The organism is Staphylococcus sp. HMSC65H10, assembly GCF_001839185.1.
Lineage (GTDB): Bacteria > Bacillota > Bacilli > Staphylococcales > Staphylococcaceae > Staphylococcus > Staphylococcus simulans.
The window spans coordinates 1-57,671 of the sequence record NZ_KV840327.1 but is presented as its reverse complement, the minus strand read 5'-3'; the positions used below and the strand labels follow the sequence as shown (position 1 = coordinate 57,671).

General features: G+C 35.4%; 50 protein-coding genes, 1 riboswitch and 2 other annotated features (1 of these 53 running past the window's edge). Of the genes, 8 read left to right on the top strand and 42 right to left on the bottom strand.

Annotated elements, in window-relative coordinates:
- A protein-coding gene (locus HMPREF3270_RS04345) for a valine--tRNA ligase (RefSeq protein ID WP_070848470.1) crosses the window boundary here: on the bottom strand, window positions 1-423 show its 5' portion. The gene continues 2,208 nt to the left of window position 1, outside the view; only the first 423 of its 2,631 coding nucleotides appear in the window; it begins with the start codon at window positions 421-423; its stop codon lies off the left edge, out of view.
- A 40-nt stretch (window positions 424-463) separates the two neighbouring features.
- Window positions 464-677: a binding site (T-box leader), on the bottom strand.
- A gap of 62 nt (window positions 678-739) precedes the next feature.
- Between HMPREF3270_RS04345 and HMPREF3270_RS04340 the strand changes: the two genes are divergently transcribed.
- The 4 genes from HMPREF3270_RS04340 (at window position 740) to pcp (ending at window position 3,693) form a co-directional block, all read left to right on the top strand.
- On the top strand, window positions 740-1,300 hold the full coding sequence (locus tag HMPREF3270_RS04340; RefSeq protein WP_070848469.1) for a DNA-3-methyladenine glycosylase I: 561 nt from the start codon (window positions 740-742) through the stop codon (window positions 1,298-1,300).
- Window positions 1,301-1,405: 105 nt separating this feature from the next.
- Window positions 1,406-2,104 carry a DUF969 domain-containing protein gene (locus tag HMPREF3270_RS04335; RefSeq protein WP_070848468.1) on the top strand — a complete coding sequence of 233 codons (699 nt, stop codon included), beginning with the start codon at window positions 1,406-1,408 and terminating at the stop codon, window positions 2,102-2,104.
- The gene (locus HMPREF3270_RS04330) at window positions 2,101-3,027 is read left to right on the top strand and encodes a DUF979 domain-containing protein (RefSeq protein WP_070848467.1); all 927 of its coding nucleotides are present in this window, start codon (window positions 2,101-2,103) and stop codon (window positions 3,025-3,027) included. Before HMPREF3270_RS04335 ends, HMPREF3270_RS04330 begins: the two co-directional genes overlap by 4 nt.
- Before the next feature lie 24 nt (window positions 3,028-3,051).
- Complete coding sequence (pcp, locus tag HMPREF3270_RS04325; RefSeq protein ID WP_002481142.1) at window positions 3,052-3,693, top strand: pyroglutamyl-peptidase I; 642 nt, start codon at window positions 3,052-3,054, stop codon at window positions 3,691-3,693.
- A 53-nt stretch (window positions 3,694-3,746) separates the two neighbouring features.
- Here pcp and HMPREF3270_RS04320 read toward each other — a convergent pair whose 3' ends face one another.
- The 28 genes from HMPREF3270_RS04320 to HMPREF3270_RS04185 all read right to left on the bottom strand — a co-directional run bounded on the left by HMPREF3270_RS04320 (window position 3,747) and on the right by HMPREF3270_RS04185 (window position 35,948).
- Window positions 3,747-4,823, bottom strand: a complete 1,077-nt coding sequence (locus tag HMPREF3270_RS04320; protein WP_002481143.1) for an AbrB family transcriptional regulator — start codon at window positions 4,821-4,823, stop codon at window positions 3,747-3,749.
- A 180-nt stretch (window positions 4,824-5,003) separates the two neighbouring features.
- Window positions 5,004-6,293: a glutamate-1-semialdehyde 2,1-aminomutase gene (hemL, locus tag HMPREF3270_RS04315; protein ID WP_070848466.1), complete on the bottom strand. Its 1,290-nt coding sequence runs from the start codon at window positions 6,291-6,293 to the stop codon at window positions 5,004-5,006.
- The gene (gene hemB, locus HMPREF3270_RS04310; protein ID WP_002481145.1) at window positions 6,294-7,277 is read right to left on the bottom strand and encodes a porphobilinogen synthase; all 984 of its coding nucleotides are present in this window, start codon (window positions 7,275-7,277) and stop codon (window positions 6,294-6,296) included.
- Window positions 7,274-7,963 (bottom strand): uroporphyrinogen-III synthase, encoded by a 690-nt coding sequence (locus tag HMPREF3270_RS04305; RefSeq protein ID WP_070626883.1) that lies wholly within the window; start codon window positions 7,961-7,963, stop codon window positions 7,274-7,276. Before HMPREF3270_RS04305 ends, hemB begins: the two co-directional genes overlap by 4 nt.
- Window positions 7,964-7,987: 24 nt before the next feature.
- On the bottom strand, window positions 7,988-8,914 hold the full coding sequence (gene hemC / locus HMPREF3270_RS04300) for a hydroxymethylbilane synthase (protein ID WP_002481147.1): 927 nt from the start codon (window positions 8,912-8,914) through the stop codon (window positions 7,988-7,990).
- 31 nt (window positions 8,915-8,945) lie between these two features.
- Window positions 8,946-9,770 carry a cytochrome C assembly family protein gene (locus HMPREF3270_RS04295; RefSeq protein ID WP_002481148.1) on the bottom strand — a complete coding sequence of 275 codons (825 nt, stop codon included), beginning with the start codon at window positions 9,768-9,770 and terminating at the stop codon, window positions 8,946-8,948.
- Between the two features lie 22 nt (window positions 9,771-9,792).
- Entirely contained in the window at window positions 9,793-11,130 is a 1,338-nt protein-coding gene (hemA, locus tag HMPREF3270_RS04290) for a glutamyl-tRNA reductase (RefSeq protein ID WP_070848464.1), read from the bottom strand.
- Window positions 11,131-11,382: 252 nt separating this feature from the next.
- Entirely contained in the window at window positions 11,383-11,970 is a 588-nt protein-coding gene (gene yihA, locus HMPREF3270_RS04285) for a ribosome biogenesis GTP-binding protein YihA/YsxC (protein ID WP_023016081.1), read from the bottom strand.
- Window positions 11,971-12,118: 148 nt separating this feature from the next.
- On the bottom strand, window positions 12,119-13,381 hold the full coding sequence (gene clpX / locus HMPREF3270_RS04280) for an ATP-dependent Clp protease ATP-binding subunit ClpX (protein ID WP_023016082.1): 1,263 nt from the start codon (window positions 13,379-13,381) through the stop codon (window positions 12,119-12,121).
- 400 nt (window positions 13,382-13,781) lie between these two features.
- Window positions 13,782-15,107 (bottom strand): trigger factor, encoded by a 1,326-nt coding sequence (tig, locus tag HMPREF3270_RS04275; protein WP_023016083.1) that lies wholly within the window; start codon window positions 15,105-15,107, stop codon window positions 13,782-13,784.
- Window positions 15,108-15,268: 161 nt separating this feature from the next.
- Window positions 15,269-16,210, bottom strand: a complete 942-nt coding sequence (locus HMPREF3270_RS04270) for a hypothetical protein (RefSeq protein WP_070626876.1) — start codon at window positions 16,208-16,210, stop codon at window positions 15,269-15,271.
- Between the two features lie 15 nt (window positions 16,211-16,225).
- Window positions 16,226-16,837, bottom strand: a complete 612-nt coding sequence (locus HMPREF3270_RS04265; RefSeq protein ID WP_023016085.1) for an NUDIX domain-containing protein — start codon at window positions 16,835-16,837, stop codon at window positions 16,226-16,228.
- 132 nt (window positions 16,838-16,969) lie between these two features.
- Window positions 16,970-17,326, bottom strand: a complete 357-nt coding sequence (rplT, locus tag HMPREF3270_RS04260; protein ID WP_002481155.1) for a 50S ribosomal protein L20 — start codon at window positions 17,324-17,326, stop codon at window positions 16,970-16,972.
- Between the two features lie 110 nt (window positions 17,327-17,436).
- Window positions 17,437-17,637, bottom strand: coding sequence for a 50S ribosomal protein L35 (rpmI, locus tag HMPREF3270_RS04255; protein ID WP_002481156.1), 201 nt, complete (start codon window positions 17,635-17,637; stop codon window positions 17,437-17,439).
- A gap of 31 nt (window positions 17,638-17,668) precedes the next feature.
- Complete coding sequence (gene infC, locus HMPREF3270_RS04250; RefSeq protein ID WP_031262802.1) at window positions 17,669-18,196, bottom strand: translation initiation factor IF-3; 528 nt, start codon at window positions 18,194-18,196, stop codon at window positions 17,669-17,671.
- Between the two features lie 23 nt (window positions 18,197-18,219).
- Window positions 18,220-18,356 (bottom strand) — a sequence feature (ribosomal protein L20 leader region).
- Between the two features lie 64 nt (window positions 18,357-18,420).
- The gene (locus HMPREF3270_RS04245; protein WP_002481158.1) at window positions 18,421-19,908 is read right to left on the bottom strand and encodes an amino acid permease; all 1,488 of its coding nucleotides are present in this window, start codon (window positions 19,906-19,908) and stop codon (window positions 18,421-18,423) included.
- A gap of 88 nt (window positions 19,909-19,996) precedes the next feature.
- A riboswitch (Lysine riboswitch) is annotated at window positions 19,997-20,172 on the bottom strand.
- A 57-nt stretch (window positions 20,173-20,229) separates the two neighbouring features.
- Entirely contained in the window at window positions 20,230-22,173 is a 1,944-nt protein-coding gene (gene thrS / locus HMPREF3270_RS04240) for a threonine--tRNA ligase (RefSeq protein ID WP_002481159.1), read from the bottom strand.
- A gap of 319 nt (window positions 22,174-22,492) precedes the next feature.
- Window positions 22,493-23,413 (bottom strand): primosomal protein DnaI, encoded by a 921-nt coding sequence (gene dnaI, locus HMPREF3270_RS04235; RefSeq protein ID WP_002481160.1) that lies wholly within the window; start codon window positions 23,411-23,413, stop codon window positions 22,493-22,495.
- Between the two features lies 1 nt (window position 23,414).
- Entirely contained in the window at window positions 23,415-24,845 is a 1,431-nt protein-coding gene (locus HMPREF3270_RS04230; protein ID WP_070867175.1) for a replication initiation and membrane attachment family protein, read from the bottom strand.
- The gene (gene nrdR / locus HMPREF3270_RS04225; protein ID WP_002481162.1) at window positions 24,845-25,318 is read right to left on the bottom strand and encodes a transcriptional regulator NrdR; all 474 of its coding nucleotides are present in this window, start codon (window positions 25,316-25,318) and stop codon (window positions 24,845-24,847) included. Before nrdR ends, HMPREF3270_RS04230 begins: the two co-directional genes overlap by 1 nt.
- 144 nt (window positions 25,319-25,462) lie before the next feature.
- Window positions 25,463-26,485: a glyceraldehyde-3-phosphate dehydrogenase gene (locus HMPREF3270_RS04220; protein WP_002481163.1), complete on the bottom strand. Its 1,023-nt coding sequence runs from the start codon at window positions 26,483-26,485 to the stop codon at window positions 25,463-25,465.
- Window positions 26,486-26,644: 159 nt separating this feature from the next.
- Window positions 26,645-27,259: a dephospho-CoA kinase gene (coaE, locus tag HMPREF3270_RS04215; protein WP_023016089.1), complete on the bottom strand. Its 615-nt coding sequence runs from the start codon at window positions 27,257-27,259 to the stop codon at window positions 26,645-26,647.
- Between the two features lie 26 nt (window positions 27,260-27,285).
- A complete protein-coding gene (gene mutM / locus HMPREF3270_RS04210; protein WP_070626030.1) occupies window positions 27,286-28,158 on the bottom strand; it encodes a bifunctional DNA-formamidopyrimidine glycosylase/DNA-(apurinic or apyrimidinic site) lyase in 873 nt (290 codons plus the stop codon).
- A 15-nt stretch (window positions 28,159-28,173) separates the two neighbouring features.
- Complete coding sequence (gene polA, locus HMPREF3270_RS04205) at window positions 28,174-30,804, bottom strand: DNA polymerase I (RefSeq protein WP_070848462.1); 2,631 nt, start codon at window positions 30,802-30,804, stop codon at window positions 28,174-28,176.
- A 92-nt stretch (window positions 30,805-30,896) separates the two neighbouring features.
- Window positions 30,897-32,615, bottom strand: a complete 1,719-nt coding sequence (gene pnpS / locus HMPREF3270_RS04200) for a two-component system histidine kinase PnpS (protein ID WP_002481167.1) — start codon at window positions 32,613-32,615, stop codon at window positions 30,897-30,899.
- Window positions 32,612-33,328 carry a response regulator transcription factor gene (locus tag HMPREF3270_RS04195; RefSeq protein WP_002481168.1) on the bottom strand — a complete coding sequence of 239 codons (717 nt, stop codon included), beginning with the start codon at window positions 33,326-33,328 and terminating at the stop codon, window positions 32,612-32,614. Before HMPREF3270_RS04195 ends, pnpS begins: the two co-directional genes overlap by 4 nt.
- A gap of 173 nt (window positions 33,329-33,501) precedes the next feature.
- Window positions 33,502-34,767, bottom strand: a complete 1,266-nt coding sequence (gene icd, locus HMPREF3270_RS04190; RefSeq protein ID WP_002481169.1) for an NADP-dependent isocitrate dehydrogenase — start codon at window positions 34,765-34,767, stop codon at window positions 33,502-33,504.
- A 62-nt stretch (window positions 34,768-34,829) separates the two neighbouring features.
- Entirely contained in the window at window positions 34,830-35,948 is a 1,119-nt protein-coding gene (locus tag HMPREF3270_RS04185; RefSeq protein WP_023016092.1) for a citrate synthase, read from the bottom strand.
- A 361-nt stretch (window positions 35,949-36,309) separates the two neighbouring features.
- On the opposite strand from HMPREF3270_RS04185, the gene HMPREF3270_RS04180 reads away from it, so the two are divergent.
- Window positions 36,310-37,671: an amino acid permease gene (locus HMPREF3270_RS04180; protein WP_002481171.1), complete on the top strand. Its 1,362-nt coding sequence runs from the start codon at window positions 36,310-36,312 to the stop codon at window positions 37,669-37,671.
- 304 nt (window positions 37,672-37,975) lie between these two features.
- On the opposite strand, the gene pyk is transcribed toward HMPREF3270_RS04180, so the two are convergent.
- From pyk to HMPREF3270_RS04140, 8 genes are all read right to left on the bottom strand, one after another.
- Window positions 37,976-39,736: a pyruvate kinase gene (gene pyk, locus HMPREF3270_RS04175; protein ID WP_002481172.1), complete on the bottom strand. Its 1,761-nt coding sequence runs from the start codon at window positions 39,734-39,736 to the stop codon at window positions 37,976-37,978.
- Window positions 39,737-39,772: 36 nt separating this feature from the next.
- Window positions 39,773-40,741 (bottom strand): 6-phosphofructokinase, encoded by a 969-nt coding sequence (gene pfkA, locus HMPREF3270_RS04170; protein ID WP_002481173.1) that lies wholly within the window; start codon window positions 40,739-40,741, stop codon window positions 39,773-39,775.
- A gap of 283 nt (window positions 40,742-41,024) precedes the next feature.
- Window positions 41,025-41,972 carry an acetyl-CoA carboxylase carboxyltransferase subunit alpha gene (locus HMPREF3270_RS04165; RefSeq protein ID WP_070867174.1) on the bottom strand — a complete coding sequence of 316 codons (948 nt, stop codon included), beginning with the start codon at window positions 41,970-41,972 and terminating at the stop codon, window positions 41,025-41,027.
- On the bottom strand, window positions 41,965-42,837 hold the full coding sequence (gene accD / locus HMPREF3270_RS04160; RefSeq protein ID WP_070848461.1) for an acetyl-CoA carboxylase, carboxyltransferase subunit beta: 873 nt from the start codon (window positions 42,835-42,837) through the stop codon (window positions 41,965-41,967). The genes HMPREF3270_RS04165 and accD overlap by 8 nt, the downstream gene beginning before the upstream one ends.
- 63 nt (window positions 42,838-42,900) lie before the next feature.
- Window positions 42,901-44,130 (bottom strand): NADP-dependent malic enzyme, encoded by a 1,230-nt coding sequence (locus HMPREF3270_RS04155; RefSeq protein WP_070848460.1) that lies wholly within the window; start codon window positions 44,128-44,130, stop codon window positions 42,901-42,903.
- Between the two features lie 275 nt (window positions 44,131-44,405).
- On the bottom strand, window positions 44,406-47,606 hold the full coding sequence (locus tag HMPREF3270_RS04150; protein ID WP_070848459.1) for a DNA polymerase III subunit alpha: 3,201 nt from the start codon (window positions 47,604-47,606) through the stop codon (window positions 44,406-44,408).
- Between the two features lie 32 nt (window positions 47,607-47,638).
- The gene (locus tag HMPREF3270_RS04145; protein ID WP_070848458.1) at window positions 47,639-48,577 is read right to left on the bottom strand and encodes a DHH family phosphoesterase; all 939 of its coding nucleotides are present in this window, start codon (window positions 48,575-48,577) and stop codon (window positions 47,639-47,641) included.
- Between the two features lie 35 nt (window positions 48,578-48,612).
- Entirely contained in the window at window positions 48,613-49,908 is a 1,296-nt protein-coding gene (locus HMPREF3270_RS04140) for a DRTGG domain-containing protein (RefSeq protein ID WP_070867173.1), read from the bottom strand.
- A gap of 223 nt (window positions 49,909-50,131) precedes the next feature.
- Here HMPREF3270_RS04140 and HMPREF3270_RS04135 point away from each other — a divergent pair, with 223 nt between their 5' ends.
- Window positions 50,132-50,545, top strand: a complete 414-nt coding sequence (locus HMPREF3270_RS04135; RefSeq protein ID WP_002481180.1) for a universal stress protein — start codon at window positions 50,132-50,134, stop codon at window positions 50,543-50,545.
- 51 nt (window positions 50,546-50,596) lie between these two features.
- Here HMPREF3270_RS04135 and HMPREF3270_RS04130 read toward each other — a convergent pair whose 3' ends face one another.
- Window positions 50,597-51,286 carry a metal-dependent hydrolase gene (locus HMPREF3270_RS04130; RefSeq protein ID WP_070848457.1) on the bottom strand — a complete coding sequence of 230 codons (690 nt, stop codon included), beginning with the start codon at window positions 51,284-51,286 and terminating at the stop codon, window positions 50,597-50,599.
- Between the two features lie 142 nt (window positions 51,287-51,428).
- On the opposite strand from HMPREF3270_RS04130, the gene HMPREF3270_RS04125 reads away from it, so the two are divergent.
- On the top strand, window positions 51,429-52,484 hold the full coding sequence (locus tag HMPREF3270_RS04125; RefSeq protein WP_083326812.1) for a M24 family metallopeptidase: 1,056 nt from the start codon (window positions 51,429-51,431) through the stop codon (window positions 52,482-52,484).
- A 179-nt stretch (window positions 52,485-52,663) separates the two neighbouring features.
- On the opposite strand, the gene ald is transcribed toward HMPREF3270_RS04125, so the two are convergent.
- The gene (gene ald, locus HMPREF3270_RS04120) at window positions 52,664-53,779 is read right to left on the bottom strand and encodes an alanine dehydrogenase (protein ID WP_023015972.1); all 1,116 of its coding nucleotides are present in this window, start codon (window positions 53,777-53,779) and stop codon (window positions 52,664-52,666) included.
- Window positions 53,780-53,985: 206 nt separating this feature from the next.
- On the opposite strand from ald, the gene HMPREF3270_RS04115 reads away from it, so the two are divergent.
- The gene (locus tag HMPREF3270_RS04115; RefSeq protein WP_002481184.1) at window positions 53,986-54,489 is read left to right on the top strand and encodes a universal stress protein; all 504 of its coding nucleotides are present in this window, start codon (window positions 53,986-53,988) and stop codon (window positions 54,487-54,489) included.
- Window positions 54,490-54,637: 148 nt separating this feature from the next.
- On the opposite strand, the gene HMPREF3270_RS04110 is transcribed toward HMPREF3270_RS04115, so the two are convergent.
- The 3 genes from HMPREF3270_RS04110 to tpx form a co-directional block, all read right to left on the bottom strand.
- Window positions 54,638-55,834, bottom strand: a complete 1,197-nt coding sequence (locus tag HMPREF3270_RS04110) for an acetate kinase (protein WP_002481186.1) — start codon at window positions 55,832-55,834, stop codon at window positions 54,638-54,640.
- 83 nt (window positions 55,835-55,917) lie between these two features.
- Window positions 55,918-56,865, bottom strand: a complete 948-nt coding sequence (locus HMPREF3270_RS04105) for a class I SAM-dependent methyltransferase (RefSeq protein ID WP_002481187.1) — start codon at window positions 56,863-56,865, stop codon at window positions 55,918-55,920.
- Window positions 56,866-56,983: 118 nt separating this feature from the next.
- Window positions 56,984-57,484, bottom strand: coding sequence for a thiol peroxidase (gene tpx, locus HMPREF3270_RS04100; protein ID WP_002481188.1), 501 nt, complete (start codon window positions 57,482-57,484; stop codon window positions 56,984-56,986).
- Between the last annotated feature and the right edge of the window lie 187 nt (window positions 57,485-57,671).

Genomic DNA, 57,671 nt, shown 5'->3' with positions numbered 1-57,671 from the left:
TCTATCATAATCAAGTCCAAGACCTAATTTCGCCCATTGTTGACGAATAAATGAAGCATATTCTTCTTTCCAGCTCCAAACTTCTTCTAAGAATTTCTCACGACCTAAGTCATGTCTTGAAATACCTTGTTCTTGTAATTTTGCTTCAACTTTTGCTTGTGTCGCAATACCCGCATGGTCCATACCAGGCAAATACAACGTATCGTAACCTTGCATACGTTTCATACGTGTTAAAATGTCTTGTAACGTTGTATCCCAAGCATGACCTAAATGTAATTTACCAGTTACATTCGGAGGTGGGATAACAATCGTATACGTTTCTTTTGATGTGTCTCCGTTAGGTTTGAAATAGCCTTTCTCTACCCATTCTTGATAGCGTCCAGCTTCAACCTCATTCGGATTGTATTTTGGTTTCATTTCCATAGGACAATTCCTCCTTAAAATAAAAAACACCCGTTCCTATACATAGGACGGATGTTCCGTGGTACCACCTAAATTCAACATAGTTCATCTATATTGCACTTCATAATGATTAACGCTCAATACACGCTTTAACCTACTGTACTGTTCAGCTAAAGATCTAAGCGGGCTACCTTCAACAGCATCAATTATGTATTTTCACCAACCATACATTCTCTTTGAAATTAATCAACTGTCTACTCTTCCCGAAATCATATTCTCTACTAATTTATAGTATAATAGAACTCTAAAATAAGTCAATGCGAAGGAATGAAATTTTATGAATGAATGTGCATTCAACACAACTGATCCACTCTATATTGAATATCATAATAAAGAATGGGGTCAGCCGCTTTATGATAGTCAAAAATTATTTGAACTAATGGCTCTAGAATCACAACATGCAGGACTTTCTTGGTTAACGATTTTAAAGAAACGTTCTGCATATCGTGATGCTTTCTATCAATTTGACCCTCATAAAATTGCACAAATGACAGAAAAAGATATTGATGAACTCATGGAATTTCCTAATATCGTTCATTATAGAAAGAAGTTAGAAGCAATTGTCAGCCAAGCAAAAGGCTATATTCAAATTGAAAAAGAACATGGCAGTTTTAGTGATTTTCTGTGGTCATATGTTGATAATCAGCCGATTGATTTGCGATATCGTTCATCTAAAGACCGTATCACCGTCGATGAACGCGCTAAAAAAATGTCTAAAGACTTAAAGAAATATGGCTTTAAGTTTATGGGTCATGTAACGATGTTTTCATTTTTAGAAGCAGCAGGTCTCTATGACGCCCACTTGATTGGTTGTCCTTATAAGCCATCAAAACAGTAGGAACACGGTTGTGTTCCTATTTTATTTTAGAATTTAAAATTGTCGTAAAATTCTCTCTATTTTATGCTAGAATATCAAATATATTAAATTTTAAGGGGGCATTTTATGGAATGGTTAAAATTAATAGGCATCCTAGTTATTATTATCGGATTCCTATTTAAGTTTGATACGATTGCGGTTATTTTAGCTGCTGCGATTGTAACCGGACTTGTATCCGGTATGGATTTCTTTGAAATATTAGACGTCCTCGGCAAAGCCTTTGTCGATAATCGCCTGGTATCTCTTTTCTTATTAACCTTACCTATGGTTGGTTTAATTGAACGATTTGGATTAAAAAAACAAGCAACCGTATTAATCGGAAAGGTTAAATCCATGACCAGCGGACGTTTATTATCCTTATATTTATTAATTAGAGAAATTGCAGGACTCGCTTCCATTCGGATCGGAGGTCATCCTCAATTCGTACGTCCGTTAATTAATCCGATGGTTCAAGGGGCATTGAAAACAAAATATAATTTAAAACCTGAACAAATCGATGAAAAAGATGTGGAGAAAATTAAAGCAGAAGCTTCGGCTATGGAGAACTACGGTAACTTCTTTGGCCAGAATTTATTTGTAGGTGCTGCTGGCGTACTTTTAATGGTCGGTACATTCAATTCACTTGATATTAAAGTCAATGCGGTCAGTTTAGCACTTACTTCTGTACCAATCGCAATCATCACAATTCTGATTGTCGTAGTTAAAAATATTTTGTTAGACCGTTACTTAGAACGTAAATACAGAAACAAGGAGGATCAAGCATGAGTCAACATACATTAGATACTATCCTTGAGTTCTTTTATATTTTAATTGGTATCCAATTACTTTATACAGCCTACCGTGTATTGCGAGATCCAAACAAAGAAAAACGTATTGGCACTGCCCTCTTTTGGGTATTGCTTGCGATAACATTTATTTTTGGACCGTATATACCAAACGTAATCAATGGTGCACTTATCTTGTTAATGGGACTATTAACATTAACGCGTCAGGTTACTATCAAAAACATTGTGGACGTTACTGAGGAACAAGGTAATCAAGGCGCTGAACGTTTTGGCAATAAACTCTTTTGGCCAGCAGTTGTTTTAGCTGTTTTAGCTGTCATCATTTCAAACTGGACACCTCTTGGTGGCGCTATTGGCTTAGGAATTGCTTCAGTTGTCGGTTTGATTGCTGCGTATTTCATTATCAAGCCTAAAGCAAAATACATGTTATATGACAGTGATAGATTGACACAACAAGTTGGGACAGTTGGTATCTTACCGCAATTCTTAGCAGCATTAGGAGTACTATTTACAGTCAGCGGTGTTGGCAAAGTGATTTCTAACGGTATTTCAAGTTTCTTACCTGAAGGCAATCACTTAATTGGCGCCACTGCGTATATATTAGGTATGGTCATTTTCACAATGTTGATGGGTAATGCATTTGCAGCTTTTACTGTTATTACCGCAAGTATTGGTATTCCTTTCGTCATTGCACAAGGTGCTGACCCTGCAATTGCTGGTGCACTAGCGATGACTGGTGGTTTCTGTGGTACCTTATTAACGCCAATGGCCGCAAACTTCAATACATTACCTGTTGCTTTATTAGAAATGAAAAATGAATTTAGTGTCATCAAAGCACAAATCCCAGTGGCTTTCATATTAATCTTAGTACATATCGGATTAATGTATTTCTGGGCATTTTAATAAACAGATAAAGGAGAAGATAACATGAATATTTTAGTTACAGCTTTTGATCCGTTTGGTAAAGAAAAAACAAATCCAGCTTTAGAAGCAGTGAAGTTATTACCAGAAACAATCGGTGAACATACGATTACGAAATTAGAAATCCCTACTGTATTCAACGAATCGGTTGAAGCTATTAAACAACAACTTAAAATTGAAACATATGATGCGGTACTTGCTATTGGACAAGCTGGCGGCAGATTTGATTTAACACCCGAACGTGTCGGCATTAATGTAGATGATGCAAGAATTGCAGATAATAAAGGTAATCAACCCATTGATGAAGTTATTCAAGAAGATGGCGCACCTGCTTACTTTTCAAATATGCCAGTAAAACGCCTGACACAAGCGATTAAAGATGCAGGTGTTCCTGCTTCACTTTCAAATACTGCAGGAACTTTTGTATGTAATCATGTACTCTATCAATTAGGATATTTGCATGCGACTACTTTCCCTTATATTCAATTTGGTTTTATTCATGTACCGTTCATTCCTGAACAAGTCACGAATAAACCGAATACACCTTCTATGGCGCTAGATACTATTGTTAAAGGGTTGGAAGCGGCAATCTCAGAGTTATCAGCAGATAATCGTGATGAAACTATCGCATTAGGTGAAACACATTAATTTAATAAGATGTATACAAAATAACCGCCTCATCGGGCGGTTATTTTCATGTGCTACTTATTCAGTTTACGCTCAGTATAGCTTAAGAAATATTTTATGATTGGCGCGATTAAGAATAAAATGAAGAAAATTCTAAAGATATGGAAACTAGAAATGATGGCTACATCAGCATGTGTTTCCATCGCAACCAAGACAATTTGACTCATACCTCCGGGTGCTGCACCTAAGAATAAATCATTTAACGGCATATGATTAAAGAGTGATATTAAATAGACCATGACACCAGCTAATAAGATGAGCATTACATTTTGGAAAGCAATAGCAACTGCCACGCGTCCTTTTAAATCATTCATTAATTTAGAAATTTGAATACCGATTCTAATCATATAGGCAATCTGTGCTGCCGCAATTAAATAGTTATCCAGTGAAAATGTTTCATTCGTAAACATGTTCCAAGCAATTAATACCACAATTGGAGCCAGCAATTGCTTCGTTGGAAAATTAATTTTTGCCATTACAAAGTAAACGATCGCAATAGCAACAATCAACAATACGATTTGTCCAATATTCAACACGTGAGTGAGCGGTTCAAGTTCCACCAATTTACTGCTAGATGCTTCTCCGCTTCCACTCGACATAAAATAAGACATCATTGGAACCAAGATGACTACGAAGATAACACGTGAAGTCTGTGTTAAACTCACTACTAATATATTGGCACGCTTGTCTTCCTCAGCCATAATTAACATCTGGCTTAATGCTCCAGGAATAACACTTAACAATGCTGTTTCATTATTTACTTTTGCAATCTTTTTAAAGAAATATGCAATCAGTATTGCCATCCCCAACAGCAATACTGTTACTAAAACAATAGATAACCAGTTTTGCGTAATATCATTTAAAACCGTCCGTGTAAATGTGGATCCAATTTGTACCCCTAGTAAAATTAAACCCAACTGACTGAGCCAAAACGGCCATTCTACTTCCAACTTGAAGACTCGGATACAAATGATACTTGCGATTATAGGACCAAACATATAAGGCAGCATGATATTCATTGCAGATAGAATCAAACTGATAACGATTGCCAGTAATAATACGATAATATTATTACGCAATTTTTTATTCATTGATTACCACTACCCTTATCCCACTACTTTTCATTCATTATCATCATAACACGCTTTATACGAAAGTTATAAGAATTGATTTCTAACCGATATTATAATCGTTCACAAAAATAATTTATACAAAAAGAGAGTGAGACACCTAGAATTTGATGTCTCACTCTATAATTAAGTGAATTTATATTATTTATTTGTGACGCGTTCAAATGCTTTATCAAACGCTTCAATTGTTCTCTCAATATCTTCTTTTGTATGCGCAGTAGATAAGAATGTACCTTCGAATTGAGATGGTGGTAAGAAGACGCCTTCTTTAGCCATTTCACGATACATTTCTGAGAAGAGTTTCAAGTCACTTTGGTTTGCTTGAGCAAAGTTAGTCACTGGACCTTCATTTAAGAAGTAACCAATCATTGAACCTGCTCGGTTAACTGTTAATGGTACATTATGTTTTTTAGCAACTTTTTTCAAACCTTCTTCTAAAATATCTCCAAGTTCATTGAAGTATTCGTAGCTTTCTGGTGTAAGTTGACTCAATGTTTCATAACCACTTGTCATTGCTAATGGGTTACCTGATAATGTACCTGCTTGATAAATTGAACCCACTGGCGCAATTTTATCCATAATTTCCGCTTTACCGCCGAATGCACCGACTGGTAAACCGCCACCGATTACTTTACCTAAGCAAGTTAAGTCAGGCATAACATCGAAGTAACCTTGTGCACAGTTATAACCAACTCTGAAGCCAGTCATAACTTCGTCAAAGATTAATAATGAACCATACTCATTCGTGATATCTCTTAATCCTTGTAAGAAACCTTCAATTGGTGGAACAACCCCCATATTACCTGCTACAGGTTCTACAATCACGCCGGCAATGTCATCGCCATACATTTCAAACGCTTGTTTAATCGCTTCTAAATCGTTATAAGGCACTGTAATCGTACTTTTTGCTGTTCCTTCAGGTACGCCAGGAGAATCTGGTAAACCTAAAGTCGCAACACCAGAACCCGCTTTAATTAAAAGTGAGTCACTGTGACCATGGTAGCAGCCTTCAAACTTCACGATTTTATCGCGGCCTGTGTAACCTCTAGCCAAACGAATTGTATCTTGAGTTGCTTCTGTACCTGATGAAACCATTCTGACTTTTTCAATTGATGGTACACGGTCGACTACAAGCTCTGCCAATTTAATTTCTTCTAATGTAGAAGCACCAAAACTTGTACCTTTATCGACTGCTTTATGCAAGCTGTCAATCACTTGTTTGTTTTCATGACCTAAAATTAAAGGTCCCCAGCTTAATACATAATCAATATACTCATTTCCATCGATATCATAGATTTTAGAACCTTTACCATGATCCATAAAGATTGCTGGCATATCTACAGATTTAAATGCACGAACTGGACTATTCACACCGCCAGGCATTAATTGTTCTGCTTTTTTAAATGCTTCAATAGACTTTTCGTAACTCATTTATTTGTCCTCCTTATCTAAATAACGACAAACATCTTTCGCGAAATACGTAATAATCATGTCTGCACCTGCACGTTTCATTGAAACCATTTGTTCCATAACGTTACGTTCTTCGTCAATCCATCCTTGTAATGCAGCTGCTTTAACCATACTGTATTCACCGCTGACATTATATGCGATAACTGGAACATTCGTTCTTTCTTTAACATCTCTGATAATGTCTAAGTAACTTAACGCAGGTTTCACAATCATCATATCTGCACCTTCTTTTAAGTCACTTTCAAGTTCAAGCAGTGCTTCACGACGGTTAGCTGGATCCATTTGATATGTTCTGCGATCACCAAATGATGGTGTTGATTCAGCAGCATCACGGAATGGACCATAGAAACTTGATGCATATTTAATACCATAGCTCATGATTGGAATATTGTAGTAACCTGCATCATCTAAACCTTTACGAATTTCAGTCACAAAACCATCCATCATATTACTTGGCGCAATAATATCAGCACCCGCTTCTACTTGAGAAATTGCTGTTTTCACAAGCAATGGTAATGTTTTATCATTATCAACATCATGTGTATGGTCATCAATTAAACCGCAGTGGCCATGATCTGTATATTCACATAAACATGTATCTGCTAACACTAACATGTCTGGATAAAGTTTTTTAGATTTTCTAGTTGCCTGTTGAATGATACCTTCATGTGCATAAGCACCTGTACCCACTGAATCTTTTTCATTTGGGACACCAAAGAACATCACCGCTCTGATACCTAAATCATAAGCTTCTTGCAATTCTTCTTCTAGGTGATTCAAGCTGATTTGATAAATCCCTGGCATAGATGGAATTTCTTGTTTAACATCGTCTCTTTCTACGACAAAGATAGGATAAATCAAATCTTCTTTACGTACGTGATTTTCTCTTACAAGACTGCGCATTGATTCATTAATACGTAATCTTCTGTGTCTATCAAAACTCATTTAAGATTCCTACTTTCTTTTATTGTATAGATTAAACCATCAATTGTTTGTTTTCGTGCTATGACAGCATCATAACCATTTTTACGAACTGTTTCATAAGTTGGTTGACCAATAGCATAACACTCAAAATCAGGTTGTACTTGGCATCGTTTCAATGCTTTAAAAAAGTTCTCAGCGGAAGATGAACTCGCAAATGCAATACCATCAGCTGACTGTTCTTTTAACAACTTAATCGCATAAAGAATATTCTGTTGATGCTCAACAGGTTCATATAAATCAATTTTTACCACATCTGCCCCACGTTCTTTTAATACCTCTTCTAATATAGGTCGTGCTGCTTTACTGCTGGGTATAAAAATAGAGGCTCCTTTTTTGAACGTAAACTTATCTAGAAATCCTTCTTGTGAAAAATCTTCAGGACAAAAATCTACTTCTATACCATGTTGTTCACAAAAGCGTTGTGTTTTTTCACCTATAACTGCTACCTTTTCATAGCGTAATAGTGAAAGATACGGTAAAAAATATCGCACTGCATTTTTAGAAGAAAATACAAGCCAAGTATAAGAACGATTTAATACAGAATCATCAAAAGCGAGTGGTTCTAATTTAATAAAAGGCAAATGTATCCATCCTTTATCTTCTGTTGGCATTGAACTAGATTGCGTCATTATGACTGATGCACTCATAGCAATTCATCTCCGACTTATAGATTAGGCTTCATCATTTAATGCTTTAATGATTTCATATGCACCTTGTTCTTTCAAGACATCACTTGCTGCTTTGCCAAGTTCAACTGGGTTTTGTCCGTTAACTGTATGTTCAAAGCGTTGTTTACCGTCAGGTGACATGATCAAGCCTGTAAATGTTAGCTGTCCGTCATTATCAACAGTTGCGTAACCTCCAATAGGGACTTGGCAACTACCGTTCATTTCTTTAAGAAACGTACGCTCTGCAGTAACGCATTCTGCTACGCTTTGATTATGCACTTTTTTCAACAGATCTAAAAGTTCTTCGTCATCACTACGACATTCAATTCCTAGTGCACCTTGACCGATTGCTGGAATGAGTAAATCTGGTTGTAAATACTCGGTAACGATATCATCAGACCAACCCATTCTACGTAGGCCTGCAGCTGCGAGAATAATCGCATCATAATCTTCAGTTTCTAGTTTATTAAGTCTTGTATCGATATTACCTCTAATCCATTTGATTTCAAGATTAGGGTATTTTGCTAGAATTTGTGCGCCACGTCTTAAAGAACTTGTACCAACAATGCTACCATCCGGTAAATCTGCAAGTTTCACATGATTTTTAGAAATAAATGCATCAAATGGAATTTCTCTATCAGGAACACAGCCAAGTGTTAGCCCTTCTGGTAATTCACTTGGCACGTCTTTTAAAGAGTGAATGGCTAAATCAATCTCATGGTCAAATAAGGCTTGTTGTATTTCTTTAACAAACAAACCTTTACCCCCGACTTTAGAAAGTTGTCTATCTACAATCTGATCACCTTTTGTGACGATTTCTTTGATTTCAATATCTAAATCTGGTTGTACCTCTTTTAACTTTTCAATAAATTGACGACTCTGAGTCAATGCCAATTTACTTCTTCTTGAACCAACGACAAGCTTACGCATGCCAACGTCCTCCTCTGCATAAGGTTATACTTTATCCGAAGAAATTCGGAAAATGAGAAATAAACAATAAGTTGAACATACTGAAAAGATAAATCAGCATATTAAATAAAACATGATTTAAAGGGCTTACCCATTTTCTTGTTCGTAAGAGAATGTAGATACCATAACAAATCATTACAATTATTGAAGATACCACTTTAGGATCTAGCAAAATATTGAAACCTATTGTCTGAAAACCCCATTGTGCGCCTAAAATTACTCCGATAATTAAAATAACTAATCCGATGACTGTTGAATAAAACGTCATCTTTTCTAAGCTGTACACACTACCTATTCTAAAATATTTTTGATCGAAATGCTTGTGTTTAAGGTTACGATACTGCAATACATATAACACACCATTTACAAATGCGAGTGAAAATAATGCATAACTGATAATGGCCAGCGATACATGTATAATCAACAATTCATGATTAACATTGAATTCTGCATCTCGAATATATGTTTCATTTGGTCTGAAGGTATGTATCGACATCACAACAAACCCAATGGCATTAAACAAAAATATAGAAAAGTCTAAATGTTTTACAACACTGATGACTATAGAAATCGATAAAATCATCCAGTTCAAAAAATAAAACACATCAAAGACCGAACCGAGCGGAACCGCTCTGGCCATATTGATATATAAAGACAAAGAGATTGTTTGCAGTAACCAAACAATCCCTAGTGTGTAGAACCCTAAGGTTCTAATTTTATGATTCTTTTTAAAAAAATCATAAAAATAGCAAGAAATACTGAGTAAATAAATCAGCAAGGTTACTTCATGGAAACGCACGAAAAATATATCTTGCATATCATCACCATACTATGGCTGTTTAATCAAAACCTAAGATTTGTCTTGCTGAAAGTCGGCGTTCTTTTTTTGCAACACTCTTTTCATATTCGCTTTCAGCTTCAATATCAAAGATATTTTGGAACAGCTCTAATTTTTCACTGCTATTTTTATCATTACTCAATTCTTTAGCTTGTTTAATCGGATCTTTCAACATTTGATTAATGATACTTTTAGTATGTTTAGAAATCACTTTACGTTCACGTTCACTTAAATCAGGTAATTTACGGTCAATGCTATCCATAGTTTCTTGTTGGATATGCATTGCTTTTTCACGTAAAGCTCTGATAACAGGAACGACACCTAACATGTTGACCCAATCGTTATGCGTTGCGATTTCATGTGGAATTTGTTCAGCGATTTGCGCTGCTGCTGCTTCTCTTTCACGTAAATTAGCATCAACAAGTCCTTTAAGGTCATCGATATCGTAGCTGAAAATGTTCATGTCGGATTCAATAGTTGGATCAATATCTCTAGGTACCGCAATATCGATTAAAACCATTGACTCTTGTTTACGTTGACGTTTTACAGATTCCATCATATTTCGAGTAATAATATAGTCAGATGCACTTGTTGAACTAATTACTATATCCGCATTGACTAATAAGTTTTCTAATTCTTCCATAGTGGCATAAGAAGCTTGATGCTTCTCTGCTAATTGACGTGCACGCTCAGCTGTTCTATTCACAACCGTAACATGTTCGATACCTGAACCCATTAGGTTCAGTAATGAGAGTTCACTCATTTCGCCGGCACCAATAATCACAGCGTGTTGTGATTTAAGATTGCCGAATACTTTTTTAGCTAATTCTACGGCTGCATATGAAACACTGACAGCATTATCAGCAATATCAGATTCATGATGTGCACGTTTCGCAAATGTGATTGCTTGTTTAAATAAATGATTGAAAATCGTACCTGTTGTACCAACTTCTTGTGCTGTAAAGAATGCATCTCTCATTTGGCCAAGAATTTGTGTTTCCCCTAACACAATAGAATCTAAGCCTGAAGTTACATTAAATAAATGTTCTACAGCTTCATCCCCCACCAATGCTTCAGACATTGATTTGATTTCTTCAACTTCTAAACCGAATTTACGCGCTAAAAAGCGTTGGATGTAATAACGTCCAGTGTGAATCTGGTCTGCTACTGCATAGACTTCTGTTCGGTTGCATGTTGATAAAATCACGTTTTCTAATATTGATTTAGTTTCAAATAAATCAATATGCGATTCTTGTATGGCATCAGCTTTGAAAGCAACTTTCTCTCTCAGTGCTACATCAGCGGTACGATGGTTGATGCTTATCGCAATTATATGCATTTTTAACGCCCTCCATACTATTGACAATACACTAATTATAACACACAAATTTAAACCTTAAAGTCATCAAACCTTTTTAATTAGAAATATTCTAATCTAGAAAAGGTCTAGTCATAATTTTGTCATATTTCACTTTAAATGCTAACTACATCCATATTATTGACACATTTGCTAAAAAGTTGATACTCACAGTCTTTATCATGATTCATAGGTTTCATAAATAATAAAGGTCACCTTTTTACATAAAACTCATTATAAATAACTTTGAATCGCATTCCATATCACTTGTTGATTCTTATTATTTATCGATGAATAACTGATAATTGTATCTTCACTTTCCATTTCAAGTTTTTCTCTAATCACTTTAAGGTGCTTTTGAATCTTACCTTTGGCGATTTTATCTTGTTTCGTCGCAATGATTAAAACCGGCAGATCATAATACTTTAAAAAATCATACATCAGTACATCGTCTTGAGTCGGCGCATGTCTAATATCAATTAATTGGATTACCAGCTTCAATTGTTCACGTTCAGTAATATATTTTTCTATCATTTTACCAAACTGTTCTCTCTGTTTTTTACTTACTTTCGCATAGCCATAACCTGGTACATCCACAAAAACAAGTTGTTGATCTATATCATAAAAATTCAATGTTTGTGTTTTCCCTGGCTGTTGTGAAGTTCTTGCCATATTTTTACGTCCAATCATACTATTGATGAACGTTGATTTGCCTACATTTGAACGCCCGCTTAACGCCACTTCATCAAGTCCTGTTTCTGGATACTGATCAGGTTTGACTGCACTGATTAACAGTTCTATATTATTTGGGTTGATATTCATATTCGACCTCTTTTCTACTACTTTTAGATTGATTCGCGTTTCATTATATCAAATTTTAATTTTAAAAGTGAATCTATTATCAAAAATGCCCATAAAAATAGCACTCTCCTACTCTCAACAGAGTAAAAGAGTGCTTGATTTATCTAAACTATGCAGAAGTTTTTTCTAAATTCACTTTGTTTCCTTCCGCATCGTACAATTCTGGTGTAGATTCATTATTGATTGTATCAGCAGTGATAACCACTTTTGCTACATCATCTGTAGACGGAATATCATACATGATTTCAATTAATGACTCTTCAATGATTGAACGTAAGCCACGTGCACCAGTTTTACGTTCGATAGCTTTTTCAGCAATCGCTGATAAAGCTTCTTCAGTAAATTCTAGTTCAACATGATCTAGCTCAAGCATTTTTTTGTATTGTTTAACTAACGCATTCTTAGGTTGCGTTAAGATATTTTTCAATGCTGAAATATCTAATGTTTCTAAGTTTGCGACAATTGGAATACGTCCGATAAATTCTGGAATTAATCCATAAGATTGTAAATCTTCTGGACGAATGTGTTCTAATAGTGCACTTTCATCAACTTTCGCCGCTTCATTGCTTGCGAAGCCGATTACTTTTTCACCTAAACGACGTTTGATGACATCATCGATACCATCAAAGGCACCACCAAGGATAAATAAGATATTCGTTGTATCAATTTGAATAAACTCTTGGTTAGGATGCTTACGTCCGCCTTGAGGTGGAACACTTGCTGTTGTACCTTCTAGAATTTTAAGCAATGCTTGTTGAACACCTTCACCTGACACATCACGTGTAATTGAAGTGTTTTCTGATTTACGTGCAATCTTATCAATTTCATCCACGTAAATAATACCTTTTTCAGCTTTATCAATATCAAAGTCAGCTGCTTGGATTAAACGTAGTAAGATATTTTCTACGTCTTCACCAACATAACCTGCTTCAGTTAAACTTGTTGCATCCGCAATCGCAAATGGAACATTCAATGTTTTAGCTAAAGTTTGTGCAAGTAATGTTTTACCGCTACCTGTAGGTCCGATTAAAGCAACGTTACTTTTTTGTAGTTCTACATCGTCATCATTCGGTCCTAGTTGTTGGATACGTTTGTAGTGGTTGTATACAGCAACAGATAATGATTTCTTAGCTTTTTCTTGACCAATTACATAGTTGTTTAATTGATCCATAATCTCTTTCGGGGTCGGTAAATCTGTAAATTCTTCTGTAGCAGTTTGCGCAAGTTCTTCTTCAACAATTTCTGAACATAATTCAATACATTCATTACAAATGTACACGCCGCTACCAGCTACAAGTTTCTTAACTTGGTCTTGGTCTTTACCACAGAAAGAACATTTCAATTTTTCTTCATCTTCATTGAACTTAAACATTTATTATTTACACCTCTATTCCATAAAGACTATACTAAAACACTTTATAGTATGCAATAAATGTGTTTATAGACTTTATCGTTTCTTTTAAAACCTGGATATATCCGACATTTTTGCAGGTTTTAGTTCATTTACAATTATTTTTATTTTATCTATGGTGATTTCATTACTTTATCAACTTGTATATTGAATATATCATTTTGTAAAGGTTATGCAACAAAATTGCTTACAAACAATATAGCACAAGCATATCTAAAACGAAATGATTTCGACCGTAAATCACTGTAGAGGATGAAATCACATGTTTTAATTCATATGATGCACATGCATCTCAGTATGAATCAGTTATCATGCAACTTCACCCTCTACCTATTCATTTATTCAATTGGAAATGAATGAATTATTTTTCTTCTTTTTCTTCTTCTTTGTTATCTTCTTTACCTTCAACAAATTTAGCATTGTCTACTAATAAATCGATAACTTTTTTAACACGTACATCACCTTTAATTAAGTCAGTGTTGCCTAATGTTTTCTTGATATCTTCAGCAGAGATACCGAATTGTGTACTCATTGCTTCTAACTCTTTATCAACATCTTCTTCAGATGCTTCTACGTCTTCAGCATTCGCAATCGCAGTTAATGTTAAGTTAGTTTTAACACGTGCTTCTGCGTCGTCTTTCATTTGTTCTCTTAATTGAGATTCATCTTGACCAGAGATTTGGAAGTAAGTTTCTAAGTTAAGACCTGATTGTTGAATACGTTGTTCGAATTCTTGCATCATACGGTTTAACTCAGTGTTAATCATAGCTTCTGGAATATCTACTTCAGCATTTTCAACTGCTTTGTTGATTGCTTCTTCTTTTTCAATATTTTCAGCATTGACTTTCTTTTCTTCTTCAAGACGTTTGCGAAGATTTTCTTTATATTCATCAACGCTATCTGCATCTGAATCTAATTCGTTCGCAATTTCATCGTCTAATTCTGGAACATTTTTGTATTTGATTTCATTGATTTTTACTTTGAATGTTGCTTCTTTACCAGCTAATTCTTCAGCGTGGTATTCTTCTGGGAATGTAACTTTAACGTCTTTTTCTTCACCAGTTTTTAAGCCAACTAATTGTTCTTCGAAACCAGGGATGAACATACCTGAACCGATTTCTAAATCGTAACCTTCAGCTTGTCCGCCTTCAAATTGTTCACCATCAACATAACCATCGAAGTCTAAGTTTACAGTATCGCCTTCTTCAACTGCACCATCTTCTTTGATTACCATTTCAGCTAAGTGACCTAAGCTGTGATCAATTTGTTCTTGTAATTCTTCGTCTGTTAATTCAGCATTTTGTCTTTCAATTTCAAGACCTTTGTATTCACCAAGTTTTACTTCTGGTTCAACTGTAACAGTAGCGTTGAATTTCAAGTCTTTACCTTTTTCGATTTGTGTTACTTCGATTTCTGGTTGATCAACTGGTTTGATACCAGTTTCTTCGATAGCTTCACCATAAGCTTCTGGTAATAAGATATCTACTGCATCTTGGTAAAGTGCTTCTACACCAAAACGTTGTTCAAAAATTTGGCGAGGAACTTTCCCTTTACGGAAACCAGGAATATTTACTTGTTTAACTACTTTCTTGAATGCTTGATCGATTGCTTGATCTACTTTTTTAGCAGGAACTGTAACTTCTAAAACGCCTTGGTTACCTTCCTTTTTTTCCCATGTTGCTGTCATGTATAAAAACCTCCATGATAATCCTTTTTTAATTTTTCAACTTTTTCATTATAGCATACGTATAAATTGGTTACAAACCTGGTGATTAGAACGTATACGCAATGTTAAAACAAACTAATTTTTCATTTTCTATCAAGGTCAATAATATCATATTACCCCAATTATTGAGTGATATTCTGTTCTATCGCATGAATCCACTTCAAAACAGGTTCACTCATATGTTTCTCTGCTGATTCTGATAGATTCAACATATCTTCTATATAATTGAAGAATGTGTCAATCCATGCGTCTACAGGTGCTTCTTGTTCGATTTCCAATGGATAAATACCAATTGCAAAACCTTGCAACATCTGTGAAATTTCACTTCGCATCTGACTGCCGAATTGGTCTTCAAATTGTTGCATCACCGCTGGAATTACCTTTTGTGTAAAAGATGCATATTCAAGTCCTGGCAGAGCTTTCGGTACGACTTTAAATTCTGCATTATTTTTAACAAAATTGATTTCGTGTTGATACTGCGCTTTTTTCAAATATTCTAAGATAATTGTTTGCACATGCGAATGAAGTCGTTCTTGATTTAAAATTTCCGCAAAAGTTTCCGCAAAGCCATATTGGCCTTCATGCATCATATCGAATAATAAATATAACTGTTGATCAATAGTCAGCGTTGTAAAGCGACTCATTTTTGAAATATAGTGCTTTTTATTTTGATTCAGCTGCATTTGTGCATCTTCTTTAATAGGAAACAACTGCATGCGTATATCATGATCTTTTACTTGATCAATAATCTGATTGAACAGGTTAACACATTCATAATATTGGCCTAACCCATGCAGACTTGTCATATAATACACCATTAAGCGATTATATGCATCGAAGCCTTGTTTCAACAAAATAATCGCTTCTTCACGCAATTCTAAGTATTGTTCCATTCTCAGAAGCATTTCACACTTCAATAAAGCCAAGTCAGTATCGAGTTCAAAATCTTTTTCATACTTCATAAAAAGATCATACATCTCATCATACTGTTCATGCTTAAAAGATGTTTTAATATCATTAATCAATTTGGATTGATTTTGTGGAAATGGGATTATGTCAGTCATTATTAACACCCGCTTCTAATTAAATGCTTGTAAGATTAATGCACTCCATGTTTCAAAATCATCGTAATTTTCAATTTTACCTTGATTCATCCATTTGATTTTAAGTGTGTCAGTTTCTTTTGCTTCTACACTATTTGAATCTACTCTGATTTTAAATACGACACCTAAATGGACTTCTCCCACTTCATTCGTATCATCGTTAATAAAACCAATGTATTCCATGTTTTGTGTTTTGCTGCTGTTAAGACCTACTTCTTCTTCTAGTTCACGTTGTGCGTTCACACGTAAGACTTCATTAATAGATTGTGCATCCATAACATCATTCATATGACCGCCGACACCAATTGATGACTGTCCATGCAGACGACTTTCACCGCCACCAGAAAGGCGTTCATATACTAATATTTCGCCCTTTTCGTTCTCTAATAAACAATATGAAATTAATTGTTTATATGTCGGATCTTCTTCCATATCACCGCGACGTTTCACTTCGTACTTGTCTAAGTTATCGAAAATCGCTTCCCCTGACGGATCATTTTTTGATAAGAAACCATTAAATGCGTCTTTTTCTTTGTTAAAAACAATTTCTCTTGGTACTACAATTATTCTTTCATCAAATTTCGACATGTGTTTCTCCTTTACTTTGGGTTTATGTACTTGTCTGTATTCTATCAAAGTTTTAAAATCAACGTAAAGTTGTATTAAAAAAACTCAATCATCAGTACGCTTATCTACCAATGATTGAGTATTGTAAATGAATTATTTTAAAGCTGCTTTAGCTTTTTCAACTAATTCGCCGAAAGCTTTGTCGTCTGAAATTGCAATTTCAGAAAGCATTTTACGGTTAATGTCGATGTCAGCTTGTTTTAAGCCGTTCATTAATTTTGAGTAGCTTAAGCCGTGGTTACGAGCTGCTGCATTGATACGAGTAATCCATAATTTACGGAAATCACGTTTTCTTTGACGACGGTCACGGAATGCGTATTGACCTGATTTCATTACTTGTTGTTTAGCTACTTTATATAAAGTATGTTTAGAGCCGAAGTAACCTTTAGCTAATTTGATTACTTTTTTACGACGCGCTCTTGTTACTGTTCCACCTTTAACACGTGGCATATTGAATTCCTCCTTGGTTATATCTATAACTCTGATTATTTTTGATTTATTTCAGGCGCTTTCTTTATTTCAAAGCTAAAGCTGACCTGTGTGTTTATCTCGTTAATAACTTATTTTTTGTAAGCTAATAATTGTGCTACACGTTTCATATCACTTTTAGAAACTAAAGCTGATTTACGTAATTGACGTTTTTGTTTAGTGCTTTTGTTTGCGAATAAGTGAGAAGTATAAGCTCTTGAACGTTTTAATTTACCTGAAGCAGTTCTTTTAACACGTTTAGCTGCTCCGCGGTGTGTTTTCATTTTAGGCATAATGAAATTCCTCCTGTAATATCTTTAAAAATTATTTTTCTGCTAGTGGTGCTAGCATAATAAACATTTGACGGCCTTCCATTTTAGGCTTTTGTTCAACTGTAGCGATATCTTTGCATTCGCCTGCAAATTTCTCTAATACACGTTGACCAATTTCCTTATGAGTGATGGCACGTCCTCTGAAACGAATTGAAACTTTACATTTATCGCCTTTAGTTAAGAATTTGCGTCCTTGTTTCAACTTAGTTTGGAAATCATGTTCCTCAATTGTTGGACTTAAACGAATTTCTTTAACATTGATAACTTTTTGTTTTTTCTTCATTTCTTTTTCTTTTTTCTGTTGCTCGAATTTGTATTTACCGTAATCCATAATACGAGCAACAGGTGGTTTAGCGTTAGGCGCTACTACGACTAAATCTAAACCAACACGATCAGCCATTTCTAATGCTTCACGTTTTTGTTTAACACCGATTTGTTCACCGTCTTGACCAATGACACGAATTTCTCTTGCGCGAATTCTATCGTTAACTTGCGTTTGATCTTTTGCTATGGTTAACACCTCCGTTATATTTACGAAATATCCCAAGTAAAAAAGAGCGGACACAGAAGTGCCCGCTCTTTTCCATAAAGTCAACGTCATCATTGTAACGTTGTTTTGGACCTGCCAACAGCCTTAAGCGTCGCTACAGGTGAGAAGCGGGAAGCTTCTACTTGGTTCGTTTCGTATTCAACGTATACAATCATATCAACATTACAAGACAAAGTCAATTAAAATTTTTAACTTTATTTAAATTGGCTCATATCCACGTCTTGACTTAAGTCAACTTGTTTCAATGGAATTTTTTTAGTTTTATATCTGATTTTATGATACAAGAAGAATGCTAAGAAAACTGGAATACCCATGTAAGTGATAATGAAGCGATTTGGATCAAAATCACCTGTTTTAATGAAATCAACATCTTGGCCGATAATAACAATCACACATAAGATACCTGCGAAAATCGGACCGAATGGGAACCATTTAGCTTTGTATTTCAATTCATGTTTATCATAATTTTGGACTTTAAATGCACGTCTGAATCGATAGTGACTGATTGCAATACCAACCCATGCGATAAAGCCTGTCATACCACTTGCTGCAACGATGTATTCATATGCATCACCGCTTAAGCGTTGTATTAAGAAGATTAATACTGTTACGGCGCCAGTTGCGATTAATGCTAAGAATGGCACACCATGCTTTGTAGTTTTACCAAATGCTGATGCTGCAAGTTTATCTTTACTCATAGAGTACAACATACGTGTTGATGCGTACATACCAGAGTTACCTGCTGATAATACTGAAGTTAAGATAACTGCGTTCATAAATGATGCCGCAAACGCTAAACCAGCATTTTTAAATACTAATGTAAATGGTGATGTCGCGATGTTATCTTCTCCGCCCATCAATGCTGGATGAGTATAAGGAATAATCATACCAATTACAAAGATAGCTAAGATATAGAATAATAAAATTCTCCAGAATACTTGTTTAATTGCTTTTGGTACAGCACGTTCAGGATTTTCTGATTCCCCTGCTGTAATACCGATTAACTCTGTTCCTTGGAATGAGAAACCAGCAATTAAGAATACACCTAAGATTGATAATAAGCTTCCGCCTAAATTACCACCTAAAATCGGGCCGTCACCAGAAGTAAATGTTTCAAATCCGATGAATTTACCGCCCATGATACCGACAATAGTAAGTAAACCGATACCAATAAAGACAATAACTGTTATTACTTTAATTAATGCAAACCAATATTCACTTTCACCATACACTCTAACTGATAATGAGTTTAAAGCGAAGATGATGATAAGGAAGAGTACACTCCATGCCCATGCAGGAATGCCTTTCATTGGATCCCAGTACTGAATCACTTGCGCTGCAATAGTTACGTCAGCTGCTACAGTGATAACCCAGTTAAACCAATAGTTCCATCCTAAAGCAAAGCCTAATGATGGGTCTACAAATCGTGTTGCGTACGTACTGAATGAACCAGATACTGGTAAGTACGTTGCCATTTCTCCTAATGATGTCATCAAGAAGAACACCATAATACCGATAACTGCGTAGGCGATTAATGCGCCGAGTGGTCCAGCATCATGAATTGCACCGCCAGATGTAACGAATAATCCTGTTCCGATACATCCCCCGATGGCGATCATGGAAATATGACGGTCTTTTAGACCTCTTTGGATGCCTGCATCCTGATTAGATTGATTGTTCATAATCGATTCCTTTCTTTAGTATAGAGGCTTGCATGAATACAAAAAATGATGGCCGCTACAGATATGCGACCATCACTTGAAATTTATCATATACGGTAGCACATCACATTATGTGACAGTCCAGTTCCTATTCGGAAACTGACCCAAAATACAACAGTTATGGCTATTGTAAATTTCGGCATCTTTGCCTTTAACTTATTCAACCTACGCTCCAATAAAGCTTCTGATAAGCAACTCATCAAAGATGCAACCTCTAACACTTTTTTAATATTTAATTAACTACATTGTAATATACCTTAATTCCAGACTGATTTCAAGGTCTTAATTTGAACGTTGTTTTTTTAGACGAATTTCATCGACTAAATTCCAGATGAATTCATCTTTTTCTACAGTTTCTTGATCTTTAGAACCGTATTTACGCACGTTCACTTCATTGTTTTCAATTTCTTTGTCTCCAATTACAAGTTGATATGGGATTTTATGCATTTGTGCTTCACGGATTTTATAACCCATTTTTTCATTACGATCATCAATTTCTACACGCACACCTTGTGATTTTAATTCATCTTGGATTTGACGTGCATAATCATAATGTAAGTCCACATTAACTGGGATGATTTCAACTTGCATTGGTGCTAACCAAGTTGGGAAAGCCCCTTTAGTTTCTTCAGTTAAGAATGCTACGAAACGTTCCATAGTTGATACCACACCACGGTGGATAACTACTGGACGGTGTTCTTCACCATCTTTACCGATATAAGCTAAGTCGAAGCGTTCTGGTAATAAGAAGTCAAGTTGAACTGTTGATAAAGTTTCTTCTTTACCCATAGCTGTTTTAACTTGAACGTCTAATTTAGGACCGTAGAATGCTGCTTCCCCTACCGCTTCTTCATACGGTAAGTTCATTTCATCTACTGCTTCTTTCAACATTGCCTCAGCTTTGTTCCACATTTCATCATCATCGAAGTATTTCTCTGTATCTTCTGGATCACGATAGCTTAAACGGAAGCTGTAGTTTTCGAAACCAAAGTCTTTGTAAACTTCTTGTACTAATTCAACTACACGTTTGAACTCTTCTTTAATTTGATCTGGGCGTACGAAGATGTGTGCGTCATTTAAAGTCATACCACGTACACGTTGTAAGCCTGATACCGCACCACTTGCTTCATAACGATGCATTGTACCTAATTCAGCAATACGAATTGGTAATTCTCTGTATGAATGTGGTTTATTTTTATAAATCATCATATGGTGTGGGCAGTTCATCGGACGTAAAACCATTTCTTCAGTTTCGTCCAATTTCATTGGTGGGAACATGTCATCTTGGTAATGATCCCAGTGTCCTGAAGTTTTATATAAGTCAACATTAGCTAAAACAGGTGTATAAACATGGTCATAGCCTAAACTAACTTCTTTATCTACGATGTAACGTTCAATTTCACGACGAATTGTTGCACCGTTTGGTAACCATAATGGTAAACCAGCGCCTACTAATTGACTGTTCATAAATAAGTCTAATTCTTTACCGATTTTACGGTGGTCACGTTCTTTACGTTCTTCAAGCATTTTTAAATGTGCTTTTAATTCTTTTTTATCAAAGAACGCTGTACCATAAATACGTTGTAACATTTTATTGTTGCTGTCACCGCGCCAATATGCACCTGCTGTAGATAATAGTTTGAACTCTTTGATTTTTGAAGTAGATGGTACGTGTACACCACGGCATAAGTCAGTGAATTCACCTTGTGTATATAGTGTCACATTTTCATCTTCAGGAATTGCATCGATTAATTCTTGTTTATACGGATCGTCTTTAAAGAAGTCTTTCGCTTCATTACGGCTGACTACTTTACGTTCAATTTTATGATTTTCATTTACAATTTGTTTCATTGTTTTTTCGATTTCAGGGAAATCATCTGAAGAAATTTTAGCATCAGTATCGAAATCATAGTAGAAACCGCCTTCAATGACAGGACCTACACCGAATTTCACGTCGCCATACAAACGTTTTAATGCTTGTGCCATTAAATGCGCTGTAGAGTGACGTAACACTTCAAGTGCTTCTTCACTGCCAGGAGTTACGATTTCAATTGATCCATCTTCTTCAAGTGGACGAGTCAAATCAACCATTTGTCCATTAAATTTACCTGCTACTGCTTTTTTTCTTAACCCAGGACTGATTGATTGTGCGATTTCTTCAGTAGTAATGCCTTTATCAAATTCAGAACTGTTGCCATCTGGAAATGTAATACTAATTTTGTCCATTCATAAACGCCTCCATTTATAATCTTCACGTAAAACAAAAAGAACCCCGCCCTATAAAGGGACGAGGTTCTCGTGATACCACCCTAGTTTAAGAAACAGAACATTCCCATGATACTGTTTCTCATCTCTGCATAAGATAACGGTCTTGAGCCGGATATTCATTACGAATATCATTTATCTAAAAGGGAGTAACATATTAGTATGTTAACTGCTTTCTCATCACCAGCAATTTTCTGTATAACAGTGAAAAACATGTCATATCCTTTAATGTTTACGTTGATTTAGATTTAATTCTATTATAACTCATTTTCAAAAAATATCAATCATCACGATAATTCTCGCCGACTAATTCATAGGGTTCTGCTAAAGATTTAATACGTTCCATAATTCTAGCAGCTTTTGTCTGTTCAGAGCCATCTCGCGTCATCGCTAAATGGTGTTCTAAAGCTTTGAAATCAAAGTTTGAGCTAAAGAATGTCGGCAACTCTTGTACCATTCTATAATGCAGTAATGGTCCGATGACTTCGTCACGCACCCATGGTGTGACTTCTTCTGCACCGATATCATCTAGCATGAGGATATTCGCTTCTCTGACCACTTGTAATTTACGTTCAAATGAACCATCTTTAAATCCATTTTTTAACGTACGGATGAATTCAGGTAGGTATACAATCGTTGAAGGAATCAGTTTGGACTTCAATTGATTGGCAATCGCACCTAAAATAAAGGATTTACCTGTACCAAAAGAACCATATAAATATAAACCTTTAACACTTTCTCCTCTTACGATTGCTTTGCATAATTCATCAGCTTTCATAGCTACATTTAAACGTTCACGATTATCCATATAAATATCTGCTAATTTAGCATCTAACGTATCTCTCTGCATATGATGTGAAGTGATTAAATGTGCTTCTCGTTGTTCTTGATCGTGTTTGATTTTGCATGGACATGGAAGGTATTTGATTTTAATTCTGTTATGTTCAATATAGAGTTCAGGTACATGACCTTTAACAAAGTTAGGACAATCTTTGAATTCATGGCCATCATAATGTTTTTGCTGGTCTTTATATTCTTGCAAAATATTCAAGTCTTCTTCAATCATCCGATTCGTTACTTCAGATTGATGTTCTTCTAGGAAGCGTTTAACGTCAGGATCATTAATTACATCTCTTTTGATTTTCTCAAATCTTTTTTGAAAATCTGGAGATGTCTGCATGATATTGCTGAAACGTTTCATATTATTCATCCTCCTTCCATGTTTCTTTTAAGTGTTGTAAAAAGGCTGCACTATCTTGCGCGAGAGATTGGTCGGTTGAAGCGGATGAACGTTTTTCACCTTTCTTACGACGTTTTTCATGTTCTCGATTCAACAGCCAATCAGGTGTAATCTCTTTCGATACAGGATTTCTTCTATTATTAAAGCGTTTTGGACCGCTTTGTTGTTGATAACTTTTAGTTTGACGTTCTTGTTCATCCTTTTTCAACTTCATCACATGATGATAGGCTTCTTCTGCAGAACTGATTTCCAATTTTTTCCAGTTTGATGCAATCTCTAATATATACTTTTTAGTCAATTTCATCCCACTGTTTAACATGGCGTATTGTAATAACATATTAATTACACCAAACGGTAATTGTTCTCGCACGATTATGTCTTCTATCATATATTTTTGTTGAGGTGTCGGTTCTGAACCAGACCACCCTGTCAACATATCAATCGGACTTAAATTATCCATTAATTTAAACCATTGTTTAAACTCTTCATCTGTTTGAGGAATAGAATTGATTTCTATTTGTGCCTCTTCTGCAGTTTCTGGTCGAACAGGTTCTGCTTGCGCCTCTAAAGACGGCAATTGATTTTCGTGTTCAATCGCATAAAACGCACGCGCTTGTTTACGCAACTCTTCAAACGAAATTTTTTGTGCACTTGTCAGCGATTTTAAAATCAAATTCTTCATCCCTTCCGGCGTTATACCATATAGCACAGCGAGTTGTGTAATGAGATGTTTCGTTTTTTCTTCTATTATTTCTGCACTGACAAAATGATTGCTTAGTAATTGATACAACAATTCGAAGTCAAAGTGAACACGGTCTAAGTTCATACCATCGTATTTTTGTGATTCTGTTATTTGATGTGTCGTATCTACCTTATCTAACGCATGATTTGGTACTTTAAAAACATCTGTAAAATTTCTTGTCACTTCATGATAATTTGATAAATCAACTTGTGTCGTTTCAAAATAACGACGTAATTCATGGAAACGTTTACCCTCAACTTCTTTATAGAGATAAACAGATAACATAGGATCATTGAAAAATGTTTTTGGTGATGGCGGATCGACTAACAAATACACAAATTGTGATTGATTTTCATCATGTTTTGCATAGGTTTTAATCAGTCCAATCGCTTCCAAACGATTCATTTCTTCTCTGAATTGACCTAGGTTTAATTTCAACTCACTCATAATCACATAATGTGTATAGTCTTTTTGTTGTTTAACCTCTGCAAACTGAGAAAGATAATGATACACACCGATGGCTGTTGTACCGATTAGTGGTGTAAACAAACGGTTCAATACTTCGAGTTGAGATGCAGAAAGATTTTGTGCTTGCAGCACTTTGAATGGATCTTGCGGACGTAATCCAAAGTCATTTTGACTCAACTTCATCAAGATTCACTCCGTTTATTCTTTTCTTGTAAGATGCCTTGCATAGATTCAAGCAATTGATCGACATCTTTAAATTCTTTATATACAGAGGCGAATCTTACATAGGATACTTGATCCACATGCATTAATAAATTCATCACATGTTCGCCAATTTCTCTTGAAGAAACCTCTGCATGGCCTTCATCTCTTAAACGCCATTCTACTTTATTTGTAATATCTTCAAGCTGTTGATAACCGACTGGTCTCTTTTCACACGAACGAACGAGCCCATTCAATATTTTGTCACGTGAAAACTGCTCACGTGTGCCATCTTTTTTCACTACGATAAGCGGACTCATTTCAATATGCTCAAATGTAGTAAAACGAGTGCCGCAATTTTCACATTCACGACGTCTGCGAATGGCATTGGCTTCATCAGCATGTCTAGAATCTATCACACGAGAATGCGTAGAATTACATTTAGGGCATTTCATTCATTTTCACCTCTTTAATTGATTACGCCTATTATACTATAAAAGTGCAAGTCACAAAAGAAAGGAAGCCAGCACATAAAAAAACCAGTTAATCAGAGCCCTACTTCTGATTAACTGGTTAAAAATTTATGACAGCAGTTTCAATTAAGCTGTTGCTTTTTCTTTTGTTTTTAACAATTCACCAATTTGAACTGCAATATCAACAACGCGGTTAGAATAACCCCATTCATTGTCGTACCATGCAATCACTTTAACTTTCTTGTCATCCATTACAAGCGTTGACATTGAATCAACGATTGCTGAGTTAGGGTTTGTGTTAAAGTCAACTGATACTAGCGGCTCATCTGAAACAGCTAATACGCCTTCTAAGTCAGCATCTTCAAATGCTTTGTTGACTTGCTCAGCTGTTACATCTTCTTTTAAGTCTACTACTAAGTCTACTAATGAAACGTTTTTAGTAGGAACACGAAGTGCCATACCATGTAATTTACCTTCTAATTCAGGTAAAACTTCTTTCAATGCTTTTGCAGCACCTGTTGAAGTTGGGATAATACTTTCGTTACAAGAACGCGCACGGCGTAAATCTTTGTGTGGGTTATCAATATTTTTTTGGTCGTTTGTAATCGCATGTACTGTAGTCATTAAACCATTTTCGATTCCAAAGTTGTCGTTTAATACTTTTGCTACTGGACCGATACAGTTTGTCGTACATGAAGCATTACTAAAGATATCGAATTCTTCAACATCTAAGCTGTCATCGTTAACGCCTTTAACAACCATTTGTACGTGACCGCCTTTTGAAGGACCTGTTAATAAGACTTTTTTAGCGCCTGCTTTAATATGTGCATCCGCTTTGTCTCCGTGATTAAATTTCCCAGTCGCTTCTATGACAATATCAATATCTAAATCTTTCCAAGGTAAATTTTCTGGATTACGATCTGAAACTAATTTAATATCATGACCATCAATACGAATACCATTTTCTGTCGGTTCTACATCACCGTCATATTTACCATGTGTTGTATCGTATTTTACTAAATGTGCAATCGTTTCTGGAGGATAACTCGCATTAATTGCCACTACATTTAAATCATCATTTTTAGAAGCAATACGCAAAACCATGCGCCCAATGCGTCCCATTCCATTAATTGCAATATTCGTTGTCATAAAAAGCACCCCTCGTTTTATATGTGTTATACTTTATGGAATCAGTATAACATATTCATGTTAAAATGAAAGCGTTTTAGCAAAATAATTAAAAAAATTACTTATCACTAATGATAAGCAATTTTTTGTATTCATGTTCAGATTAAAATCATATTCACATTAAACCTCTTCAGAACTTTGAATATAACCTTCCTCCATCAACAATGCTTCAAGGTTTTGTTTAAGCTCTAGCAACGTACCGCGATTATCAATAACACGATCTGCCATACGACGTTTTTTGTCGATAGAAATCTGACTATATACACGCGCTTTCGCTTCTTCTTGTGTTAAGTCATTACGTTCCATTAAACGTTCCACTTGAATACTTTCTGAAGCATAGACTAACCATGTTTCATCAACAGTATCTTGAAGGTTATTTTCAAATAATAATGGAATATCCATAATTACATTGAAGCCTTCTTTTAAATAAGCTTCTTTTTGTCTTTCCATTAAATCTCTCACGATAGGATGTATGATTTGGTTTAATTTCTCTCGCATTTTGTCATCATTAAATACGATTTCACCGACGTATTTGCGATTCATTTCACCATTTTCGTCTATCGCTTCATCGCCAAATACTTGGCGGACTTGTTCTAAACCTTCAGAACCTTTTTCTACCGCTTCTCTTGCCGCAATATCCGCATCCACAATTTTAAAACCATGGACTGCAAGCAATTCAGATACAGTAGATTTACCTGTTCCGATTCCGCCTGTTAAACCAATTACTTTTTGCATAATCTAATCTCCCTCGTTCAATTAATTTATTTTTGACAGTTTGGACAAAAGTGACTGTTTCTGCCACCTATCACTTCTGTCTCAATCGGTCCACCACATACAGGACAGATTTTCTTTTTATATACATTTAAATACTCCTGCATATGTCCGGTTTGACCATCTGCATGGCGATAATCAGAAATGCTGGTTCCGCCTTGTTCAATACCTAATGTTAGAACAGCCACTACTTCATCAAATACACGCTTTTGCTCTTGTTTCGTTAAAGTATTAACTTTGCGTTTTGGATGAATGCGTGCATTAAATAAAGCTTCACAAGCATAAATATTACCGCAACCTGCAATAACATGATGATCTAAGATAACTTGTTTAATCGGCTTATTCTGATACTTCGGCAATGCTAATTGTTTTTGATAGTGTGTGTATGCGTTGTCATCAAAAGGCTCTGGAGCCATCTTTTCAAATGACGTGTATGCTGTAATATCATCAACATTTTTAATTTCACCAAAGCGTCTAATATCAGAAAAGATTAATTGTTTGCCGTTACTAAGTTTGAAATTGACGTGCCAATGTTTTTGATAATTCGGTACAATAATCTCCGTTAAGTCATTGACTACGAAATAGCCACCAGTCATTCCTAAATGACTGACTAATACTCTTTTATCTTCATCTTTCTCTAAATATAAAAGAATATATTTACTTCTGCGTTCCACACGTGTAATTTTATAGCCTTCTGTACGATTTTTAAACATCGGCAAATCAATTTGTTTAATAATTGTGTCTCTACCGCTCGCTTTTCCATCGATGACTTTATCCGAGAACTCAACACTTTCAATAATTTGATTAATCACAAAGGGTTCAATCCCTCTTTTAACATGCTCTACTTCTGGTAATTCAGGCAATTTGCGACCTTCTTTCTATTTTGCATCGTACCATGTTGGACCATAGTTAGTATCAACTTGTAATGGTACTTTTAATTCAATAGCATTATCCATAATATCTTCAATAAATTCACTGAAAGCTTCTACTTCATCTTTTGGCAGTTCAAAAATCAACTCATCGTGTACTTGTAGTAATAAGTGTGCATTGAAATCTGTTTCTTTCACAGCTTTATCATAATTAACCATTGCTAGTTTGATAATATCTGCAGCACTGCCTTGAATTGGTGTATTCATAGCTGTTCTTTCTGCGAAACTGCGTTGATTAAAGTTTCTGCTTGTAATATCAGGGATATATCTGCGACGGTGTAATAATGTTTCTACATAACCTTTTGCTTTCGCATCTTTAACGATATCACTCATATATTGTTTAACGCCTGGGAAACTATCTAAATAATCATCAATAAATTTCTTCGCTGCTTTTCTCGTAATACCTAAACTTTGGCTTAAACCATAATCACTAATGCCATATACTATTCCGAAGTTTACAGCTTTAGCTTGTCGACGCATTAAACCATCTACTTCGTCTGCTTCTACACCAAAGACTTTCATGGCTGTAGCTGTATGAATGTCTCTTCCTTCTCTGAAGGCATTCATCATGCTTTCATCTTGCGTAATATGAGCAAGTACGCGTAATTCAATTTGAGAATAGTCCGCTGAAAGAATAACGTTATCCGCTTCTGCAGGTTTAAAGGCCTTTCTAATGCGGCGACCTTCTTCTAAACGTACAGGAATATTTTGCAAGTTAGGATCGACAGATGACAGACGTCCTGTTTGTGCAAGTGTTTGGTTAAAGTGTGTATGAATGCGATTATCATCTTGTATCACTTTTTGTAAGCCTTCTACATAAGTAGATTGTAATTTAGATAACTGGCGATATTCTAAAATATCTTCGATAATCGGATGTTCGCCTTGTAGTTGTTCTAAAACATCTACTGCAGTTGAGTAACCCGTTTTCGTTTTCTTGATAACTGGTAACTTCAAGTTTTCGAATAATACGACACCCAATTGTTTCGGTGAATTAATATTGAATTCCTCACCTGCTGCTTCATGAATACGAGCAATTAAAGTATCAAGCTTACCTTGAATTTCTCTTTCCATTTCTTTTAGCTCTTCAATATCCGTGTAAATGCCCATTTCTTCCATTTGTCCTAAAATGCGCGCAAGCGGCAATTCTAAGTCATTGAATAAATCTAATTGATTGTACTCTTTCAATGCATCAATCATTACAGGTGTGCTCGCATCAATCGCATCCAAAATCGAAGCAATATAAGGATTCAACACATCATCTTCTGGCACTTGTCGTTTTTTGCCTTTACCAAAAACGTGTACTGCTTCAGGTACATAACCTTGGCCATAATCGACAACTACTGAATGAACATCATCAATTGAGCGAGATGGATTTAAAATGTAGCTTGCTAACATGATATCAAACGTAATATTTTTAATATCGATATTCATGCGATGTGCTTCTGCATATGTTTTTTTCGCATCATAGACATACTTTTCTGTTTGTTCGTCTTCTAACCATTTTATTAACTCAGGATAATTTTGAATCTCATCCGCATTAATCACCACAAAGTGTTCATCTGCTTTAAAGCCGAATTTCAAAATAGCTGCAGTGAGATAGTCACCTTCATCTACTTCAAAGTGAAGCGCTGCTTGTTTTAATTGATCAAAGTCAATTGCGTTGAAATCTGTTTCAATATCATATGTTCGATCAGATTCAGTTTCAGTATCGGCATCAACATCGATTTGGTTCAACATTTGTTTAAAATCAAGTTCTTTAAACAGTTCAATTTTTTGTGTTTGATCCACTTCATCAGGCAACTTCGTTTCTTCAAGTGTAACTTCAATTGGACTTTCTCTATTAATCGTTGCTAACTCTTTACTCATCAACGCATCATCATGACCGTTTTCAAGTTTTTCTTTTAACTTTTTACCAGAAACTTCATCTAAATGATTATAAAGGTTTTCAACTGAATCAAATTGATTTAAAAGTTTAATAGCAGTTTTTTCACCGACACCCGCGATACCTGGGATATTATCTGAGCTATCTCCCATTAAACCTTTCATATCAATAATCTGTGACGGTGTTAAACCATTATATTTTTCCGCGATGAATGAAGGTGTGTAATGGTCAACATCTGTCACACCTTTTTTCGTATAGTATATTGTTACGTTATCAGAAGCGAGTTGTGTTAAGTCTCGGTCACCCGTTACAATTATTGTTTCAAAACCTGCTTTATCTGCAGCTTGACTTAACGTTCCGATAATATCATCCGCTTCATAATTTTCTAGTTCATAATGCTTAATATGATATGCATCCAATAATTGTCTGATTAACGGAAATTGTTCACTTAATTCTGGTGGCGTCTTTTGTCTGCCGCCTTTATATTCTTTAAATGTTTGATGTCTGAATGTCGTTTTTCCAGCATCAAATGCGACTAAGAAATGGGTTGGTTTTTCTTCTTTGATAATTTTTTCTAATAACATCGCAAATCCATAAGTGGCATTTGTATGAATTCCTGCACGATTCGTTAAAAGAGGCAATGCATAAAATGCTCGGAAACTTAAACTATTCCCATCAATTAACACTAATTTTTCCACACTATAACCTCCAGAATTGATTTGTTTCTATTTTATCATATGTGACATAGCCACTCATAAAAATAGCGCCGGAATTCCATCCGGCGCATATATTAAGATAACTTAATTGATTTATTTTTATTATCGAAAAATATCACTTTAAACGTTGTACCTACGCCAACTTGACTGTCTATTTGAATACGTCCGTGATAAGCTTCGACAATATGTTTCGTAATAGACAAACCAAGTCCTGTACCGCCTGAATCACGGCTTCTAGCTTTATCTACACGATAAAAACGTTCAAAGATATGTTTTTGATCTTCTGGAGCGATTCCAATCCCAAAATCTTCGACCTCTAAGACACGTTTTTCTCCATCTTTATAGACACGCACATGAATACGACTATCTTGAGGTGAATAGTTAATCGCATTGCTGACGATGTTCACCACAACCTGAGCAATTTTCGATGTTTCGGCATCGATAATCACGTAATCTTCAATATCCGTTTCCAACGTAATATTTTTCTTTTTACCATTTGTATATAAAGTTTTTACGGTGTTTCTCGTTACATCAGATAAATCCACAGGTTCTGTTTCAATTTCTTTTTGTTGTTCAATATGTGATAAGTCTAATAAATCTTCGACTAATGACTCAATACGATTAGACTCCTTCAAAATAATATTTAAGAATTCATCCAACGTCGTTTCATCATTCTTCGCCCCATCAATTAAAGTTTCCGCAAATCCTTTAATTGAAGTGATAGGTGTTTTCAGCTCATGTGAGACATTTGCGACAAATTCACGACGCAAATTCTCTAATTTCTTCAAGCTGGTAATATCGTGAAGAACGACAACCATCCCTTGCATTCTTTTCTTTTTACGAGATAAAATCGGCACACAGACGGTATCAAAATAACGTTCGTGAACATTATTCAAATATACTTTGACTTGTTCATTCATCGTTTTCTCAGTTTTAAAGGCATCGATAATCAATGTATTCAATTTACCTTTGATCACACGATTGTAATTTTGATTCACGACATTTGTTTCAGGATTAAACATTTCATAATATGCTGTATTCGCGATAACAATTTTACCGTATTTATCAATCATTAAAACTGAACTTGGTATATTTTCAAGTGTTGTTTTCAAACGATTTGATTGAATTTTTTGTTCGTTATACATTTTTTGTAAACGACGTGCTAATTCATTCGTTGTTACGAATAAGTCTCGCGTTTCTTTCACATTGCTTTCAGGTACTCTGATATGATAGTGCCCTTGTGCTAAGAGTTTCGTCGCATAAGTTACATCATTAATCGGTCTGATATATGTGCGGTTAATGTTTCTAACAATTAAGAAGACTAAGGCAATAATGAATAAACCAATGATCGCAATATATTTCCAAGCTTCAAATTGTAGTTGTGTAATTTCATTATCGTAACCTGTAATTATAATAAAATGATCATTACTAATATATTTATAAGTAAATCTACGATTGTCATGATGCGTATCATAAAGCAGATTAGATGGATTTCCAACTACATTGATGTTTGGATTTGCGGGAACTTTTTTATCTGATTTAAATAATGTTTTACCTCCATCATTGCTATGTATGGATATTGTAAAATTATTTAAGTGTGCGTATTCTTTTAAAGCCTCTTCATGATGTGCTTTGTATGTCTTGTTGATACGCTCAGCATCATGCTTCAAGTTTTCAGCATCTCTCGATGAAATCGTTGTATAAATCGCATGATTGATTAGTAAACCTAAAGCAACAAGACAAGAGATAATCAAGATGGCTAACGTCAGCAGTAATCTTGTGTAAAACTTCAATTTGCAGATTTTGGTCTTTCTAGTTTATAGCCTAATCCACGAACAGTTTTAATAAGCTTCGGCTGCTTAGGGTTTTCCTCTAATTTATCTCTTAAATGACTGATATGCACATCAACAATTCTTGAATCACCAGTAAATTCATAATTCCATACAGAGTTCAACATGTGCTCTCTTGTAATAACACGACCTTGGCGCTCGATTAAATAAAGAAGTAACTCAAATTCTTTAGGGGTCAATTCTAACAGTTCATTATTTTTATATACTTCAAAGTATTCAGGTCTGATTTTGATTGAACCGATGATTACATCTTCACTATCTGTTTCTTCTTCTTTTTGACTGTGAACTTGTTTAGATCTGCGTAAAATAGCTTTTACGCGTGCTACAACTTCTCTTGGTGAGAATGGCTTAGTCATATAGTCATCTGCACCGAGTTCCAAGCCTAATACGCGATCAAACTCGTCATCTTTGGCAGTCAACATTAAGATAGGAACAAGATTTCGGTCTGAACGAATCGTTTTACAAACTTCAATGCCATCCAACTTCGGCAACATTACGTCTAATACGACTAAATCTGGTTGTACGGCATTCAGTTTTTGAAGTGCTTCTTCACCGTCATAAGCAACTTCTACTAAATAACCTGCTGTTTCTAAATTGTATTTCAGCAAAGTTACAATGGATTGTTCATCATCGACTACTAAAATTTTTTGTGTCATAGTCTTACCCCCTGTGTATTTTTCATCTTAATTATAACTTATATTTTCAAAAAGATAACATACTACGAAACATCTTTACATAAACTTAACATTCACTTAACAAGTTCAATCATTCAAAAAAATAAAGCTATACCGCCCCTATCAGAGCAGTATAGCTTGAAATCAATTAAGTCTTATAGATTTTTGATTAACTCGTCAGCGAACTCAGAAGTTTTTACTTCTTTAGCGCCATCCATCATACGTGCGAAGTCATACGTTACAACTTTAGATGCAATTGTTTTTTCAATTGAATCTGTAATTAAGTCAGCAGCTTCTTGCCAACCTAAGTGTTCTAACATTAATACTGCACTTAATAATTCTGATGATGGGTTTACTTTATCTTGGTCTGCATATTTAGGTGCAGTACCGTGAGTTGCTTCAAAGATAGCGTGGCCAGTATCATAGTTGATGTTTGCACCAGGTGCAATTCCGATACCGCCGACTTGTGCTGCTAATGCGTCAGAAATGTAGTCACCATTTAAGTTCATAGTCGCTACTACATCATACTCAGCAGGGCGCGTTAAGATTTGTTGTAAGAAGATATCAGCAATTGAGTCTTTGATAATGATTTTACCATCTGCAACTGCTTGATCTTGGATTTTGTCCGCTTCTTCTTTACCTTTTTCATCTACTAAGCGATCATGTTGTTGCCAAGTGAATACTTTATCACCGAATTCACTTTCAGCTAAATCATAACCCCATTGTTTGAATGCACCTTCAGTAAATTTCATGATATTACCTTTGTGCACTAATGTAACTGATTTACGATTGTTATCAATCGCATATTGGATAGCTGAGCGTACTAAACGTTCAGTACCTTCTTTAGATACAGGTTTTACACCGATACCAGAAGTTTCAGGGAAACGAATGTTTTTAGCACCCATTTCATCTTGTAAGAAATCGATTAATTTCTTAGCTTCTGGCGTACCTTCTTTAAATTCGATACCTGCATAGATGTCTTCAGTATTTTCACGGAAGATAACCATGTCAGTGTCTTCTGGACGCTTAACAGGAGATGGAACACCTTTGAACCAACGTACTGGACGTAAGCAAGCATATAAGTCTAATGTTTGACGTAATGCTACGTTTAATGAACGAATACCGCCACCGATTGGTGTAGTTAAAGGTCCTTTGATTGCGATTAAATATTCTTCAATCGTATCTAAAGTTTCTTGTGGTAACCATTCGCCAGTTTCATCATATGCTTTTTGACCAGCTAAGATTTCTTTCCATTCGATTTTTTTCTCGCCATTATAAGCTTTTTCAACCGCTGCATCTAATACACGGCTTGCTGCTCTCCAGATATCTGGTCCAATACCATCACCGATGATAAATGGAATAATAGGATTATTCGGTACTAATAAACCGTCTTCTTGTTTAACAATTTTTTCTGGTGCCATTCTAAATTCCTCCGTTAATATAAATTTTGTGATTAATGATTCAAGAATGTCGCTGTTAAAAATTAGCGCTCTTCAATTGGTAAATACTTACGATTTGTTTCACCGATATATTGAGCACGTGGTCTCATAATACGATTATCTCTATATTGTTCGAAAATATGTGCTAACCAACCTGCAGAACGACTGACTGCGAAAATTGGAGTAAATAAATCATGTGGAATATCCATGCTGTGATAAACAGTCGCACTATAGAAGTCAACGTTAGCAATAATGCCTGTACGTTCTTTCATTAAGTCTTCAATCGCTACTGAGATATCATATAAATGTTTTTGACCTGTCTCATCCGTAATTTTTTTACTCATTGTTTTTAAATATTTCGCACGTGGATCTCCGTCTTTATAAACACGGTGTCCAAAGCCCATGATTTTCTCTTTGTTTTTCAATTTATTATCAATATATGGTTCAACTTCATCCACTGAATGAATTTCAGATAACATGTTCATAACACGTTCGTTTGCTCCACCGTGTAAAGGCCCTTTTAATGAACCTACAGCTGCAACAATACCTGAATACATATCTGATAAAGATGATACTGCACAACGTGCTGTAAATGCTGATGCATTCAATTCATGATCAGCATGCAATACCAATGCTTTGTTAAATGCTTCAACTTCAATGTCTGTTGGCTCTTCACCACGTAACATGTATAAGAAGTTAGCTGCATAGCATAAGCCTTGTTTAGGATAAACTGGCTCTTTTCCTTGTCTTACACGTTCAAATGACGTCACAAGTGATGCCATTTTTGCTTGGATTCTAATTGCACGTTCTAATTTTTCTTCATCCGTTTCTGACTCTGCATTTTCATCAAAGTGTGCAATATAAGAAACTGAAGTTCTTAATGCTGTCATTGGATGAACGTCGTCTGTTGCATAATCTTCGAAATGCTCATAAACTTTTTGGTCTAGTTTTGCATACTCATATAATTTTTCTTGCAACTTGTTCAATTCGTCTTTCGTCGGAAGTCTGTAATTCCATAGTAAGAATACAACTTCTTCAAATAATGCGTTTTCTGCTAAATCATCGATGTCATAACCAGCATATGTCAATTGGCTATCGATAATTGAGCTTACCTTTGTTTCAGCTGCAATTACCCCTTCTAAACCTTTATGCAATTCTGCCATATTAATTTCCCCTTTTCTATAACAAATTGAAATGGCTTTCATTTAGTATTATATCCAATATTAACGGTTTTGTGAACAATTTCGAAACTTTGTATAAAGCGGTTACATTGCTCAAACAGCTAAAACACCCTGTTCAGACCATATCTCATTGCCTTTATTGGTATTATATTACATTTTTATAGTTTTAAGTAACGAAAACCCATGCAAATTAACCGATTATTTTTAATTTATTATCATTCATCATAACTTAAATTCATTGATAATTGCATGAAAATTCTCAATATTTTTAAAAACCATTTGTCATATTCTATGGATATGTGCATAATATTATTAAGGTGCAAAAAGGGAGTTGAATTAATTTATGTCAAACAATTTACAAAGAGAATTAAGCAATCGGCACATACAGTTAATCGCAATTGGCGGTGCGATCGGTACTGGATTGTTCTTAGGGGCAGGACAAACGATTGCGATGACGGGACCTTCGATTTTATTAACATACATCATTATTGGTTTAATGTTGTTTATGTTTATGAGGGGTTTAGGGGAAATCTTAATTACAAATACAAAATTTAAATCATTCGCAGATGTGACAAATGAATATATCGGACCCTTTGCTGGGTTTGTGACAGGTTGGACATATTGGTTATGTTGGATTATCACAGGGATGGCAGAAGTTACAGCCGTAGCGAAGTATGTCAGTTTCTGGTGGCCTGAAATTCCTAACTGGGTCAGCGCTTTAGTCTGTGTACTTGTTTTAATGGCATTCAACTTATTAAGCGCAAAACTTTTCGGAGAATTAGAATTCTGGTTCGCAATTATCAAAGTTACGACAATCATCGTGTTAATCGTTGTCGGATTAGGTATGATATTTGTTGCTTATGAAACTAAATTCGGTCATGCGAGTATCACACACCTTTATGACCATGGTATTTTCCCTAAAGGTGTATCAGGTTTCTTCATGTCTTTCCAAATGGCACTCTTCTCATTCGTAGGGATTGAGTTGATTGGTGTAACAGCTGGTGAAACAAAAGACCCTGAAAAGATTATTCCTAAAGCAATCAACAGTGTACCTGTACGTATCTTACTATTCTATGTAGGATCACTTGCAGTAATTATGTCAATCATTCCTTGGTATAAAGTAGATCCTTCTGACAGTCCATTCGTAAGATTGTTCGCGTTAGTCGGAATACCTTTCGCAGCAGGTATCATCAACTTTGTTGTACTGACAGCTGCTGCATCATCTTGTAACAGTGGTATTTTCTCAAACAGCCGTATGTTATTCGGTTTATCAAGACAAGAACAAGCACCACCTGTTTTCAACAAAACAAATAAAAATGGTGTACCGCACATTGCGATCTTTGTTTCATGTGCATTATTACTTATCGCAGCATTATTGAACTATATTTTCCCAGATGCAACATTAGTATTCACATATGTAACAACAGTATCAACAGTTTTATTCTTAGTAGTTTGGGCATTGATTATCGTTGCTTATATTAACTATCATAAACGCAATCCAAAAGCACACAAAAATTCAATTTATAAATTGCCAGGTGGACGTTTCTCAGGATACATGATTTTATTTTTCTTCATCTTTGTATTCGCATTGCTATTCGTCAACCCGGTAACAAGAACTGCAGTATTTTTATCTCCAATCTGGTTTATCCTTTTAGGATTAATGTACTGGAGATACACACAACAACTTAAGAAACATCAATCATAAAAATTAAAAATACGCACCCTAACAAAATGCGTTTACTCACTTTTAGAGTAAGCGCATTTTGCTTTGTCTAAAACCTATCCTCTCCTATCCCCTATATGAGCCCCATAGATTAACAACACTCTCTTTATTATAAATACATATCTGATGTTATATCATGCTTAAAACAATGCATAGACTGCTTTTAAATGCTACATGAATTATAAGGTGATACATTCACTTTCTACATCAATATAAAAAAACTGTCTGCTCCAGAGGAACAGACAGCTTGTCTATTTAAAGTTTAATATTGATACTTTAGAGATGATTAAAGTACGTTTGCATAACCGTCATATACACGGCCTGTGTTTGCATCAACTGTGATTGTAACATCATCAGCGATTAATTTAGTTGCGTTTTTAGCACCAACGATTGTTGGGATACCTTGTTCTAAACCGATGATCGCACTTGGTGATGTGATACCAGCTTCTTCAGCAACTAAACCAGCAGCTTGTTCTACATAAGGTACGAATGTTTCATCTGTAGAATGAGTAACGATTACTGAGTTTGAAAGATCTCTGCCTTCTAATTCAGATGCTTCGTTTACAACTACTGCGTTACCTACTACTGAATTACGTCCAACACCTTGACCTTTAACAAGTTCGTCACCAACTAAGTGTAATTTCATCATGTTAGTTGTACCTTTTTCACCAGTTGGAACACCAGCAGTGATGATTAATAAATCCCCATTTTGAACGCGGCCAGTTTCGATTGCTGTTGCTACTGCATTGTTAAGTAATGCGTCAGTAGTTTTGCGTCCTTTTTTAACAACTGGGAATACGCCCCATACTAATGCTAATTGACGAGCTGTTTCTGGGTTTGGTGTTACAGCGATAATGTCTGAATGTGGACGGAATTTAGAGATAGTTCTTGCAGTTGAACCACTTTCAGTTGCAGCAACGATTGCTTTAACTTTTAAGTTAAGGGCAGTATGTGCTACAGAAACACCAATTGCATTTACTAAGTTAGTTTCTTCTAATTTAGTACGGTCATTTAATAATTTTTTGTAGTTTTGAGCGGCTTCAGCTGCAACTGCAATGTTTCTCATTGCTTTAACAGCTTCTTCAGGATATAAACCTGCAGCAGTTTCACCAGATAACATAACTGCATCTGTACCATCATAGATAGCGTTAGCTACGTCACTTGCTTCGGCTCTTGTTGCACGTGGGTTACGTTGCATAGAGTCTAACATTTGAGTTGCTGTGATAACTGGTTTACCTAATTTGTTACATTGTCTGATAAGGTCTTTTTGGATTACAGGTACATTTTCAGGTGGAATTTCAACACCCATGTCACCACGAGCTACCATTAAACCATCAGAAACTTCAAGGATTTCTTTAATGTTGTCGATACCTTCTTGGTTTTCGATTTTAGGAAGAATTTGAATGTTAGTATTACGTTCTTCTTCTAAAATTTTACGGATATCTAATACGTCACTTGGACGACGTACAAAGCTTGCTGCGATTAAGTCGATGTTTTGATCGATACCGAAGCGGATATCATCAGCATCTTTATCAGTAATACCAGGTAAGTTAACTTTAACGTTTGGTAAGTTAACACCTTTTTTATTTTTAATTTCACCTGAGTTGAGGACTTCACATAAAACTTCGCCTTTATCTTTATTGATTTCTTTAACTTCTAATTCTACTAAACCATCGTCTAATAGAATATAAGAACCAATTTCAATGTCGTTGATTAAATCTGCATATGTTACAGAAAATTTCTCAGCTGTACCTAAAACTTCTTCCATGCTTACGATAACTTCTTTACCTTTTTCTAAGAAAATCACACCGTCTTTCATGTTGTGTGTTCTGATTTCAGGTCCTTTTGTATCAAGCATGATTGCAATAGTTTTGTCTAAACGTTGTGCAACTTCTCTGATGCGGTCAATACGAACTTTGTGTTCAGCGTGATCACCGTGTGAGAAGTTCAAACGGGCAACGTTCATGCCAGCGTTCATTAATTTTTCTAACATTTCTTCAGATTCTGATGCAGGTCCAATCGTACAAACGATTTTAGTTTTTCTCATTATAAAAGCCTCCTAAAAATTTCACTAAATCTATCATTAAATTGATAATTCTTGTGCTAACTCATACATATCAAAATTAAACTTACTACCTTTATTACTGAAGATATCATCAAATGGTGTTTGAGTTAATTCATTTTGTTTAATGCCAACTCCCAATGCTGTTTTACCTTCAATTAATAATTCTACGGCATGACCGCCAAGTCTTGATGCCAACACTCTGTCTTGACCAGTTGGGCTACCGCCACGTTGGATATGACCGAGTACAGAAACACGTCCATCTACATGGATGTATTTTGCTAATTCTTCTGCACAATCTTGTCCTGACATAACACCTTCAGCTACCATAACGATAGAATGTTTTTTACCTCTTTTAATACCGGCTTCTATTTTTTCTGCGATATCTTTGATATCTGTTTTTACTTCTGGAACGAGGATTGTTTCTGCACCGACAGCTAAACCAGCCCACAATGCAAGGTCACCACAATCACGGCCCATAACTTCAATAATAAATGTTCTCGCGTGACTTGAAGCAGTGTCTCTGATTTTATCGACAGAATCAATAATTGTATTGAGTGCTGTGTCAAAACCAATTGTGAAGTCTGTACCTGGAATATCATTATCGATTGTTCCCGGAATACCGATAGTTTGAATTTCAGGGCATTCTTCACTGATACGTTGAGCACCACGATAACTTCCGTCGCCGCCGATTACAACTAATCCATCAATACCATGACTTCTTAAGTTTTCAATTGCTTTGGCACGTACTTCTTTGTCCTTAAATTCTGGGCAACGTGCAGAGTAAAGGAATGTACCTCCTCTTTGAATTGTATCTCCCACTGATCCTAGTTCAAGCTTTTTAAGATCATCATTTATCAATCCGAGGTAGCCTTGGTACACACCGTAAACTTCAATCCCATTATAAATGGCAGTACGCACAACTGCTCGAACAGCAGCGTTCATTCCCGGAGCGTCTCCACCACTAGTCAAAACTGCAATTTTTTTCATGACAACTGACCTTCCTAACTTGTATGATTTACATTAAAAATACCATAAAATAGCGTGGTTATCCATAAAAATACCATGCAATCCATAATGTAAACGTTTTATATTTCTATTTTCGAAATATAGCCACACTTTTTATTTAATATGGATACGATAGACATATTTTTACAGTCTAATTTTTTCAATTTCTGCTATTTTTAACCATCATAACCGGATTAATTCTCAAATACAAAATGAAAAGGATTCTACACTCTTCCCTAAAAAAGAAGTATAGAATCCTTTTCCCTTATTGTTCTTTATATTCACCCATTTGACGGAATTTATCAAAACGATCGTTAGCTAACGCTGGACCATCTAATTTTTTCAACGCATCTAAATGAGAAACAAACGCATGTTTAATACTGCGCGCTTGTTGTTCAATATCTTTATGTGCGCCGCCAAGTGGTTCTGTAATAACTTCATCAATCACACCTAATTCTTTTAAATCAGGTGCTGTGATTTTCATTGTTTCAGCAGCAATTTTTGAAAGGTTGCTATCTTTCCATAACAACGCTGCTGCACCTTCTGGTGAAATCACTGAATACGTACTGTTTTCAAGCATTAATACTCTATTTGCAATACCAATACCTAAAGCTCCACCGCTTCCGCCTTCGCCAATAACTAAAGTGATGACAGGCACTTTCAAGCTAGACATTTCTATTAAGTTTTTAGCAATAGACTCACTTTGACCACGTTCTTCAGCAGATTTACCAGGGTATGCGCCTTTAGTATCAATAAATGTAAAGATAGGTCTGTTGAACTTCTCAGCTTGTTTCATTAAACGTAACGCTTTACGGTACCCTTCTGGATGAGCCATTCCGAAATTACGGTAAATATTATCTTTTGTATCTTTACCACGTTGTTGACCAACTACAGTGACTGGCTGACCATTTAAATATCCAATGCCGCCTATCATTGCTGGATCATCTCTGAAATTTCTATCCCCATGTAATTCCATGAAATCATCAAAGATGTATGGAATATAATCTAAGGTTGTAGGTCGTTCTTGCATTCTAGCTAATTGAACACGGTCCCAAGGTTTAAGATGCTTGTATATTTTTTCAGTTTCACGCTCTAGAGAAGCCTCTAACATATCAATTTCTTCTTGCAAATCTACATCATTTTTCTCTTGTGATTCTTTCAAAGCATCTATTTTATTTTTAATATCAAATAACGGCTTTTCAAAATCAAGCATCTTTTTTCACCTCTTGTCCTGTATGCATTTTCAATAATTGACTTAAAGTAGCACGCATATCTTTACGATGAACTACTTTATCTAATTGGCCGTGTTCTAATAAGAATTCCGCTGTTTGGAAATCATCCGGTAATTTTTCATTAATTGTTTGTTCAATAACACGACGACCCGCAAAACCGATTAAAGCACGCGGTTCTGACAAGTTGATATCACCAACTGATGCAAAGCTGGCAGAAACACCACCTGTTGTAGGATGTGTAATATAAGAAATATATAATAAACCAGCATCAGAATGACGTTTCAATGATACGCTTGTTTTACCCATTTGCATTAATGAAATAATACCTTCCTGCATTCTGGCACCGCCACTTGCAGAGAAAAGGATAAACGGCAAATGTTGTTCTGTACAATAATCTATAATACGGCAGATTTTCTCACCGACAACAGAACCCATACTCCCCATTCTGAAACGTGAATCCATAACTGCAACGCCGTATTTTGTACCATCTAATTCGGCTGTTCCAGTTACTACCGCTTCATTCAAATCTGTTTTGCTTTGATCTTTTTGAATTTTTTCTTCGTAACCAGGAAAGTCTAAAGGATTGGCAGATGTCATTCCTTTATCAAACTCTTTAAATGTTCCTTCATCTGAAATTGCTTCAATTCGTTTATATGCAGTCAAAGATAAGTGATGATCGCAATTAAAACACACATTGAGGTTTTCAGATAGTTCTTTTGTATACATGATTTTTTTACATTTTGGACATTTAGTCATGATACCTGATGGAACGTCATTCTGTTTTGAATCTTGGACAGTTACATATTTTTTCTTTTTACTGCCTCGATTGAAAAAATCTTTAAACATTGGTCAACCTCCACATCACTATTATGTTAATTTAAAGACATAACAGTACATTGTAAAAATAATCTATTTAATATCAGTTAATCTCATCGTTTTATTGTATATTTCATCTGGGTCAACTTCAACCCTAGCAACTCCAGATTCCATAGCTGCTTTCGCTACATTGCGTGCAACCAATGGTGCTACACGTTTATCAAATGGTGCTGGAATACAGTATTCCGGTGACAACTCATCCGGCCCAATTAAATTAGCGATAGCTTGTACAGCAGCTTGTTTCATTTTCTCATTAATATGTGTTGCACGTACATCTAAAGCACCTCTGAAGATGCCTGGGAATGCTAACACGTTATTAATTTGGTTCGGATAATCTGAACGGCCTGTTCCAATCACTCTTGCTCCAGCCGCTTTTGCGTCATCTGGATTAATTTCTGGATTAGGATTTGCCATCGCAAAAATGATACTGTCTTTATTCATTGATTTTACCATATCTTGAGATAATGCATTAGCAACAGAAACACCGATAAAGACATCAGCACCTTGGATAACATCAGCTAACTTACCTTCTTGTTTATCCTTGTTCGTCCATTCTGCCACAAAATCTTTGGTTTCATTCATGCCATGCGGGCGTCCTTTATAAATAGCACCTTTAGAATCACACATAATCATATTGCGCACACCGTATGAATATAATAATTTCACAATCGCAATACCTGCAGCGCCTGCACCATTCAATACCACTTTGATATCTGATAGTGATTTATCAGTAATTCTTAAAGCATTAATCAATCCAGCCATTGTCACGATTGCTGTCCCATGCTGATCATCATGAAAGACTGGAATTTTAGTTTCTTTTTTTAATCGGTTTTCAATTTCAAAACAGCGCGGCGCAGAAATATCTTCTAAGTTGATACCGCCGTAATTAGGTTCTAATAATTTAACTGTTTTGATAATTTCTTCTGTATCTGTTGTATTCAAAGCTATTGGTACACCACTTACCCCAGCAAAGCTTTTGAATAGAACAGCTTTACCTTCCATTACAGGAATACTTGCTTCAGGACCAATATTACCTAATCCTAATACTGCAGTGCCATCTGTTACTACAGCTACAGTATTGCCTTTAGATGTATAATCATAGACTTTACGAGGATCCTCATAAATCTCTTTACATGGTTCTGCAACACCAGGAGAATAAGCTAAACTTAATTCTTCTTTATTTGTAACTTTTACTTTGGGTGTAACATCAAATTTACCTTGATTTCTTTTATGCATTTCTAAAGCATCGTCTCTTAATGACAAACCAATCGCTCCTTTGTTCTGTATCTTAATATCGAAATAAATTCACGCATATTATGTTCAATCTATTACTGAGTTGTTTTATTATTTTTACCGAAAATTTACAATAAACTTTTGGTTTTAGTACTACTCTGAATTTTATGTACTGATTATAACACAGATGTCGCTGTTTCACTGATTCTCATGGGTTAAATTATTAATTTCCTTAATTTTGTCGATGAATTGCTTAAAAGTTTTAAAAGTCTGTAACTAATGCAATCCATTGTCACAGACTTCTATTACATTAAGCGAATATTTTCAGGATCAATTTGTTCAACCAATCTTTCAATCGTATCAACATCACGTTCAATTCTTCCAACTTGCCGCATTTGGTTTGACTGTTCATCATAAAAATATATTGGAAGTTGTTGATGTGTTTCAGATGTTTCATTATCAAAGTCTAAATCATCAACATTAATTTTTCTGAGTATAATACGTGTTGCTTTTTCAAACATCATTTTTTCATATGCATCTAAATCTTGTATTTCATTAATAATTAATTGATGCTTTTGATTTCTATTTTCGAATTTCCCTTTTACAATAAACGGTTTTTCTTCTAATAGAAGTGTTTCATAACGTTGAAAAGTATCAGGGAAAATAACACCATCTAACGTGTGCTCACCATCATTTAAAGTCGCAAAAGCCATCGGTTGCCCTTTTTTTGTACGAATACGTCTCAGTGTGTCCATTTGTACAAGTACAGGTTGATGATTGTTCGCATTGTTTAATTTATAAATGCCTAAAAACTGTTTTGAATCAAACAATTTTTCCATTGGATGTTTTGTAATATAAAATCCTAAGTATTCTTTTTCAAAGTTACTTAATGCTAAATCAGGCAACTCTTCTTTTTGTTGGTACTCTAATTTCGGTGTCACAAAGTCAAAAATCAAAGCATCTTGTTCGACTTGACTTGATGAATCTAAAACCTCATCTAATGTTCCTAATAAGGTTGCACGTGTTTCACCGAATTGATCAAATGCTCCCACTAATATGAGCGCTTCTAATAACTTACGTGTTTTAACGCGCCCAGATAAACGACGTGTAAAATCAAAGAAATCTTTATATCGACCATTTTGATAACGCTCATCTACAATGGCTTTAACACTTTGATAACCGACACCTTTGATGGTACCTAAAGATAAATAAATACCTTGTTCAGCTGCTTTATAATACCAATGACTTTCGTTGATGTCTGGAGGTAAAATCTTTAAGTTCATCGTTTTAGCTTCAGCAATCATCTGTTCAGTCTTTTTCTCACTGCCAATCACATTCGTTAAAATATTGGCATAAAAATAATTAGTATAATGTACTTTTAAATACGCCATCGTATAGGCGACTTTAGAATAACTCACCGCATGAGCACGTGGGAAACCATAATCTGCGAATTTAAGAATTAAATCAAAGATTTGTTTGCTTAATTGTTCTGAGTAGCCATTTCGACTTGCACCTTCTACAAAGTGTTGACGTTCATTTTCCAACACAGCCCGATTCTTTTTACTCATTGCTCGACGTAAAATATCCGCTTCTCCATAACTGAACCCTGCGAACTTACTTGCAATCTGCATGATTTGTTCTTGATAAATAATAACACCGTATGTGGATTTTAATATCGGTTCTAAATCAGGATGAAGATAGGCCACTTTAGATGGGTCATGACGTCTAGCAATATATGTCGGTATTTCTTCCATTGGACCTGGACGATATAAAGAAGTCATTGCGACAATATCCTCAAAATGTTGCGGCTGTAAACGTCTTAATGCATCTCTGACACCGTCTGATTCTAATTGGAATAATCCGGTTGTTTCCCCTAATGACAACATTTTAAATACTTTCTCATCATCAAAAGGAATAGATTCTATATCAATATCGATATTTAAATCTTTCTTTACTTGATTGATGATTTGGTGAATGATGGATAAATTTCTCAGACCTAAAAAGTCGATTTTCAACAAACCAAGTCGTTCGTCTTCAGTCATTGTCCACTGTGTTAATAGACCCGTATCTCCCATTAATAATGGTACATATTGATATAATGGACGTTCGTTAATAATAATGCCTGCCGCATGCGTTGATGTATGTCTCGGCAACCCTTCTAATTTCCTACTGAGTTTGAACCACATTTCATGTCTATGATTGCGATGCACAAAGTCTTTAAATGCTTGTGTGTCATAAGCTTCATTTAAAGTTATACCTAATTTAGACGGAATTAAATGTGAAATTTCACTGAGTGTTTTTTCTTCAAACCCCATAATACGTCCTACATCTCTTGCGACTGCTTTCGCTTGTAAATGTCCAAATGTCACAATACCTGAAACATGGTAATCTCCATATTTTTGTTGTACATATTCAATCACACGTTCACGTTTTGTATCTTCAAAGTCGATATCAATATCTGGCATTGTGACACGTTCGGGATTTAAAAATCGCTCAAATAATAAGTTATATTTTAATGGGTCAATCGTTGTGATATTCAACAAGTAACTGATTAGAGAACCTGCAGATGAACCACGACCTGGACCGACCATGACATCTTGTGTTTTCGCGTAATGAATCAGATCGCTTACAATTAGGAAATAATCTTCGTACCCCATTTTCGTAATGACATCGAACTCATAATCTAAACGTTTTCTATACTGAGGAGTATCTAAGTTCATACGTTTAATAGCATTATCTAATAATTGGTATAAGTATTCTTTAGATGAAGTACCTTCAGGTGTATCATACTGTGGTAACAGTGATTGATGATATTCAATCGTAATATTACATTGATCAGCAAGGTCATTTGTATTATCAATAATGTCTTGAGATAAACTCAAGCTAACTATATCAGCTTGGCTATATAAATGGGCATGCTGTTCGCTACCTGTATTTACTAAGTCTAATGCTTTATTGTTTTTAATTGCTTGCAATGCACTGACAGTTTCAGCATCTGCTTCATCAAGATATTTTGCTTCTTGCATCCACACTTGATTTAAATCTAATTGTTCTGCTGCACCGCTGCTTAAATGATCCGTGAATACATCTGTGTGTTCACTAAACATTTCCGCTAAATTCATTTGTTCAGCATTGATACGCTTAAAAATAATGACTAAATCATTTTGATAATGTTTTAGCCATTCTGTAGAAATCGTACGTTTATCTTGTATTTTAATTGCTGAAGAAAGTTGATATAACGATTTTAATCCTTGATTATTTTTAGCTAATAATACTGTTTCTAACTCTGTTAAGCCATCACTTAAATCTACAGTCATACCGATAATGGGTTTGATGTCTGCTTGTCTGCATGCATCATAAAATTGAGGGACAGCATACAAGACATTTCTATCAGTCAGTGCCAACGATTGATAGCCTTCTGCGACTGCTTTTTCAACAATGTCAGAAACACGTAGACTAGATTCTAGCAAATCATACGCAGTGTGGATATTTAGATGTGCCTTCATAATTTTGTCCCTCCCTTTTTAATATTGTGCAGTTAGTCGATTAATTTTTGATTTAAGGCTTCTGCTAAACGATCAAATTCTTCCCAACTATAAACTGAAACACCAGATGCATTCGGGTGTCCGCCGCCTCCAAATTGTTGTGCGACGTCATTGATAACAACTTTTTTAGAACGCAGACGACAACGAATATCTTCGCCTTCATCAACTGCAAAGACCCAAATTTTTAAACCGCGTAAATCAGCAATTGTATTTACAAATTGAGAAGCTTCGTTCGGTTTAATATCAAATTGTTTTAAAACATCTTGTGTAATTTGAACTTTCGCAAAGCCGTTGTCATTCATTTCAAAGTTTTGTAGCACATAGCCTTGGAATGGCATAAGTTTAGGGTCTTTTTCAGCCATTTTATTCAATTCTGCAGTGTGGTCAAATGGATATTTTAAAAGTTGTGCCCCAACTTCCATTGTATGCGCACTTGTATTGCTGAATAAGAAACTACCTGTATCGCCAACGATACCTAAATACAGTAAGCGTGCTGTTTCTGCATCAATGATGGATGTATCATTAAAATGCGCAATGATATCAAAGATGATTTCACTTGTTGATGAAGCTTCAGTGTTCACATAATTTAACTCGCCATATTGATCTAATGCAGGATGGTGATCAATTTTGATTAAACCTTTACCATTAGCAAAACGTTGATCATCAATACGAGGCGCATTAGCTGTATCACATACGATGACTAATGCTTCTTTGTAAGTATCATCACTTACTGCATCAAATGTTCCCATAAAATCTAAAGAAGGCTCACTTTCACCTACAGCATAGACTTTTTTATCTGGAAATTTTAATTGTAAATAAGATTTTAAACCTAATTGAGAACCATAGGCATCTGGATCTGGTCGCACATGTCTATGGATAATAATTGTATCTTCTTGTTCAATTCGGTTCATAATTTCATTAAATGTATTCATATCATTACTCCTTCATTATCTGTTGATGCAGTACATCAGCTTTCTAGCATTTGACAAATAATCAATGCTTTAGCTACATCTTGTTGTCCTTCACGCATGCTGACCTCAATTTTAGCAAAGTGTCTCCCAACATCTAACATGTCATAATTAATTTCAAGTTCTGTTTCAATAGAAACTGTCTTCATATAAATAATACTTAAACTTTCAATCATAACTTCTTGTTTTTTTATTTGACGCATTTTATAGCGAATCGTTTCTTCAATAATTGCGACAAAAGCACCTTTACTTAACGTCCCGTATTGGCTTGTCAGTTGGGGTGCAACATCTACAGTAATTTTATCTTTATTAATTGAAATGTACTTGCCGACTTGATCATTGATAGTTTCCCCTACTTGCGGTTGACGTCCTAATAATTGCATAGCACGCAGAACATCTTCACGTGATACTACGCCAAGTAATTTCTTATTGATTGTCGTGACCGGCAGTAATTCAATACCTTCCCATATCATCATATGCGCACATGTCGCAACAGTTGTAGACACTTGCACATTTAACACAGGCTTTGTCATTACTTTATAAAGATATTCTTCTGAATCTTTTGCAATAATATCTTTACTTGTCACAATCCCCACTAATTTAAAGTCATCATCGACAACTGGAAATCTTGAATGTCCTGTCTCTTGCGAACGACTTTTAACATCTGCAACTTTCATTGTTTCTTTCAATACAGTCTCTTCAGTGACAGGTTTAACAATATCTTCAACAATTAAAATTTCTTTACGAATGATCTGATTATACATCGCACGGTTAATCATATTCGCAACTAAATATGAATCGTAATTAGACGATAAGATAGGCAAATCATGTTGATCTGCATAACGTTTAATTTCAGGTGTTGTACTTAAACCACCTGTAATCAACACTGCACTGCCATGTCTCAATGCTTCTAATTGTACATCCGTCCTATTACCGACAATCAACAAAGTATTTTTAGTCAGATATTTAACCACATTTTCTAATTTCATGGCACCAATAGCAAACTTAGTCAGCGTGTTATGAAGACCGTTACGACCTGCAAGTACCTGACCATCAATAATTTTAACAATTTCACCAAACGTTAAATGTTCGATTTCTTCTCTAGTTTTCTTTTCTATTCTCACAGTTCCGACTCGATCTATGGTAGCGACGAGTCCAAGTTGTTCAGCATCTTTAATTGCACGGTAAGCTGTTCCTTCAGATACCTCTAAATCTTTTGCTATTTTACGGACAGATATTTTCTGACCCACAGCGAGTGATTCAATGTGTGCAAGAATCTGTTCATGTTTTGTCATTACTTACTTCCCTCATTCTCTGCTTACTCTTCTTATTAATTATAACTTGATTCAGTCTAAAAATCGAAGTTAATCTCTCTTGAATTTTAACATGTTATAGGTGGAGTACCTAACTCAATAGTTGACATTTTGTAATTTAAATACGGTTTGTTAAGTTGACAATAAATTTAATTGGAAAAGTTGACACATTTTTATTAGAATATGTATTAAGGAGGGATTGAGAATGTATAAAAATATTTTACTCGGCGTTGATACTGATTTAGAAAACAAAAAAGCATTAGCTAATATCAGAAAATTGTCTGGTGAAGGCACAATTGTCACATTATTAAATGCGATCACTGAACAAGATGCACAAGCATCTATTAAGGGCGGCACACATTTAAACGATTTAACAAAAGCGCGTAGTCAAGAATTACAACCAACACGTGATATTCTTGATGAATACGGTATCGAATACGATGAAATCATTGTACGCGGTAATCCAAAAGAAGAACTTGTTAAGTTTGCGAACAGTGGTGATTATGACATTTTAGTAGTAAGTAACCGTAAAGCACAAGAGCAAAAGAAATTTGTGCTAGGCAGCGTCAGCCATAAAGTCGCAAAACGTGCTCATATCCCAGTATTGATTGTAAAATAATGAAAAATGCTTGTACATTGAGTTGTACAAGCATTTTTATTATCTGTGTTATTAGAATTTTACAGCTTCACCTGGTTTTAAGATTTGTACTTCGCCTTCTTTAACCAATTTCTTGAATTCTTCAGGGTCTTGTTCAATATATGGGAATGTGTTGTAATGCACAGGTACAGTGATTTTCGGTTTGATAAACTCGTTGATCGCGTAACTGGCATCTTCAATACCCATTGTGAAGTTATCACCGATTGGTACGAAGCATACATCCACCGGATGACGATCTGCGATTAATTTCATATCACTGAATAAGCCAGTGTCACCACAGTGATAAATCGTTTTGTCTTCAATTTCTAAAATCAAACCAGTTGAAGAACCTAAATAAACTGGAATGCCGTTTTCATTTGTGATACTTGAACTATGGAACGCTTGTACATACTTAACTGTTCCAAAGTCAAATTCCCATTTACCTCCGATATTCATTGGGTGTACATTTTCTACACCTTGTGCAGTTGATAAATAATCTGCAACTTCCGCAAGGCCGACAACTGTCGCATTATTTTTTTGCGCAATTTTCACAGTATCACCGAAGTGGTCTGCGTGACCATGCGTTAAAATAATATAATCTACCTCTAAATCTTCTGCATTTAAATCTGATAAATCATTACCAGTAATAAATGGATCTACGATGACTTTCTTGCCGTTTGCTTCAAAATAGATTGTTGATTGTCCATGAAATGATAATTCCATTTTAAAAAGCCCCCTTATGCTTCAATCTTAACTCTAGTATAACATTTACCCCACTTTAGTCTAAATGACACCATTGCCTTTTGAATTCTGAACCGCTTTGACTTAAAATAAAGTTAATCATACGAATGGAGGTTGAAGAATTTTGAAAACAGAAGAAATTGTTAATGAAATACGTAATCAAGATGCAGGGGCTGCTTGGATTACGACACCGCTTAACGTATTCTACTTTTCTGGCTACTTAAGCGATCCCCACGAACGTTTATTAGCCTTGCTAATTACTGCTGAGGGTGAAGAAGTTTTATTTGTCCCTAAATTAGAAGTAGAAGAGGTTAAAGCCTCTCCGTTCACTGGTAAAGTTGTCGGTAATGCTGATGGTGAAGATCCATTTAAGCTTGTAGATTACAACTTTGATAAAATTCTTGTGGAAGAAGATCATCTGACATTAAAACGTCAAAAAGAATTAATTGAAGGATTTGGTGTTGAAACATTCGGTTCAATTGACCAAACAATCAAAGATTTACGTAATGTCAAAACTCCTGAGGAAATTGACAAAATCAAAGAAGCTGCAAGACTTGCTGATAAATGTATTGAAATCGGAGTAGATTTTTTAGAAGAAGGCGTAACAGAAAAACAAGTGGTACGTCATATTGAATATGAAATTCAAACAAAATACGGTGTCAGCGCAATGAGTTTCGATACAATGGTCTTATTTGGCGACCATGCTGCTTCACCACATGGTATTCCTGGTGATCGCCAACTTCAAAAAGATGAATATGTCTTATTCGACTTAGGTGTTATTTATGAAAACTATTGCTCAGATATGACACGAACAGTAGCTTTCGGTAACCCAAGCGAAAAAGCACAATTTGTTTATAATGTTGTATTAGAAGCTGAAAAAGCTGCAATTGACATGATTAAACCGGGCGTAGTTATTGGTGACGTAGACAGAAAAGCACGCGGTATTATTGCTGATGCTGGTTATGGTGAATACTTCGTACACCGTCTTGGTCACGGTTTAGGCTTAGAAGAACATGAATATCAAGATGTTGCTGGATTCAACACAAATCAATTTGTTCCAGGTATGGTTGTCACAGTTGAACCTGGTGTTTATGTTCCTGGTGAAGTGGGTGTCCGTATCGAAGACGACATCTTAGTCACTGAAGATGGAAATGAAGTCTTAACACATTATGATAAATAATGAGAGAGTATTGATTTAAGGTGGAGTACGAATACTCCACCTTTTTTATGAGCTGAAAAATTTCTGTGTATAGAAAGACGCCACCCCATCGCTGTTTATACCCCAAACAGCAATGAGATGGCGTCATTTTTGATGTTTTCAGAGCTTTATACGCTCCTTACATCCCATTAAATTAATAATTAATTTAATGCTTGATCTACTGGTGTATACGGAAGATCAAACGTGTTAGCTACACCTTCATTTGTAACTTTACCGTCGTACACATTCAATCCTAAAGATAATGGTTGGTTATCTTTCAATGCTTGTAAATAACCTTTGTTTGCGATTTGTAGCGCATAAGGTAATGTCGCATTGTTTAAACCAATTGTAGAAGTACGTGGTACCGCACCTGGCATATTTGCTACTGCATAGTGAACCACACCATGTTTAACATAAGTTGGATCATCATGCGTTGTAACGTGGTCAGATGTTTCGAAGATACCACCTTGGTCGATAGCGATATCTACCAATACAGCACCGTCTTTCATGTCTTTAACCATTTGTTCAGTTACAAGTTTTGGTGCTTTAGCGCCTGGAATTAATACCGCACCGACAACTAAATCACTTTGCGTAACATTTTGTTCGATATTAAGCGGGTTAGACATAACTGTATGCACACGTCCGCCGAATAAATCATCAAGTTCTTGTAAACGTTTTGGATTAACGTCTAAGATTGTTACGTCGGCACCTAAGCCTAAAGCGATTTTCGCTGCGTTTGTACCTGCTTGGCCGCCACCGATAATTGTGACTTTACCTTTAGGTACACCAGGAATTCCTCCTAGCAATACGCCCATACCGCCATAGAATTTTTGCAAGAATTGCGCACCGATTTGTGTCGCCATTCTACCTGCAACTTCACTCATTGGCGTTAATAATGGTAATGATCTATCTGGTAATTGCACCGTTTCGTATGCAATCGCAACGACTTCATTATCAACAAGTTCTTTTGTTAATGTTTCGTCGTTTGCTAAGTGTAGATAAGTGAATAAGATTAAATCTTTCTTGAAATATTTGTATTCTGGTTCAATTGGTTCTTTAACCTTGATAACCATTTCAACATCCCAAGCTTCGCCAGGTCCATCAACAATTGTTGCACCTGCGTCTTTATAATCCTCATCTGTAAAGAATGAACCTTCACCTGCGCTGCTCTCTACTTTAACTGTGTGCCCTGCTTCAACTAAAGCATGAACACCGCTTGGTGATAAACCTACTCTGTTTTCATTATTTTTTATCTCTTTTGGAATACCTATTTTCATTCCGTACACCTCCCATCCTTATCCTAACGCTTATATGCTGAAAGCGCAATCATTACGTTCAGAAAAGCATGATAAGATTAAATTATCATTAGATATAAGGTATTTTTAAAATTCAAACAAATGTAAAAATTCAATCGCTACTTTTATTTCTAATATTCTGTCAATGTGGTAAAATATAAGTGAATAGAAGAAGGAGGTCATGTACGATGTTAACTTATAAAAATATTTTAATCGCAGTAGATGGATCACAAGAAGCTGAATGGGCATTCAATAAAGCGGTGGAAGTAGCGAAACGTAACAACGCTAAACTTATCATCACTAATGTTATTGACTCTAGAACATATACTTCATACGAAGTTTATGATGTTCAGTTCACTGAAAAATCTAAACAATTCGCTGAAGAATTACTTAGAGGTTATAAAGATTTTGCCCAAAAAGAAGGCGTGGAAGACGTTGAAACACTCCTTGAATTTGGTTCACCTAAAGCAATCATTCCTAAAAAAATCGCACAAGAAGTCAAAGCAGACTTAGTTATTTGCGGTACTTCTGGTTTGAATGCGGTAGAACGCTTTATCGTAGGATCTGTTTCAGAAGCTATTGTTCGTCATTCACCTTGTGATGTTCTAGTAGTTCGTACAGAAGAAATGCCTGAAGATTTCGAACCTCAAGTAGCAACTGAAGAATTACGTAAACAATATCAAGCAAGATAATTAATTTGCTTTTACTATGAGTGTTTAACCGGTCAGTTAATAACTGATCGGTTTTTTTATTACTTTAAAAATTATCATTACGCAAAAAAATCCAGTTAATAAGGTTATCTCCCCTATTAACTGGATGAATTTTATCAATTATAAACTACTATAAACTACCGAATTTAACTGCATCACGTGCAATCATAACTTCTTCGTTTGTTGGAATAACTAATACTTTAACTGGTGAATGTGGGTAGTTGATAAATCCTTCTGAACCATGAATTTGTTCGTTTTTCTTAGGATCCCAATAAACACCCATGAATTCTAAACCTTCTAATACACGGCCACGCACTTCGTCAGAGTTTTCTCCGACACCTGCAGTGAAGACAATAACATCTACACCGTGCATTTTCGCTGTATAAGAACCAATATATTTGTGGATACGTGAAGCAAATACATCTAGTGCTAATTGTGCACGTGTTTTGCCTTCATCTGCATCTTGTTCTAAGTCGCGTAAGTCACTTGAAGTACCTGAGATACCTAATAAACCTGATTCTTTATTTAGGATATCTAACACTTCTTCAGCGTTTTTACCTGTTTTTTCCATAATATATGGAATTAATGCTGGGTCAATATCACCAGAGCGTGTACCCATTGTAACACCTGCTAATGGTGTGAAGCCCATTGAAGTATCTACTGATTCGCCGCCATCGATTGCCGCAATAGAAGCACCGTTACCGATGTGACAAGAAATAATACGTAATTCTTCAATTGGACGATTTAAAATTTCAGCAGCACGTTGTGATACATATTTATGGCTTGTACCGTGGAAACCATATTTACGGATGCCATAGTCTTTATAGTAATGGAATGGCAAGCTGTATAAATATGCTTGTTCTGGCATTGTTTGATGGAATGATGTATCAAACACTGCAACATGAGGAATATTCGGCAATAATTTTCGGAATGCACGAATACCCATTAAGTTTGCTGGATTGTGAAGTGGTGCTAATTCTGTCAATGATTCAATTTGTTTCTCTACCTCGTCTGTAACTAACGCAGATTCAGGGAATAATTCCCCACCATGAACAACACGATGTCCTGTACCATCAATGTCATTGATGTCACGAATAATACCGTGGTTAATCAAGCTATCCAACATTAAATCAACAGCTTTTACGTGGTCGCTGATTTCTTTTTCATCAGTATACTTTTGACCATTAAATTCTACTGTGATTTTTGAGCCTTTAAGGCCGATACGCTCAATTAAACCTTTACTTATTAATTTTTCTTCAGGCATTTCTATAAGTTGGAATTTCAGTGATGAACTACCTGCGTTAATTGCTAACACTAATTTTGACATAAAACTATGCCTCCAATATTTACATTTTCTTTTACCATATCTATTTAACCATTAATACAGTTCAATTTCAAGATTATTACAGTTTATTTTTTGTGATGATTTTGTTGCAGCCATTCTGACAATTCTTTTAAAAATCCTTGAAACTGTTGCGGAGATTTAAAATCTGGTATATTGGCCAACAACACTTCAACAGCATGCGTTACCTCGCGTTCTTTTTTCTGTAAAATCAGGATTGATTTGCGAGATTGCTCAGTTTTGAACAAAGTTTTCGGTAAGTTCAAGAATGCTTGCATTTCTGTATCTGTTGCAATGAATTTTTCGAGCTGTTTTACATGTTCACCTTCAAAAATATTGCTAGGCACAATTAAAAATGCAAAACCTGCACCTCTTAACGCTTCAATTGCTTGTTCAATTAATAAGAAATGCGCATAACTATGTCCTTCTTCAAATCCCAATTTCATTTCATGACTGCGATCATCTACTGGATAATAACCTACAGGCAAATCTCCAATCACGACATCCGCTTCTTCAAACGGTAAAGGCAATATCGCATCTTGTGGGTAAACATCAAAAGGAATTTCCAAGAAATTCGCTAGATGTACACTGACACGAGATAACACTGGATCCACTTCAACAAGATGATGCATTAATGTCTGTTCTGTTAACACTTCATGCACAGTTGCACTTAAATGACCACTGCCGCTGGTTAAATCAACAATGTTCAGTTCTTTTTTATCTTGTGTAAACTGTTGTACTAAGAATCCAAGAATCAAGCCGATCGAGTCAGGAGTAATTTGGTGATTTGCCTGAATATCTTGTTCTTGCAACAAGCTTAAATATGCAAATTGGAAAGCTTTACGTCGGTCTGCTAGTGTTGCTTGTTCTAATAAGTCACGGTCATTACGATAAATCTGTTCCATCGCAAGCCCTAAGTTTTCAATAAAACTTTGACCATTTTCTTTATTGAGTTCTTTTGTTTTAGTATCTAATTCATGAAACAAACGTTCCATAATTGTTTGTTCTTCAGCCATTTTAAAATCCTTCCTAAAAAGACTGCTCATAATCAATGAATCTAAAATCCTTACACTAATTATGAGCAGTCTGGTCTAAATTTATTAACTTAAAATTACTTTAAATACTTGCTTTACTTTAGTCTAATTCTCTATATGCTTTTAATGCAGATTCGAAATCAGGGAAGTCTGTTCCTTCATTCACGATTTCTTTATAAACAACTTTGTTATTTTTATCTAATACGAATACTGAACGTGCTAATAATTGTAAGTCGTCCATTAATACGCCAAAGTTTTTACCAAATGAATGTTTTTGGTAGTCACTTAATAAAATAACATTGTCTAAACCGCTTGCTGCACACCATCTTTTTTGAGCGAACGGTAAGTCTTCAGAAATAGTAAGCACTACGCCACCTTCTTCTGATGCTGCTTCTTCGTTGAATTTACGTGTTTGTTTATCACAAACCCCTGTATCAATAGATGGTACTGCACTGATTAGTTTTTTCTTGCCTTCGTAATCTGCAAGTGTAACTTCTTCTAAATCATTGTTTACTACTGTGAAGTCTGGTGCTTCTTGCCCTTCTTCTACTGCATTACCTACTAATGAAACGGGATCTCCGCCGAATGTAATTTGTACCATATTAATAAACAACCTCCTGAGATTTTGTTAGTACTTTTTCTTTACCCCATTATACCGATATCAACACGTCAACTCCAATATTTATCCTTCGATTGAATGAACTATTTACTATTTTTCATGTAGAAGATGCCTTGAATTGAAAGATTTATCGTCATAAATCGAGTAGGAGAGTAATCATTAATTGACC

Excerpts from the sequence above, each read along its gene's own strand:
- HMPREF3270_RS04340 (WP_070848469.1), top strand. The coding sequence starts at position 740 with ATGAATGAATGTGCATTCAACACAACTGATCCACTCTATATTGAATAT.
- HMPREF3270_RS04335 (WP_070848468.1), top strand. The coding sequence starts at position 1,406 with ATGGAATGGTTAAAATTAATAGGCATCCTAGTTATTATTATCGGATTC.
- HMPREF3270_RS04330 (WP_070848467.1), top strand. The coding sequence starts at position 2,101 with ATGAGTCAACATACATTAGATACTATCCTTGAGTTCTTTTATATTTTA.
- pcp (WP_002481142.1), top strand. The coding sequence starts at position 3,052 with ATGAATATTTTAGTTACAGCTTTTGATCCGTTTGGTAAAGAAAAAACA.
- HMPREF3270_RS04320 (WP_002481143.1), bottom strand. The coding sequence starts at position 4,823 with ATGAATAAAAAATTGCGTAATAATATTATCGTATTATTACTGGCAATC.
- hemL (WP_070848466.1), bottom strand. The coding sequence starts at position 6,293 with ATGAGTTACGAAAAGTCTATTGAAGCATTTAAAAAAGCAGAACAATTA.
- hemB (WP_002481145.1), bottom strand. The coding sequence starts at position 7,277 with ATGAGTTTTGATAGACACAGAAGATTACGTATTAATGAATCAATGCGC.
- HMPREF3270_RS04305 (WP_070626883.1), bottom strand. The coding sequence starts at position 7,963 with ATGAGTGCATCAGTCATAATGACGCAATCTAGTTCAATGCCAACAGAA.
- hemC (WP_002481147.1), bottom strand. The coding sequence starts at position 8,914 with ATGCGTAAGCTTGTCGTTGGTTCAAGAAGAAGTAAATTGGCATTGACT.
- HMPREF3270_RS04295 (WP_002481148.1), bottom strand. The coding sequence starts at position 9,770 with ATGCAAGATATATTTTTCGTGCGTTTCCATGAAGTAACCTTGCTGATT.
- hemA (WP_070848464.1), bottom strand. The coding sequence starts at position 11,130 with ATGCATATAATTGCGATAAGCATCAACCATCGTACCGCTGATGTAGCA.
- yihA (WP_023016081.1), bottom strand. The coding sequence starts at position 11,970 with ATGAATATCAACCCAAATAATATAGAACTGTTAATCAGTGCAGTCAAA.
- clpX (WP_023016082.1), bottom strand. The coding sequence starts at position 13,381 with ATGTTTAAGTTCAATGAAGATGAAGAAAAATTGAAATGTTCTTTCTGT.
- tig (WP_023016083.1), bottom strand. The coding sequence starts at position 15,107 with ATGACAGCAACATGGGAAAAAAAGGAAGGTAACCAAGGCGTTTTAGAA.
- HMPREF3270_RS04270 (WP_070626876.1), bottom strand. The coding sequence starts at position 16,210 with ATGACTGACATAATCCCATTTCCACAAAATCAATCCAAATTGATTAAT.
- HMPREF3270_RS04265 (WP_023016085.1), bottom strand. The coding sequence starts at position 16,837 with ATGTCGAAATTTGATGAAAGAATAATTGTAGTACCAAGAGAAATTGTT.
- rplT (WP_002481155.1), bottom strand. The coding sequence starts at position 17,326 with ATGCCACGTGTTAAAGGTGGAACAGTAACAAGAGCGCGTCGTAAAAAA.
- rpmI (WP_002481156.1), bottom strand. The coding sequence starts at position 17,637 with ATGCCTAAAATGAAAACACACCGCGGAGCAGCTAAACGTGTTAAAAGA.
- HMPREF3270_RS04245 (WP_002481158.1), bottom strand. The coding sequence starts at position 19,908 with ATGAACAATCAATCTAATCAGGATGCAGGCATCCAAAGAGGTCTAAAA.
- thrS (WP_002481159.1), bottom strand. The coding sequence starts at position 22,173 with ATGGACAAAATTAGTATTACATTTCCAGATGGCAACAGTTCTGAATTT.
- dnaI (WP_002481160.1), bottom strand. The coding sequence starts at position 23,413 with ATGAAACGTTTCAGCAATATCATGCAGACATCTCCAGATTTTCAAAAA.
- HMPREF3270_RS04230 (WP_070867175.1), bottom strand. The coding sequence starts at position 24,845 with ATGAAGTTGAGTCAAAATGACTTTGGATTACGTCCGCAAGATCCATTC.
- nrdR (WP_002481162.1), bottom strand. The coding sequence starts at position 25,318 with ATGAAATGCCCTAAATGTAATTCTACGCATTCTCGTGTGATAGATTCT.
- HMPREF3270_RS04220 (WP_002481163.1), bottom strand. The coding sequence starts at position 26,485 with ATGACAACGAATATTGCAATTAATGGAATGGGACGCATTGGGCGCATG.
- coaE (WP_023016089.1), bottom strand. The coding sequence starts at position 27,259 with ATGCAAAAAGTAATTGGTTTAACAGGCGGAATCGGAACAGGTAAATCT.
- HMPREF3270_RS04195 (WP_002481168.1), bottom strand. The coding sequence starts at position 33,328 with ATGACACAAAAAATTTTAGTAGTCGATGATGAACAATCCATTGTAACT.
- icd (WP_002481169.1), bottom strand. The coding sequence starts at position 34,767 with ATGGCACCAGAAAAAATTGTTAAACAAGAAGACGGTTTATTAGTACCG.
- HMPREF3270_RS04185 (WP_023016092.1), bottom strand. The coding sequence starts at position 35,948 with ATGGCAGAATTGCATAAAGGTTTAGAAGGGGTAATTGCAGCTGAAACA.
- HMPREF3270_RS04180 (WP_002481171.1), top strand. The coding sequence starts at position 36,310 with ATGTCAAACAATTTACAAAGAGAATTAAGCAATCGGCACATACAGTTA.
- pyk (WP_002481172.1), bottom strand. The coding sequence starts at position 39,736 with ATGAGAAAAACTAAAATCGTTTGTACGATTGGACCTGCATCAGAATCT.
- pfkA (WP_002481173.1), bottom strand. The coding sequence starts at position 40,741 with ATGAAAAAAATTGCAGTTTTGACTAGTGGTGGAGACGCTCCGGGAATG.
- HMPREF3270_RS04165 (WP_070867174.1), bottom strand. The coding sequence starts at position 41,972 with ATGCTTGATTTTGAAAAGCCGTTATTTGATATTAAAAATAAAATAGAT.
- accD (WP_070848461.1), bottom strand. The coding sequence starts at position 42,837 with ATGTTTAAAGATTTTTTCAATCGAGGCAGTAAAAAGAAAAAATATGTA.
- HMPREF3270_RS04150 (WP_070848459.1), bottom strand. The coding sequence starts at position 47,606 with ATGAAGGCACATCTAAATATCCACACTGCGTATGATTTGCTAGAATCT.
- HMPREF3270_RS04145 (WP_070848458.1), bottom strand. The coding sequence starts at position 48,577 with ATGAATACATTTAATGAAATTATGAACCGAATTGAACAAGAAGATACA.
- HMPREF3270_RS04140 (WP_070867173.1), bottom strand. The coding sequence starts at position 49,908 with ATGACAAAACATGAACAGATTCTTGCACACATTGAATCACTCGCTGTG.
- HMPREF3270_RS04135 (WP_002481180.1), top strand. The coding sequence starts at position 50,132 with ATGTATAAAAATATTTTACTCGGCGTTGATACTGATTTAGAAAACAAA.
- HMPREF3270_RS04130 (WP_070848457.1), bottom strand. The coding sequence starts at position 51,286 with ATGGAATTATCATTTCATGGACAATCAACAATCTATTTTGAAGCAAAC.
- ald (WP_023015972.1), bottom strand. The coding sequence starts at position 53,779 with ATGAAAATAGGTATTCCAAAAGAGATAAAAAATAATGAAAACAGAGTA.
- HMPREF3270_RS04115 (WP_002481184.1), top strand. The coding sequence starts at position 53,986 with ATGTTAACTTATAAAAATATTTTAATCGCAGTAGATGGATCACAAGAA.
- HMPREF3270_RS04110 (WP_002481186.1), bottom strand. The coding sequence starts at position 55,834 with ATGTCAAAATTAGTGTTAGCAATTAACGCAGGTAGTTCATCACTGAAA.
- HMPREF3270_RS04105 (WP_002481187.1), bottom strand. The coding sequence starts at position 56,865 with ATGGCTGAAGAACAAACAATTATGGAACGTTTGTTTCATGAATTAGAT.
- tpx (WP_002481188.1), bottom strand. The coding sequence starts at position 57,484 with ATGGTACAAATTACATTCGGCGGAGATCCCGTTTCATTAGTAGGTAAT.